Here is a 53,942-nt window from a genome sequence, read left to right on the forward strand (position 1 = left end):
ATGCGCTGGTGCAACCCGTGCATCAACGCGATCAGGGCGTCGCGATCCCTGCTCGCACCGCACTGCTCTTCGGCGAAGGCGCACAGGGCGTCATCCGGCATCGTCAGGCGCGTGTAGCGCAGGAACGGCAGCGGCGAATGGCTGTCGTGCTCCGCTTCGCGCTGCTCGTCGATCTCCACCTGGCCCCGGGCGCGGATCACCACCGCCTCGTGGGGCTCGTCGATGCTCAGCACGTGCAGTACGTTGCCGAAGGGGTCGAGCTGCGCCTTCGCCGGGCACGGCAGCGTCAGTTCCCAGCTGAGCACGTGCTGGCGTTCGCTTTCCTGGGGCGTCAGGCGCAGGTACTGGATGCTCGCCCGGACCTGATCCTCGTAGCGGTAGGTGGTGTCGTGGCTGATGGAGAGTTTCATACGACCTCCAGATAGGAACTGTGGATGGCCCGCGCGAGCTGGCGGATCAGCAGGATGAAGTCGGTGAGCCAGGCGTGCAGCCCGCCGTCGAGGATTTCGTCGATCGCCGTGTAGCGCAGGCGAGCGTCCAGCTCGGCGGCCAGGCGCTGCGCCGGGCGGCCGTTGTCGCCCGGCAGCTCGGCGAGAATGCTGTTCAGCTCCTCGGTGCAGGAGCGCAACGAACGCGGCGCCTCGGCGCGCAGCAAGAGCAGTTCGGACACCAGGCGCGCGCCGGGCGAACCGCGATAGAGCTCGTTGTAGGCTTCGAAGGAAGACAGCGCGCGGAGCAAGGCACTCCACTGGTAGTAACCGCGCGCCGAGCTGTCGCTGACCTCCTCGGCCTCTTCGCCGAGCATCTCGTAGCGCGCATCGAGCAGGCGCAAGGTGTTGTCCGCACGCTCGATGAAGGTCCCCAGGCGGATGAAGCTGTAGGCCTCGCCGCGCATGATGGTGCCGTAGGTGGCGCCGCGGAACAGGTGCGAACGCTCCTTCACCCACTCGCAGAAACGGCTGATGCCGTAACGACCGAGCCCTTCCTGGGCGATGCTGCGCATCTCCAGCCAGGTGGCGTTGATGTTCTCCCAGATGTCCGCGGTGATCCGCCCGCGCACCGCGTGGGCATTGCCCCGCGCGGCCTGCAGGCAACGGTAGATGCTCGCTGGGTTGTCCGCGTCGAGGGCGAAGAAGTTCAGCATGCGCTCGGGCTGCATCTGCCCGTGGCGGCTCAGGTAGTCGTCCATGGTCCCGGTGATCAGCAGCGGCATGGCCAGTTCGTCCTTGCCGCCGCCGCGGTCGTCCTGCGGCATGAGGGACAGCGAATAGCTCACGTCGAGCATGCGCGCGAGGTTCTCGGCGCGTTCCAGGTAGCGCGACATCCAGTACAGGTCGGCTGCGGTACGGCTCAGCATCTCAGTCCTCCACCACCCAGGTGTCCTTGGTACCGCCACCTTGTGACGAATTCACGACCAGCGAGCCTTCGCGCAGTGCCACGCGGGTCAGGCCACCGGGCACCAGGCGGGTCTCGCGGCCGGACAGCACGAACGGCCGCAGGTCGATGTGACGCGGCGCGATGCCGCTGTCGACGTAGGTCGGGCAAGTCGACAGGCTCAGCGTCGGCTGCGCGATGTAGGCGTGCGGACGGGCCTTGAGGCGCTCGCGGAAGGCCTCGATTTCCTTGCTCGACGCCGCCGGCCCGACCAGCATGCCGTAGCCGCCGGAACCCTGGGTTTCCTTGACCACCAGCTCGGGCAGGTGCGCCAGCACGTGGGACAGGTCCTGCGGCTTGCGGCACTGCCAGGTCGGCACGTTCTTCAGTATTGGTTCCTCGGAGAGGTAGAAACGCACCATGTCCCCGACGTACGGGTAGATCGACTTGTCGTCGGCCACCCCGGTGCCGATGGCGTTGGCCAGCACCAGGTTGCCGGCGCGATAGGCCGAGAGCAGGCCGGGCACGCCGAGCATCGATTCGGGGTTGAACGCCAGCGGATCGAGGAAGGCGTCATCCAGGCGCCGGTAGATCACGTCCACCGGCCGCGGGCCGGCGGTGGTGCGCATGAAGACGCGCTCGTCGCGGACGAACAAGTCGGCGCCTTCCACCAGCTCCACGCCCATCTCGCGGGCCAGGAAGGCGTGCTCGAAGTAAGCGCTGTTGAAGCGGCCAGGCGTCAGCACCACGACGGCGGGGTTATCCAGCGGGCTTGAGCTGCGCAGGGTGTCCAGCAACAGGTTCGGATAGTGGTCGATGGGCGCCACGCGCTGCTTGGCGAACAGCTCGGGGAACAGCCGCATCATCATCTTGCGGTCCTCGAGCATGTAGCTCACACCGCTGGGCGTGCGCAGGTTGTCCTCGAGCACGTAGTAGCTGCCGTCGGAATCGCGCACCAGGTCGACCCCGGCGATGTGCGCATAGATGTCGCGGTGCAGGTCCAGGCCCTGCATCGCCATCTGGTAGCCCTCGTTGGCCAGCACCTGTTCCGCCGGGATCACCCCGGCCTTGAGGATGCGCTGGTCGTGGTAGAGGTCGGCGAGGAACATGTTCAGCGCGCGCACCCGCTGGATGCAGCCGCGCTCGACCACACGCCATTCGTTCATCGGAATGCTGCGCGGGATGGTGTCGAAGGGGATCAGCCGCTCGGTGCCCTGCTCGTCGCCATAGAGGGTGAAGGTGATGCCGGCGCGGTGGAACAGCAGGTCGGCCTCGCGCCGACGTTGCTCCAGCATCTCGGGCGGCGCGTCGGCCAGCCAGCGGGCGAATTCCTGGTAATGCGTGCGGCACTGGCCGTTCGCATCGTACATCTCGTCGTAGAAAGTGCGGGACATGCCGAACTCCTTGTCGCCAGCGTAGTGCTTGCCGTCGCAAGCCCCGTGCCAGCAGTACAAAACCTTTTTATTCAATGACTTGGAAACGAAGCGCGCGCCCAAGGCCCCACTTTGGTGCAGCTCGCAGGGCACTCCGGCGCCCCCCGCCCTATTTGGCGCCAGTGCCCCTGCGGCTTAGGGAAAGTCTAGGCCACCGCCGCGCCACTCCCCGGCCGACATTGCGCGACACGACCATTGGCCGTAGCGGCCTCGCTTGTAGCCCCCCGGAGGCGCGACTACGCTGGACAAGCGTGTCCTTTTGCCATGACACCCATGCTGTCGCCCTGGTGCCCACCTTCGGCGCGGTCCGGCCGCAGAGGCTCCGAATCCAGATAACAGGAGTCCGATCATGCCCTCCCCGAAACTCGCTCCCCTGGCCTTCGCCATCACCTGCCTGCTCGCCAGCGGCGCCAGCCAGGCGGCCGAAGCCATCAAGCAGGTCGGCGCCGCCGAAGGCGCGCTCGACATCATTGCCTGGCCCGGTTACATCGAACGCGGCGAGAGCGACAAGAACTACGACTGGGTAACCCCCTTCGAGAAGGAGACCGGCTGCAAGGTCAACGTGAAGACCGCCGCCACCTCCGACGAGATGGTCAGCCTGATGGCCAAGGGCGGTTACGACCTGGTCACCGCGTCCGGCGACGCTTCGCTGCGGCTGGTCTACGGCAAGCGCGTGCAGCCGATCAACACGGCGCTGATTCCCAACTGGAAGAACGTCGACCCGCGCCTGCAGAACGCGCCCTGGCACACGGTGAACAACGAGCACTACGGCACGCCCTACCAGTGGGGCCCGAACGTGCTGATGTACAGCAGCAAGGTCTTCCCCAAGGCGCCGGACAGCTGGGCCGTGGTGTTCAAGGAGCAGAACCTGCCCGACGGCAAGAGCAACAAGGGCCGCGTGCAGGCCTATGACGGGCCGATCTACATCGCCGACGCCGCCGTCTACCTGAAGGCCACCGAGCCGTCGCTGGGGATAAAGGACCCCTATGAGCTTAACGAGGAGCAGTACGCCGCCGTGCTCAAGCTGCTGCGCGCGCAGCACGCCCTGGTCCACCGCTACTGGCACGACGCGACCGTGCAGATGAGCGATTTCAAGAATGAAGGTGTGGCGGCCTCCGGCTCCTGGCCGTACCAGGTAAACGCGCTGCAGGGCGAGAAACAGCCGATCGCCTCGACCATTCCCAAGGAAGGGGTCACCGGCTGGGCCGACACCACCATGATGCACGTCGACGCCAAGCACCCGAACTGCGCCTACAAGTGGCTGAACTGGTCGCTGGAACCGAAGGTCCAGGGCGACGTCGCCGCCTGGTTCGGCTCGGTTCCGGCCGCGCCGGACGGCTGCAAGGCCAGCACCCTGCTCGGCGCCACGGGCTGCGCCACCAACGGCTTCGACCAGTTCGAGAAGATCGCCTTCTGGAAGACCCCGCAGTCGGCCGGCGGCAAGTTCGTGCCCTATAGCCGCTGGACCCAGGACTACATCGCGATCATGGGCGGCCGCTAAGACCTAGAGCCTTCGCGAGCAAGCTCGCTCCTACGAAAAGCGCTTCGACTGTAGGAGCGAGCGTGCTCGCGAACCCCGCGCCCCGCTCGTACGCCCCCCATGCGCTACCTTTTCTGAAAGACAGCAGCCACGCGGGTATCCCCATGACCACAGCCGTCCAGTTCACCGACGTGAGCCGCCACTACGGGGACGTGAAGGCCGTCGACCGGGTGTCCATCGAGATCCGTGATGGCGAGTTCTTCTCCATGCTCGGCCCCTCCGGTTCCGGCAAGACCACCTGCCTGCGCCTGATCGCCGGCTTCGAGCAGCCCAGCGCCGGCTCCATCCGCATCCACGGCGAGGAAGCCGCCGGGCTGCCGCCCTACGAGCGCGACGTAAATACCGTGTTTCAGGACTACGCGCTCTTCCCGCACATGAACGTGCTGGAAAACGTCGCCTACGGCCTGAAGGTGAAAGGTGTGGCCAAGGCCGAACGCCTGGCCCGCGCCGAAGAGGCTCTTGCGATGGTCGCCCTCGGCGGTTACGGCGGCCGCAAGCCGGCCCAGCTCTCCGGTGGCCAGCGCCAGCGCGTGGCCCTGGCCCGCGCACTGGTGAATCGCCCGCGCGTGCTGCTGCTCGACGAACCGCTCGGTGCGCTCGACCTCAAGCTGCGCGAACAGATGCAGGTGGAACTGAAGAAACTGCAGCGCCAGCTCGGCATCACCTTCATCTTCGTGACCCATGACCAGGGTGAAGCGCTATCGATGTCCGACCGCGTGGCCGTGTTCAACAAGGGCCGCATCGAGCAGGTCGACACCCCGCGCAATCTCTACATGAAGCCGGCCACGCCCTTCGTCGCCGAGTTCGTCGGCACCGCCAACGTGCTGCGCGGCGAGGTTGCCCAGCGCCTGCTCGGCCAGCCCGGCGCCTGGTCGCTGCGCCCGGAGCACGTGCGCTTCGGCGCGGCGGCGGATGGCGAACTGCAGGTCAGCGGCACCCTGCTCGACGTGCAGTACCTGGGCGCCGCCAGCCGCTACGAAATCGCCCTGGACGACGGCGGCCGGCTGGTCGCCGCGCTGCCCAACAGCGAGCGTGACGAGCATCGTCCGCAACCTGGCGAATCGGTGCGTGCATGCTGGGCCCGCAGCGCACTGGTGCCGTTGCGCGAGGAACCGCTGCCATGATGCGCGCGCTCTCCAGCTTCCTTTACCGGCGCAGCACGCTCTACCTGCTGATGCTGCTGATCCCGCCGCTGCTGTGGTTCGGCGTGATCTACATCGGTTCGCTGTTTGCCCTGCTCTGGCAGAGCTTCTACACCTTCGACGACTTCACCATGGCGGTGACGCCGGACCTGACCCTGGCCAACTACAAGGCGCTGTTCAACCCGGCCAACTACGACATCGTCCTGCGCACCCTGGGCATGGCCGTGGCGGTTTCGCTGGCCAGCGCCATCCTCGCCTTCCCCATCGCCTACTACATGGCGCGCTTCGCCGGGCCGAAGGAGAAAGCCTTCTTCTACATCGCCGTGATGCTGCCGATGTGGGCCAGCTACATCGTCAAGGCCTACGCCTGGACGGTGATCCTGGCCAAGGGCGGCATCCTCTACTGGGTGATCGAGAAGCTGCACCTGGTCGGCCTGCTCAACCTGCTGCTGCAGGTGCCGGCGGTAGGCGGCAACACCCTTTCGACCTCCCACCTCGGGCGCTTCTGGGTGTTCACCTACATCTGGCTGCCGTTCATGATCCTGCCGATCCAGGCCGCCCTGGAGCGCCTACCGCCCTCGCTGCTTCAGGCCAGCGCCGACCTCGGCGCGCATCCGCGGCAGACCTTCGTCCAGGTCATCCTGCCGCTGTCCTTCCCGGGCGTGGTGGCCGGCTCGATCTTCACCTTCAGCCTGACCCTGGGCGACTTCATCATTCCCCAATTGATCGGCCCAAGCGGGCTGTTCATCGGCAGCATGGTCTACGTGCAGCAGGGCGCGATCGGCAACATGCCGCTGGCCGCCGCCTTCACCCTGGTGCCCATCGTGCTGATCGCCGTCTACCTGTCCATCGCCAAGCGGCTGGGGGCCTTCGATGCACTCTGAACGCCCCTCCTGGTTCCTGCGCCTAGCCGCCTGGGGCGGGTTGGTGTTCCTGCACTTCCCGATCCTGGTGATCCTGCTCTACGCCTTCAACACCGAGGACGCCGCCTACAGCTTCCCGCTACAGGGCTTCACCCTGCGCTGGTTCGCCGAGGCCGCGCAGCGCGGCGATGTGCTCGACTCCATCTGGCTGTCGCTGAAGATCGCCGCCATCGCCACCCTGATCGCCATGGTCCTGGGCACCCTGGCTGCCGGCGCGCTGTATCGCCGCGACTTCTTCGGCAAGGAAGGCATCTCGCTGATGCTGATCCTGCCCATCGCCCTGCCCGGCATCATCACCGGTATCGCCCTGCTCTCGGCGTTCAAGACCCTCGGCATCGAGCCTGGCATGCTGACCATCGTCATCGGCCACGCGACCTTCTGCGTGGTGATCGTCTACAACAACGTGATCGCGCGCTTCCGCCGCACCTCGTTCAGCCTGATCGAGGCCTCGATGGACCTGGGTGCCGACGGCTGGCAGACCTTCCGCTACGTGATCCTGCCGAACATCGCCACCGCCCTGCTCGCCGGCGGCATGCTGGCCTTCGCGCTGTCCTTCGACGAGATCATCGTCACCACCTTCACCGCCGGCCACGAACGCACCCTGCCGCTGTGGCTGCTCAACCAGCTGACCCGCCCGCGCGACGTGCCCATCACCAACGTCGTCGCCATGCTGGTGATGCTCGCCACCATGCTGCCGATCCTCGGGGCCTACTACCTGACCCGCGGCACCAGCGACGTCGCCGGCGGCGGCAAGTGAAACCGTCCCTGCCCCATTAGCCAGAGGAGCCCCGTGATGCAAACCAAACTGCTGATCAACGGCCACTTCGTCGCCGGCGAAGGCGAGAAGCTGGACATCCTCAACCCCTCCACCGGCGAGGTCATCGGCCAGATCGCCGAAGCCACCGAAGCCCAGGTGGACATCGCCGTGCGCGCCGCGGACGCCGCCTTCGACAGTTGGTCGCAAACCACGCCGAAAGACCGCGCGATGCTCCTGCTGCGCCTGGCCGACCGCATCGAGGAACACGGCGAGGAGCTTGCCCGCCTGGAATCGCAGAACTGCGGCAAGCCCTATGCCGCCGCGCTGAACGACGAGATCCCGGCCATCGCCGACGTGTTCCGCTTCTTCGCCGGCGCCAGCCGCTGCCTGCACGGCTCGGCGGCGGGCGAATACCTGCCCGGCTTCACCTCGATGATCCGCCGCGACCCGGTGGGCGTGATCGCCTCCATCGCGCCCTGGAACTACCCGCTGATGATGGCCGCCTGGAAACTAGGCCCGGCACTGGCGGCGGGCAACTGCGTGGTGCTCAAGCCCTCCGAGCAGACGCCGCTGACCGCCCTGCGCCTGGCCGAGTTCATCGCCGAACTCTTCCCCGCCGGGGTGGTGAACATGGTCTTCGGCCGCGGCCCGACGGTGGGCAGCCCGCTGGTCAACCACCGGCTGGTGCGCATGGTCTCGCTGACCGGCTCGGTGGGCACCGGCAAGGCGATCATCCGCAGCGCCGCCGACAGCGTGAAACGCCTGCACATGGAACTGGGCGGCAAGGCCCCGGTGATCGTCTTCGACGATGCGGACCTCGCCGACGTGGTCGCCGGCATCCGCACCTTCGGCTTCTACAACGCAGGCCAAGACTGCACCGCCGCCTGCCGCATCTACGCCGGGCGCAAGATCTACGACAACTTCGTCGCTGACCTCGCCAGCGCTGTGTCGAGCCTGAAGACCGGCCTGCAGGACGACCCGAATACCGAGCTCGGCCCGCTGATCACCGCGTCCCAGCGCGACCGGGTTTCCGGCTTCGTCGAGCGGGCCAAGGCGAGCCCGCACATCAAGATCGCCACTGGCGGAGGCCCGGTGGCCGGCAAGGGCTTCTTCTACCAGCCGACGGTGGTCGCCAACGCCCTGCAGGACGATGAGATCGTTCGCAACGAAGTGTTCGGCCCGGTGGTGTCGGTGACGCCGTTCAGCGACGCCGACGAAGCCATTCGCTGGGCCAACGATTCCGAGTACGGCCTTGCCTCCTCGGTGTGGACCCGCGACGTGGGCCGCGCCTCAAGAGTGGCGGCGCGCCTGCAGTACGGCTGCACCTGGGTGAACACCCACTTCATGCTCTGCAGCGAAATGCCCCACGGCGGCTTCAAGCAGTCCGGCTACGGCAAGGACCTGTCGATGTACGGCCTGGAGGACTACACGGTGGCCCGGCACATCATGTTCAAGCATTGAGGCGCCGAGGCTTTTTGCAGGAGCGGATCTTATCCGCGAAATTCCTGTGCAAATGTTGCCTGTAGGAGCGGCCCATGGCCGCGAAATCGCGGACAAGCTCCGCTCCTACAGGGAGGGGATCAAACCAACTCTGCCAGCTTCAGCCAATGGGCGTAGAACCCTTCGGCCACGTGGTTCAGCTCGGCCACCTTGCGTGGCAGTTCGTCGAGCATTACTTCCGCGCTTTCCTGGCTCGGCTGGCTCGGGTCGAGGTATTCCGGCCAACCGTGGATCCAGCCGCTGACCAGTTCCTCGGTCATCTCCGGATGGCCCTGCAGGCCGAGGATGAAGCCGCCCCAGGAGAAGCCCTGGTTGGCGCACCAGGGGCTGGACAGCAGGTACTCGGCGCCTTCGGGCAGGTCGAAGCTGTCGCCGTGCCATTGGTAGATTGGAAATTCCTCGGGCAGGTGCGCGAGCCAGGGGCTCTGCGATTCCAGGCGGCGCATCGGCTGCCAGCCCATTTCCGTGTAGCCCTGGTGGCGGATACCGGCGCCCAATGCCTTGGCCAGCAGCTGGCCGCCAAGGCAGTGGCCGATCATCGGCACGCGGCGCTCGATGAAGCGCTGCAGCGCGGCGATCTCGGTGCGCAGCCAGGGCAGGTCGTCGTTCACGCTCATCGGCCCGCCCATGATGGCGACCGCGCGAGGGCGTTCCAGGTCGTAGCCATCCAGTTCGCCGTGGTCGGCGCGGCGAACCTCGAAGGCCAGGTTGGCGCGATCGAGCACGCAGGCCAGGTGGCCCGGCGGGCAGAAATCGGCGTGGGTGAGAATCAGGATATCGGTCATGCGTACCTCCGCGCGGCAGTCTGCCGCAAAAGGCACGTGACCATAACCCCCCGCGTGCCCGCATGCTGGCCGTGCCGCCCTCCGGCGGCACGGCGCATTCAGGTTTACGGGAGTGGGAAGCCACCGGTCGTTCGGACCAGGCGGCGCAACGAAAGATGGTCGATCAGGGGTGCAGCAGGCTGGAGACTTCCTGGGTCACGCCCCAGCCATCGAGAACACCGCCCAGCGGCGCAACGACTTCCTCCAGGTCGTGCTCGAACGCGCCTATGGCGGCATGGGTGGCGAACATCACCTTGCTGATCTGCAGGTTCCAGCCGCCGTCATCGCGGGCTTCGACCTGGGCTCTCATGGACTCGCCGCGAAACTGTCGTGCGGCCTGGCGGGCATTCTGTTCATCGGAAAAGATGGCGAAGAAGTCGATGGGATGAATGCGGGCGAAATCGAAGCCGCCCTCCTTCATCCGACGGAGCACATTGACGCTGATATCCTCCGAGAGGGGCTTTTCCATGGTACGCACCTCCTTTCGAGACGGTCAGGGTTTCACCTAGTTTCCCCGCCTGACCCTGCGTGGCTGACGGCCGGGCGCATGGGGCGGGCACCTTGCAGTGCCTCAGGAAACGCCAAAATGAATCAAAGCCCTCCAATTGACTGCAAATTTCAGTGAACGTGCTGGGAAACGCGAACTTTCAGCCCAGTGCGACGCAGCCAACAGTTTCAGCGTAGCGCCATTGCCGGCCACTTGCCGCCCCGCGCGTCAATCCGCCCGTCCGGCGGCGACGGGCGGCAAGCCCGTACCGCCGGGCGCAACCCGATGCGGCGGCCATCCGAGGCTGGAAACTAGTCGCGGCTGAGCCAGGCCATCACCCAGCGGTTGAGCGCCGGCGGCGAAACCTGCCCGGACCAGTACAGCGCCTTGAACAGCGCGCCTATCGGCCGATGCACCCCGCCGCTATTGGCCTGGCGCCAGGCCGCCTCGGCGATGTCCTCGGCGCCCAGGCGCATGCACAGGCGGCGCAGCACCGGCGGCTCGTAGCTCTGCCCGGTGACCATGGGCGTGCGCACGAAGGGTGGCATCAGGTCGGCGACGCGGATGCCGTGCTTGCGCCACTCCAGCTCCAGCGCCTCGGTCAGGCCGCGCACGGCGAACTTCGAGGCCGAATAGGTGGCCATTTCCGGCACGCCATAGAGCCCCGAGGCGGAGCCCATGTTGAGCACCTGCGCACCCGGCGTCGCCTTGAGGAAGGGATAAGCAGCATGGCAGCAGTTCAGCAGCCCCTGGACGTTGATCGCCAGCAGCCGGCCATGGTCTTCCAGCGGGATGTCCTCGAAGCGGCCGAAGCGCAGCACGCCGGCGCAATTGAAGAGGAGACGCAGCCGGCCATCGCAGCTGTCGGCGAAGTCCCCGACGGCATCGCGCACCGCCTGCGCATCGGTGACATCGAGCACGCGCCACCAGGCTTCGCCCAGTTCGCTGGCAAGCCGCTGCAGCGCCTCGCCATTCATATCCAGCAACCCCACGCGCCAGCCGCGCGCCTGGAAGATGCGTGCGCTGGCGGCACCGATTCCCGATGCCGCTCCGGTGATCAGAATGCTCTGCATCAGGCCTCTCCCTGCCATTGTCGGGAAAGGAACCCGGCGACTTCGCCCAGCGCGCGGTCGGCGATATCCAGCACGCCGGCGTGGGCCTGGAAGACATGCCAGCAATCGCGATAGCGCTGCAGCTCGACCGCCACGCCCTGGCGATACGCAGCTTCAGCCAGGCGCAGGCTGTCATTGCGCAGCACTTCGTCCTCACCGACTTGGATCAGCAACGGCGGCAGACCGGCAAGGTCGGCAAACACCGGCGACAGCAGCGCCGAATCGAGCGGTACCTGCGGCGGGCAGAACAGCCCAACGGCCTGCTCGACCCAGGCGCGGCTGATCAGCGGATCGCCGGCTGGCGGCTGGTGCCACTGCTTGCAGGTGACGTCGGTGACCGGCGAGAACACCACCAGCGCCGCCGGCAATGGCAGGCCGCGTTCCTTCAGCGCCAAGGCCAGTTGCAGGGTCAGGTGGCCGCCGGCCGAGTCGCCGGCGATCGCCAGCTTCTTCGGGTCCTGCCCGCGCTCGAGCAACGCCTGGTAGACCGCCAGGGCATCTTCCAGGGGCGCCGGAAAGCGATATTCGGGGGCCAGGCGATAGTCCGCAGCGCAAACTGCCGCACCGCTCAGGCGGGCCAGGTTGCAGGTGATCGCCCGGTGGGTAGCCGGCGAGCCGACCAGATACGCCCCGCCATGCAGGTAGAGCAGCGTGCGCCCGCCATCGAAACCGACCCGCTGCCACTCGCAGGCCACGCCGGCGATGATCTCGTCGCTGCGCGTCACCCCCCGCGGCGTGAGCGTTGCCGCGGTGAGCGCATTGAGTACGCGACGCTGCCAGGCGACCGGCACGGACGGACGCATCAACCCACGGAACAGCAGGCGCAACGCACCGCGCAGGAAACCGCTCAGCAGGCGCTGGGAACGGCTCGGTGGCGGCGAGAACTCAACGGGTGCAGTCATAGTCGGCGAACTCCGGCTGTTGGGTCTGACGGCGGTAGAGGAAGGTGTAGCCCGGCCAGTTGTTGGTGTTGCGCCCGCTGGCGGTCTTGTACCAGCTGTCGCAACCGCTCTCCCAGACCGTGTGCTGCAGCGAGTGCTGCAGGCGCCGGTTGTAGGCGCTCTGCACCTCGGCCTTCACGTCCAGGTAGCGCAAGCCCTGCTCGCGCAGGCGCTTCAGGCAGGCGAGCACGTAGGGGAACTGGCTTTCCAGCATGTAGACGATGGAGTTGTGGCCGAGGTTGGTGTTCGGCCCATAGAGGATGAACAGATTGGGGAAGCCGCTGACGCTGATGCCCTTGTAGGCCTCCGCGCCAGCCGCCCAGGCCTGCTCCAGCCAGCGCCCGCCAAGGCCCTGGATGCGCATCGGCGCGAGGAAATCGGTGGCGGCGAACCCGGTGCCGAAGATGATCACGTCTACCGGATGACGCTGTCCGTCCTGGGTGACTACGGCGTCATCGGTCACCTCGCGGATGCCTTGGTCGACCACCCGCACGTTGTCCCGCGCCAGTGCCGGGTAATAGTCATTGCTGATCAGGATGCGCTTGCAGCCCAGCGGGTAGTCGGGGATCAACCGCTGGCGCAGCTGCGCGTCGGCAATGCCTCGACGCAGGTGCCAGTAGAAGTTCAGACGCATCAGCTTCATCAGCGGCGGGAAGGTGGCGAAGGCCAGCACCCGCGACTCGTGCTGGATGTACTTCAGGCCACGGTCCAGGCGCTGCAGCCAGGAGAAGCGTGCCTTGATCCGACGCTCCCAGTCGGCATAGGGGCGGTCCGGCTTGGCGATCACGTAGGGCGCGCTGCGCTGGAACAGCAGCAACTCGCTGACCTTGGGTGCGATCTGCGGAACGAACTGGATGGCGCTGGCGCCGGTGCCGATCACCGCCACGCGCTTGCCGCGCAGCTCGACCTGATGGTCCCAGCGCGCCGAATGGAAGGCCTTGCCGCGAAAGTTGTCGAGTCCGGATATGCGCGGGTACGCCGGCCGGCTCAACTGGCCGGTGGCGCAGACCAACGCCTGAGCGCGCAGCTCCTGACCATCGGCGCAGCGCACCGACCACAGCCCGTCGGCCTCGCTGAACTGCGCCTCCACAGCCTCGCAACCAAAGCGTATGCGCTGGCGCAGGCCGTACTTGTCCGCGCAGTGGCGCAGGTAGCCGAGGATTTCCGCCTGCGGCGCGTACTTGCGCGTCCAGTCGGCCTTGGGCTCGAAGGAAAAGGAATACAGGTGCGAAGGCACGTCGCAGGCGGCGCCGGGATAGCTGTTCTCGCGCCAGACGCCGCCGACATCGGCGGCCTTCTCGAGGATCAGGTAGTCGTGGATGCCGGCCTGCTGCAGGCGGATTGCCAGGCCGATGCCGCCGAAGCCGGCGCCGATGATCAGCACGCGCAAGGGTGCCGGATCACGGGAATTGTTGTGCATTGTTGTGCTCCCGATTTAGCTGCTCGAAGGCGCCGCTGTGTGCGCCTTCGTCACCCGCCCCGCTGGCGGATGAGCATAGGCTAGTGGCCTGCGCCCCGCGGGTTTATGGCATAGTCGGACATTAAGTTGTGATTTCCGGACAATCACTCGGAGCCCTCGCGCCATGCCCGACGCCCTCCCCTGGTCGCCCCGCCGCAGCGCCATCAGCGTGCAGCTGCTTACGCAGTTCGGCCTCGACCATGGCCTGGACCTCGACGCCTGCCTGCTGGGCAGCGGCCTCAGCCTGGCGCAGCTAGCCGAGCCCGGCGGCGAGATCGAGGCGAGCCAGGAGCTGCAGGTCCTGGGCAACCTGGCCAAGCACCTGCACCCAGCCCCCGGCAGCGGCCTGCTGGCCGGCCTGCGCTACCACCTGAACGTCTATGGCATCTGGGGCTTCGCCCTGCTCAGCAGCCCGACCCTGCGCAGCGCTGCCCTGCTCGGCCTGCGCTACCTGGGCCTGACATTCGTGTTCACCCAGCTGCGCCTGGAGGAGTTCGACGGCGAGGCGCACGCACTGATCGACGACAGCGCGCTGCCGGAGGGCCTGCAAACCTTCGTCCGCGACCGCGACCTGGGCGGCACCCTGCGCATCCTGCAAGACCTGATCAACGGCCCACTGCCGATTCTCCGCGCCGAGCTGCGAGGCCCCGCGCCTGTCGACTGCAGCCTCTACCGGGAGCAACTGGGCGTGCTGCCGACCTTCGGCGCGCCGGAAAACCGTATCGTCATCGATGCCCGCGTGCTCGACCGCCCGCTCCCCGGCGCCAATCCGGGCGTGGCCCGGCACTGCGAGGAGCAATGCCGCGCCCTGCTCGCACAGCGCCTGGAGCGCGGCGGCTTCGCCGGACGCATCCGCGACCGCCTGCTACGTACGCCGGGGCGCCTGCCGGACATGGAACAGGTCGCCGAGGAGCTGCATATGACTTCGCGCACCCTGCGCCGCCGCCTGCAGGACGAAGGCAGCAGCTACCGCGCCCTGCTCGACGAAGTGCGTCAGGCGCTGGCCGAGGAACTGCTGGCGACCGGCGCCATCCGCCTGGAAGAAATCGCCGAGCGCCTGGGCTATGGCGAGGCGTCGAACTTCATCCACGCCTTCAAGCGCTGGAAGGGCGTGCCGCCCGGGCGCTTCCGCGACCGCTAGCTCCCGATTTGCCCCAGCACTGCCTCCAGATGCTCGATGAAAGCGAGAATCTTGCGTGTGGCGCGGCGATGGCTGGGGTAAACGGCAAGGATCTGCTGGCCGAAGGCGTCCGGGTCGAAGCGGTAGTCATCCAGCACGCTGACCAGGCGGCCGTCGCGCAGGTAGGGCCAGGCGCTCCATAGCGGGCAAGGCATCACCCCGCGCCCCTTCAGGCAGGCGGCCAGCAGCAGTTCGTGGTTATCGCTGACCAGGCGCCCCTCGCGCGGGATGGAAAGGCGCTCGCCGCCACGCTCGAACCACCAGTGCGTGTCCAGCGCCGGGTGCCAGTACATGAGGCGGTCATGCGCGAGCAACTCCTCCGGATGCTGGGGTGCGCCGCGCTGCGCCAGGTACGCAGGGCTGGCACAGAGCACCAGGCGATTCTCCGCCAACGGCCGCACGATCAGCCCCGGCAGGTTGCTGTGGCCCATGCGCAGGGCGAGGTCGTAGCGACCGTCGAGCATGTCCACGTAGCTGTCGCTCAGGTCCACCTGCAGGCGCAGCTCGGGATGCCGGTCGAGGAAGTCGGTGCAGGCATCATTGAGAAACGCCGAACCGAAGGCCAGCGGCGCCGTGACACGCAGGCCGCCGCGCAAGCTGTGCTGCAGCTGGGTGATTTCCTCGGCGGTCTCGTGCATGCGCGCCAGCACCTCGCGGGCGCTGTCCAGGTAGAGCTGGCCAGCCTCGGTCAACGCCATGCTGCGGGTTGTCCGCTCGAACAATCGCGTGCCCAGGCTGCCCTCCAGTTGGCCGATGGCCTTGGTCACCGCCGAGGGCGTGCGCCCGAACTGCTCGGCCGCGCGGCTGAAGCTGCCGGTCTCGGCGCAGGCGACGAACAGCGAAAGGTGGCTGAGCCTGTCCATTTTTTCCATTTCCTCACAAGTCTTGTGCCGCCCCTTGGCTTTCGGGCGCTTGGCCATCGCCAGTAGCCTCTGGCGCAGACCAATAAAAATCAACCACCAAGAAAAGAGGACGTCATGCGAAGGCTGATCAAAGGCGCGCTCGCCGTTGCAATCGCACTGGGGACTTTGGAAGCAAATGCACAAAACGCGGACCTGATCCTGTACAACGCCAAGGTCTTCACCGGCGAACCCGGCCAACCGCTGCAGCAAGCCGTGGCCATCGCCGGCGACAAGGTGCTCAAGGTCGGCGGCAACGACGAAGTCCGCGCCCTCGCCGACGGGCGCAGCAAGCAGGTCGATCTGGGCGGCAAGCTCTTGATGCCCGGCTTCGTCGACAGCCATTCGCACTCGATCTTCGGCGGCCTGGAGCTGATTTCCGCCAGCATGGGTGACGAGCAGGTCAGCCTCGCCGAACTGGAGAAGCGCCTGCGCGACGCGCGTGACAAGGGCACAGCCAAGGTCGGCGACATCCTCGTGATGAACGGCATGCACTCGAGCTACTGGTCGCAGACCGAAGGCCTGGCCAAGCGCTTCAACGCCGGCGAATGGGCGCAGGTGCCCATCGTCATGATCGGCAGCGACCACCACACCGCCTGGGCCAACGCCGCCATGCTGCGCCGCGCCAAGCTGGACGCGAAGCTGGTGCGCTCGCTGCCGGCCGCAGAGCAGCACAACATCGGCCACGACAAGAACTTCGAGCCCAACGGCTTCGTCGTCGATTCCGGCTTCGACCGGGTCTCCGCGGCCATGCCGGCGGCCGACCAGAAGATTCTCGACCGCGCCGGTGTCGCCGCCGTGCAGTACAACAACAGCCTGGGCATCACCGCCTGGATGGACCCGGCGGCCAATGGCAGCCCGGGCGACGCCCTGTTCGACATCAAGCCCACCGAACACACCCTCGGCGTGCTGCCGACCTACCGCGACCTGGCGCAGAACGGCCAGCTCAGCGCCCACGTCGCCGCGCTGCTGGTGGTCAATCCGAAGAGCCGCCCGGCCGACCTGGAAGTGATCGACAAGGTGCGCCAGCAGTTCCAGGGCATTCCCAACCTGACCCTGCCGGGGATCAAGGTGTTCGCCGACGGCGTGCTGGAGTACCCGGCGCAGTCCGCCGCATTGCTGGAGAACTACAAGAACCTGCACAAGCCGGGCGAGCTGCTGCTCGATCCGAAGCACTTCGGCGAACTGGTCAGCGCCGCCGACCAGCGCGGCTGGCTGGTGCACGTGCACGCCATCGGCGACCGCGCGGTGCGCGAATCGCTCACCGGCTTCGCCCAGGCGCGGCATGACCGCGACAGCGGCATCGCCCACTCCATCACCCACCTGCAGTTGGTCAACCCGTCGGACTTCCCGCGTTTCAAGCAGCTCGGGGTGATCGCCTCCATGCAGCTGGACTGGGCCACCGCCGAGGACTACACCCTCGACCTGGTCAAGCCTTACATCGGCGACGACGAATACCGCTACATGTACCCGGCGAAATCGCTGCTCGACGCCGGCGCGACCATCGCCGGCGCCAGCGATTGGCCGGTATCCACGCCCGACCCGCTGCGGGCGATCTACCAGGCCGTGACCCGCAAGGGTCCGAAAGGGGTGCTCAACCCGGCCGAGCGCATCGACCGCCAGACCATGTTCTACGCCTACACCCTGAACGCGGCGAAGACCATCGGCCTGGACAAGCAGATCGGCAGCCTCGCCGAAGGAAAGCAGGCCGACCTGGTGGTGATCGACCGCGACCTGTTCAGCGTGCCCGACGAAGAACTCGCCGAGGCCCGCGTACTGCGCACCCTGTTCGGCGGCCGCGAGGTCTACCGCGCCGACGGCCAGAACGCACTCTGATTCCCGACGCTCCAGTTCCGGGCTCCTGAAGGCCCGGGCTTTTCCCGCCGCCCTCTCCTCCTCGCTTCCCGGTTCGCCGGCCGGAGGGGGCTGCGCGGGCTTTTTCCTGCCCACTACAACCACAACAACGGGTAAGTCCATGAAACACAACGCTCTGATCTTCGGCGCGCTGCTCCTCGGCACGCCTTTGGCCAGCTCCCGCGCCGTCGAACTCACCCCGGACCTTTCAGTCCAGATCGAAACCACCCTGGCCAGCGACTACCGCAGCCGCGGCATCTCGCAGACCCAGGGCGACCCCGCGATCCAGGCCGGCGCCACGCTGCAGCACAGCAGCGGCCTGTACCTGGGCGTGTGGAGCTCCAACGTCGACTTCGGCTACGGCCTGAAGACCCACCAGGAACTGGATTACTACGCCGGCTGGTACTGGCAGGCCACCGAGGAAGTCGGCCTGGACCTGGGCTACATCCAGTACCGCTATCCGAAGGAATCCCAGTTCGACCAGAGCGAGGTCTACGCCGTCCTGAATGCCTATGGCTTCGAAGTGGCGGCGTACTACTCCGACGACATGCCGACCTACTTCGGGCGCAACCAGAGCAACCTCTACAGCTACGTCGGCTACGGCTTCGACCTTCCCGCCGAATTCCGCGCCAAGCTGCGCCTGGGCCGCAACGACGCCAAGGACCCGCTGTACGTCTCCGGCAACGGCGACACCCGCCACACCTACCAGGAATGGGAAGCGCGCCTGGACCGCGACTTCGCCGACATCGACTGGTCGCTGAGCTACATCGACACCGACCTCTCGCAGAACGAGTGCTACAACTGGCAGGGCTTCAAGGACACCTGCACGGCCACCGTGGTGGCGCGGGCGACGAAGCAGTTCTGACGCCACGCCCCGTAGGAGCGGGCCATGCCCGCGATTCGCGGACAAGGTCCGCTCCTACAGGTCAAGCCCAGGCATAGCCCTGCACGAAAGCGGCGGATAACCCCTTCGGGGTTATTCGCCCTACCAAAGCCGCCCCAGGCGGCTTTTGGACTTCCACAGAAACTTCCGCGCACGCCGAAGCGGCGCGCTACGCCCAAACCAAAATCTCTAGATCCCCGCGTTCGCGGGGAAGACGGGAGTGGCGGGAAATGGAGGAAGGACAGAGGACGGAGGAATGGATACGTGTAGGAGCGACGGGGGCGCCTAGCCCTTGTCCGCGAAAGAATCGCGGATGAATCCGCTCCTAAAGGGAGGCACCGCGCAGGGACTTCGCGGATGAGATCCGCTCCTACGGGGTGCAGGAACGGATCACTCGGCAGGAATCAGAACACCAGCTTGTAGCCGATGCTGAACAGCATCACCGCAAGGCACGGACGCAACACACCATCTGGGATGCGGCCGGAGAGATGGCTGCCCAGGTAGATACCCGGCAGCGAACCGCAAAGCAGGTAGCCGAGCAGGTGCCAGTCCATGTTGCCCATGCTCGCGTGGCCGAGGCCGGCGACCAGGGTCAGCGGGACCGCGTGGGCGATCTCGGTGCCCACCAGGCGACGGGTGGCGAGGAACGGATAGAGCACGAACAGCGCCACGGTGCCCAGGGCGCCGGCGCCGATGGAGGTCAGCGCAACCATGCTGCCGAGCGCTACGCCGGTCAGCACGGTCAGGCTGTTCAGGCTACCGCCCTTGAGATGGTAGTGATCGCCCGCGTGACGGTGGGCGAAGGCCAGCAGTTTCTGCTTGAACAGCACGGCCAGCGCGGTGAGCAGCAGGACGAAGCCCAGCGCGTGCTTGATCAGCGCATTGAGCGCATCGAGGTTCGAGCCGAGGCTGTGCAGGAATAGCAGGGTCAACGCTGCCGCCGGGACGCTGCCCAGGGTCAGCCAGCCGGTGATGCGCCAGTCGATGTTCTTCTGCCGGCCATGCACCAGCACGCCGCCGGATTTGGTGATGGCGGCATACAGCAGGTCGGTACCCACCGCCGCGGCGGGGTTGATGCCGAACCAGAGCAGGATGGGGGTCATCAGCGAGCCGCCGCCCACGCCGGTCATGCCGACGATGAAGCCAACCACCAGGCCTGCGACCACGAAACCCAATACACCCACTTCCATCATCACTTCCTGAGGGCCGAACACGGCCTAGATGAACCGGCGCGCAGCATAGCGGCTTTTCTTATAACCGCTTATACCTTTATGGTCTTAATTTATAACCACGAACCGGCAATTGCCGCGTGGCATGACGCCGCAAGGCGCGTGCTCGAAACGCCGCACCGGGCAGAATGAAAAAGGGGCCGCAAGGGCCCCTTTTCAGCGACGCAGACCGGTCATTTCTTGGCCGGTTTGCTGTCCACTACACCACCGGTGTTGTCCAGCAGGCTCTTGGTCGCCGTCTGGATGAACGAATCCAGACGGTGCAGCAGCTCCGGACGGTCCGGCGCGTCGTCCACCCGCTTGATCTGCGGGTTGGCGCCGACCTGGTAGTCGTAGACGCGGATGTCGCCTTCCTTGGGTTTGATCAGGATGCGGCCGCCGTTGAGGATGGCCACCACCGGCTCGTTGCCGGACGGCTTGATCACGCCGAAGCCCTGGTCGCCGGCCGGCAGGTTGAGCAGGTCGCGGCCCCAGCACTGCTGGCGGGTCTCGCCGCCCAGGCGGCCCATGATGGTCGGCACGATGTCGATCTGGGTGCCGACGGTGTCGCGGGTGGCGCCGAACTTCTCCTGGATGCCCGGGGCGATGATCAGGAAGGGCACGTTGAAGCGGAACAGGTCCATCTCGGTCAGCTGCTCGGGCGAACCGAAGCCGTGGTCACCGACCACTACGAAGAGGGTGTCCTTGTAGTAAGGCGACTTCTTGGCCTTCTCGAAGAACTGGCCCAGCGCCCAGTCGGAATAGCGCATCGCGGTCAGGTGGTCGTCCAGCGAGCCGTAGCCCTTCACCGGTTGCACCGGCAGGTCCTTCGGCAGCGCGTAGGGCACGTGGTTGGACAGGGTCTGCAGCAGCGCATAGAACGGCTTGCCCTCGCCGGCCAGCTTGTCCAGCTCCTCGTTGCCGCGGGAGAACATGTCCTGGTCGGACACGCCCCAGGTCGGGTCGGAGAACACCGGGTTCACGAAGTCGTTGCGGCCGATGAAGGTGGTCATGCCCTGGTTGGCGAAGAAGCCGGACTGGTTGTCCCAGGCGAAATCACCGTTGTAGACGTAGACGTCGTTGAACTGGCGGGCGCTGAGCAGCTGCGGCAGGCCGGAGAACTTGTGGCCGCCCTCGGGCGTCTGCATCAGGTACTCGAAGCCCGGCAGGTTGGGGAAGCAGGCCATGGTGGCGAACATCCCCTGGTGGGTGTGGGTGCCGTTGGAGAAGAAGCGGGTGAACAGCAGGCCTTCCTTGGACAGTTTGTCGAAGTTCGGCGTGATGTCGCCCTTGGCGCCCAGCGCGCCGACGTAGTGGCCGGCGAAGCTCTCCATGAGGATCACCACCACGTTCTTCACCGGCAGCGTGCCGCTGGCAGGCGGGGTGTAGTCGCGGCGTACGGCGGCCTTGTCGGTATCCACCAGTTGCTCGTCGGGCAGCACCAGCATCTTGCGCACGGTGTCGCGCGCCTGGTCGTCCGGCATGGTCGGCTTCCAGATGCGATCGCGTTCGTCTCCCACGCGGCTTTCGAAGGCCTTGAGCAGGGTGAGCGAACCGTTCAGGCCGAGCTGGTTGGCGAACATGGAGTCAGTGGTGAAGGCATCACCCCAGCGCAGCGGCGGGCCCTGGCGCAGGGTGCCGCGCGAGGCCAGCACGCAGATCGCGACGACCAGCAGCAGGACCGGGACGCGCAGGTACCAGACGGCCATGGGCGCACCGATGGCGCTGGGCCGGGTGGCGCGGTCGATGCCCTTGAACACCAGGTACAGCAGCCAGGTGGCGAAGGCCCAGGCCAGCAGGTAGCGGACCACCGGGTAGCCGTACCAGACCATGCTGATCACGGTCTTCGGGTCTTCCGACATGTACTGGAACACCAGGCTGTTCAGGCGCTGGTGGAACTCGCGGTAGAAGTCCAGCTCGAGCACGCCCAGGAACAGCGTCAGGCTGGCGAAGCAGGTCAGCCAGATGCGCCACAGGGTGCGCCAGCGCATGGCGCTGGCGCTGAGCAGGGCGAACACCAGCGGGACCAGTGCGAAGACCACGGCGCGGATGTCGAAGCGCATGCCGTTGAAGAACGCCTCGAAGAAGGTGCTCGCCGGGGTGCTGCCGATCAGCTCGCGGTTATAGATGAGCAGCGCCAGGCGCAGCAGGGAGAACATCAGCATCAGCGCGAGGGTGCTGAGCAGGATGAATCCCAGGTGGCTGGATACGGTCGCGCGTGCCAGGTTGCCGGCGCGCTGGCGGGTATTCAGGACTTCCGATTGGCCCATGGTCAGGTTCCGTGTACTTGAACGTTCGATGTCGAGCGTGTGCCGCCCGTCAGCGGGCGAGGTGCGAGGCTGCATGCGCAGCGCAGAAATGCCGGCCTCCGGTCGGGACGCGCAAAGCCGGCGGCGAATTCTACGCGGCCCAGGCTTAGGCAAACCTTAAATGCGCGGCGCCATTCGTATCCGGATGATACGCACCGCAGCAGACGGCGGATTATGCCCCATGCCGGTGAAAAAAGAGTCATGCCCCCGCCCGGCGGGGGCTGACGGTCAGTCGTTGCCCGGCTTGCCGATGGCCTGCAGCACGTACTGCGGCAGGGCGAAGGCGCCCAGGTGAATCTCCGGGTTGTAGTAGCGGGTGGCGATGCCGCTGGCGGCGAAGCGCTGGCGTAGGGTTTCCAGCGGCACGCGACGCAGCGCCGGGTTAGTCGAGCCCCAGGCAAAGGTCATGCTGCCGCCGATGTAGGTCGGCACGGCCGCCTGGTAGAAGTGCCAGTCGGCGAACAGGCCGTTCATCCGCCCGGCGGTGTTGCGCACGGTGTCCAGCTGCATGAACGGAGTGCCGTTCTGGGTCACCAGCACGCCGCCCGGATTCAGGCAGCGGTGGCAGGCCTGGTAGAAATTCTCCGAGAACAGCACCTCGCCCGGGCCGATCGGGTCGGTGGAGTCGGAGATGATCACGTCGAACTTGTCCTGCGTGGTGGCGACGAAACGCATGCCGTCGTCGATCACCAGGTTCAGGCGCGCATCGTCGAAGGCGCCGTTGGAGTGGCGCGGCAGGAATTCCTTGCACATGTCGACCACGGTGCCGTCGATCTCGACCATGGTGATGTGCTCGACGCTGGCGTGCTTGCTCACTTCGCGCAGCATGCCGCCGTCGCCGCCGCCGATGATCAGCACGCGCTTGGCCGCGCCGTGGGCGAGGATCGGCACGTGGGTGAGCATCTCGTGGTAGATGAACTCGTCAGCCTCGGTGGTCTGGATCACACCGTCCAGCGCCATCACCCGGCCCATGCGGGCGTTCTCGAAGATCACCAGGTGCTGGTGCTCGGTGCGCACCTCGTGCAGCAGCTGGTCGACGCTGAAACGCTGGCCGTAGCTTTCGTAGAGGGTTTCCAAGTATTCGCGCATGGGGCGGGCTCCCGATGAGGGGTGGATGAAGCGGGCCGCAGGCCGGCCATGAAAGGCGCGCATTCTACTGTGCGGGGCATGACAGGTCGAACCTGCGGAATTTGAAAGTCGACTGCGGGACGACAGCGCATCGGTGGCGGGTTATGGTCAGCGCCATGAACCGCCAATCCCCTCCCCTCGTCTTCCACCTGCCCTACCAGCCGCCGTTCGACTGGCAGCAGTTCCATGGCCATTTCGCCCTGCGCCGCCTGGTCGGCGTCGAGTGCCTGGGCGACGCCCACTACCGACGAAGTCTGCGCCTGGATGGCCGCAGCGGCTGGATGGACATCCGCCCGCTGGCCGACCAGCCAGCCCTGCGCCTGGAACTGCACCTGGACGGTGAAGCTGACGCCGAGCCGCTGGAAGCCAAGGTGCGCAAGATGTTCGACCTGGACAGCGACCCGCACGGCGTCGCCGCCCACCTGAGAGCCGATCCGCTGCTGCAACCGCTGCTCGAGGCCTGGCCGGGGCTGCGCCTGCCCTGCGCCTTCGATCCGTTCGAGCAGGCCGTGCGCGCCATCGTCGGCCAGCAGGTCACGGTAAAAGCCGCCGTGACCATCGTCGGTCGCCTGGTGCAACGTCTCGGCGAGCCCTTGGAAAACGCTGTAACCGACGGCCCGCAACGGCTGTTCCCGACGCCACGGGCCATCGCCGAGGCGAACCTGGACGGCATCGGCATGCCCGGCAAGCGCGTCGCCACTCTGCAGCACTTCGCCGCTGCGGTGGCAGAAGGCGCCCTGGAGCTGCATGTCGAGGATGGCGCCGAAACCCTGGTGGTGCGCCTCTGCGAACTCCCCGGGATAGGCCCCTGGACCGCCGAATACGTCGCCCTGCGCGCCTTCGGCGAAGCCGACGCCTTCCCCGCCGCCGATCTCGGCCTGCTCAAGTCGCCGGTATGGGGCGAAGGCGGCATAACCGCACGCGCACTGCAGAAGCGCGCGGAAAACTGGCGGCCGTGGCGCGCCTACGCGGCGGTCTACCTGTGGCAGGCCTACTCGCAAGGCAGCCGCATCGGAGGATGACCATGTACTACCGCTATCACGACAGCCCCACCGGGCGACTGCTGCTCGCCGGCGACGAAGCGGGCCTGCGCATGCTCTACATGGACCTGGAAACCCGGCACTACCCGCTGCCGGAATGGCAGGAAGGCAGCCCGCTGCTGGACGACGTGGCGCGCCAGCTCGACGAGTACTTCGCCGGTAAGCGCCAGCGCTTCGACGTGCGCTTGAATACCGGGGGCACCGAATTCCAGCGCCAGGTCTGGCAGGCACTGCTGGAGATTCCCTACGGCTACACCACCGTCTACGCCGAGCTGGCCCGGCGCATCGGACGGCCCAAGGCGATCCGCGCGGTAGGCGCGGCCAATGGCGCCAACCCCATCAGCATCATCGTGCCCTGCCACCGGGTGATCGGCAGCGACGGCAGCCTCACCGGCTACGCCGGCGGCCTGCCGCGCAAGGCATTGCTGCTGCGCCTGGAGGGCGCCATCGAGGGCTAGAAATCGAATGAAGCCTGCGCAGCGCGCGGGTCTTCGACGCCTTCCAGCGCCAGCATGCGCAGCTTGGAATCGCTCCCGCCCGGCGCCGAGAAGCCGCCGGTCTTGCCGCCGCTGGCAAGCACGCGATGGCAAGGAATGATCAGCGGGATCGGGTTGGAGCCCATCGCCTGCCCCACCGCCCGGGACAGGCCGACATCGCCCAGGCGCCGGGCGATCTCGCCGTAGGTGGTGGTCTCACCGCGCTGCAGCAGGAGAATGTCGGCGTAGACGCGGCGGTGGAAGTCGCTCACCGCCGACAGGTCCAGCGGCAAGTGCTCGAAGGACACCGCCTCGCCCCGCGCATAACCGAGGATCAGTTGGCGCGCCTCGTCGATGAACGCCGGCCAGTCGGCCGTCTCGCTACCGAGCTTGTCGAAGCGCTGGCGCAGGCTGTGTTCGGAGTCGCCCGGCAGATAGGCACGCGCGATGCCCTGCGGGCTCCAGGCGAGCCCGAACCAGCCGAGTTGTGTGTCGATCAGGCAGTAATGCATGGAGCGAGTCTCCATCGCCGGGTCCTGCCCCGCAAGCCATTGCGCTGCGCGGAACTCAGATCCGCACGTTGCCGCGCGGCCCGGTGATCGCCCAGATCAGCAGGCCGAGCAGCGGCAGCAACAGGATCACCAGCACCCAGATAATCTTGATGCCGGTCTCGACCGAGCTTTTCAGCACGTTGATGATCGCCCAGATGTCGAGGGCGAGGATGGCCAGGCTTATCAGGCCATGCAAGGTTGCACCCATCATGACGTCGCTCCTGCCGGAAGGGATTGCCTTCCAGCATAGCCAGCGCCCGGGTCAGACGCGGGCGGGGTCGATCACCGCGAAGCTGGCCACAGTTTCATGGCCTTCCAGCTCGCCGCCCTCGCGGGCCAGGCCGATGGTCTGCAAGCCGGCCTGTTGCGCGGCGTCCAGCTCCTGGACCACGTCGGAGAGGAACAGCACTTGCTCGGCCGGCACGCCGATGGCCTGGACGATGCGCGCGTAGGACGCGGCCTCGCGCTTGGGCCCGCTGGTGGTGTCGAAGTAGCCGGAGAACAGCGGCGTCAGGTCGCCCGCCTCGGAGCAGCCGAAGATCAGCTTCTGCGCCTGGATCGAGCCGGAGGAATAGACGTACAGCTCGTAGCCCTCGGCCTTCCAGCGCTGCAGCGCTTCCACCGCATCGGGATAGACGTGGCCCTTGAGCTGGCCGGCGCGGTAGCCCTGCTCCCAGACCTGCCCTTGCAGCGCCTTGAGCGGCGTGGCCTTACGGTCCTCGGCGATCCACTGCAGGAGAATGGCGATGCAGCGCTCGACGTCGGCGCCCGCCTCGCCGCTTTCAGCGCGCACGGCGTCCAGCTGCGCGGCGACTGCGGCCTCGCCTGCATGTTCACGAACGAAGTCCGGCAGGTGCGCGGCGGCATAAGGAAAGAGCACGTCGAAGACGAAGCTCACTGCGCTGGTGGTGCCTTCGATGTCGGTGAGGATGGTTTTGATCGGCATGGCGGGGGTATTCCGTGGTTAGGCGGGATCCCGCATTCATTGGGTTCCCGCGTTCGCGGGAATGACGGGGCGGGTCATCGCCGGCGAATCTGTTGCGTCACCCCCGCGAACGCGGGGGCCCAGTCAACGGCTCAGTCTTCCAGCTGCGGGAAGCGCCTGGCGATTTCGTCGCCGGTGAACTTGGCGACCCAGCCCTCGGGGTTGTTGAACAGGCGGATGGCCACGAAGTGCGGGCGCTCGCCCATGTCGAACCAGTGGCGGGTGCCGGCTGGCACCGAGATCAGGTCATTCTTCTCGCAGAGCACCGCGTAGACGTGATCCTCGATGTGCAGGGTGAACAGGCCGCGACCGGCGACGAAGAAGCGCACTTCGTCTTCGCCATGGCGGTGTTCGTCGAGGAACTTGGCGCGCAGCTCGTCCTTCTGCGGGTGGTCGGCGGTCAGGCTGACCACATCGACCGTGACGTAACCTTGCTCGTCCTTCAGGCGCTGGATCTGCGGCGCGTAGGCGGCGAGCACCTCGTCCTGGCTCGCGCCGGGCGCGATGGGCGCACTGGCCTGCCAGCGCTCGAAACGCACGCCGACCTCGGCCAGGGTGGCGGCGATGTCCTCGGCGTGGCAGAGCAGCTTCAGCGGCTGTTCGGGAGCGGATTCGTGGTAGACGGTCAGGCTGCTCATGGTCTCTTTCCTCGGGGTACTGCCGGATTTCAGCCGCGCAGGCTCAGCACTTTCAGCTCGCACTCGAAAAGGAACTCGAAAGCTTCCACCTGGCGCAGGGCGTCTTCCATGCGCGGCCCCCAAGTGTACAGGCCGTGCCCGCGGATCAGGTAGCCGGGGCAGTCCGGGTGGGCGTCCAGCCAGGGTTGCACCTTGCTGGCCAGGCGGGTGATGTCCTGGTCATTGTCGAAGATCGGCACCGTCACCCGGCCCTCGTGGGTGGTGACGCCGGCGAAGGCCTTCTGCAGCTCGTAGTCCTCAAGCTCAAGGCGATCACCGGGGGTCAGGCGCGAGAGCACGGTGGCATTCACCGAATGGGTGTGCAGCACCGCGCCGATCTCCGGGCGCCAGGCATAGAGCTGGGTGTGCAGCAGGGTCTCAGCGGAGGGTTTCTTGCCCGGCTCCAGGCTGTTGCCGGCCAGATCGGTTTCCAGCACGTCGTCGACGCCCAGTTGGCCCTTGTGCTTGCCCGAAACGGTGAGCAGCGCGCGGTCGGCGGCCAGGCGCGCGGAATAGTTGCTGCTGGTGGCCGGCGACCAGCCACGGCCATACAGGAAACGCCCGGCGTCGATGATCTGCCGGGTCAGGTGTTCACGAGTGGCGCTCATGTCCGCTCCTCCTTCAAACGGGTAGCGATGATAGCGGCTGCGGCGAGGGCCGCGAGGCTGGCGATGGCGAAGGTCCAGGCCGGACCCAGGCTAGCCCAGCTGTAGCCGGAGTAAAGCGCGCCCAGGGCCCCGCCAGTGCCGGCCAAAGCGGCGTAAAGCGCCTGCCCCTGCCCCTGCTGGCGCGCCTGGAAAGTGCGCTGGACGAAATGAATGGCCGCGGCATGGAAGCTGCCGAAAGTGGCCGCGTGCAGCAACTGGGCGAACAACAGCACACCCAGGTGCTGGGCGAGATTGCCGAGCAGCAGCCAGCGCAGCGCGGCGAGCAGGAAGCTGGCGGCCAGCACCTGGCGCAGGCTGAAGCGCGCCAGCAGGCGAGGCATGACCAGGAACAGCACCACCTCGGCGACCACGCCCAGGGCCCACAACCCGCCGATCAGCCCGCGGCTGTAGCCGAGCTTCTCCAGGTGGATGGTGATGAAGGTGTAGTAGGGCCCGTGGGACAGCTGCATCAGGCAGACGCAGAGGTAGAAGGCAACCACACCGGGCTGGCGCAGCTGGGCGAGGAAGCCGCCGGCCGTCGCATGCTCGTGGTGCCACGTCGGCTGCGCGTTGGGTACCCACCAGCTGGCACCGATGATGCCGAGCATGATGACCAGCAACGCCCAGGGATAGGCGTCCAGGCTGACCTTATCGAACAGCCAGCCCAGGCCGACTACGGTGCAGATGAAGCCGATCGAGCCCCATAGGCGGATACGGCTGTAGCTGGCGGTACGCTCACCCAGGTGCGCCAGGGTGATGACCTCGAACTGCGGCAGCACCGCATGCCAGAAGAAAGCGTGCCCAGCCATCACCAGCGCCAGCCAGGTGTAACTGTGGCCGAGGAAGATGCCGGCGAAGCAGACCGCGGTGCACAGCGCACCGAAACGCACGATTTGCAGGCGCTTGCCGGAACGGTCGCCCAGCCAGCCCCAGAGGTTTGGCGCCACGCAGCGCATCAGCATGGGAATGGCCACCAGCTCGCCGATGCGCGCGCTGGAGAACCCCAGGTGCGAGAAATACAGGGCGAGGAAGGGCGCGGTTCCGCCGAGCAGGCAGAAATAGAAGAAGTAGAAGCTGGACAGGCGCCAGTAAGGCAAGGCTGCGGGCATCGGCTGCAATCGATACTGGCGCAGGGTGGGTTACGGCGCGCCTGACCCACCCTGCGGGCGAAGGCTTAAAGCTGCGGCAGCACCGGCGTATCGACGCGCACATCGGCGTTTTGCGCGCGCTGACGCAGCAGGTGATCCATCAGCACCAGCGCCATCATCGCCTCGGCGATGGGGGTGGCGCGGATGCCCACGCACGGGTCGTGGCGGCCCTTGGTGACCACGTCCACCGGGTTGCCGTTGACGTCGATGGAGCGGCCCGGGGTGGTGATGCTCGAAGTCGGCTTCAGCGCCAGGTTGGCGATGATCGGCTGGCCGCTGGAGATACCGCCGAGGATGCCGCCGGCGTTGTTCGACAGGAAGCCTTCCGGGGTCAGCTCGTCGCGGTGCTCGGTGCCACGCTGGGCGACGCTGGCGAAGCCGGCGCCGATCTCCACACCCTTGACCGCGTTGATGCTCATCAGCGCGTGGGCCAGCTCGGCATCCAGGCGGTCGAAGATCGGCTCGCCCAGGCCCGGCGGCACGCCGTCGGCGACCACTGTGATCTTCGCGCCGACCGAATCCTGGTCACGGCGCAGCTGGTCCATGTACGCCTCCAGCTCCGGCACCTTGTCCGGATCGGGGCTGAAGAAGGCGTTTTCTTCGACGCTGTCCCAGGTCTTGAAGGGAATCTCGATCGGGCCGAGCTGGCTCATGTAGCCACGCACGGTGATGCCCAGGGTCGCCAGGAACTTCTTGGCAATGGCGCCGGCGGCCACGCGCATGGCGGTTTCGCGAGCCGAGCTGCGGCCGCCGCCACGGTAGTCACGCACACCGTATTTATGGTGGTAGGTGTAATCGGCGTGGGCCGGGCGGAACAGGTCCTTGATCGCCGAGTAGTCCTTGGACTTCTGGTCGGTGTTGCGGATCAGCAGGCCGATCGGGGTGCCGGTGGTCTTGCCCTCGAACACGCCGGAGAGGATTTCCACCTCGTCGGCTTCCTGGCGCTGGGTGGTGTGCCGGCTGGTGCCGGGCTTGCGCCGGTCGAGGTCGCGCTGCAGGTCCTCGGTGGAGAGCTCCAGCCCCGGCGGGCAGCCGTCGACGATGGCGACCAGCGCCGGGCCGTGGCTTTCGCCAGCGGTGGTGACGGTGAACAGCTTGCCGTAGGTGTTGCCGGACATGCGAGGCTCCGCGGAAGACTTGGGTGATCGAAAAGGCCGAGCAGTATACCCGCCCCGCCGCGGCCTGCGAACCTTCCGAGGTTTCCGCCGTCAAAGCGCTATCATGCCGTCCATGAAGCTTTCCATGCTGCGTCTCACCGCCCTGCTCTGCTGCCTGTTCGCCTGCGTCGCCCAGGCCTCGCCCAATCCCATCCTGCAACGCCCCTACGATCTCGACACCGGCCACGGCGTGCTGCGCGGCACCCTGCTGCTGCCGCAAGAAGCCACTCCGCCGCCCGTGGCGCTGCTGATTGCAGGCTCCGGCCCCACCGACCGCGATGGCAACAACCCCGAGGGCGGGCGCAACGCCTATTTGCAGCGCCTGGCGGAAGCCCTGGCGGCCCAGGGCATCGCCAGCGTGCGCTACGACAAGCGCGGCATCGCGCAGAGCCGGCCGGCTGCCCCCCACGAGGAGCAGTTGAGCGTGGAACGCTACGCCAACGACGTGGCGGCCTGGAGCAAGCAACTGGCCAGCGATCCGCGCTTCGGCCCGCAGGTGCTGGTCGGCCACAGCGAAGGCGCGCTGATCGCGAGCCTGGCCGCGCCGCACACCAAGGCTTCGGCACTGGTGCTGATCGCCGGCAGCGGCCGGCCCATCGACCAGGTCCTGCGCGACCAGCTCTCCGTACGCCTGCCACCGCCCTTGCTGGCCCAGGCCGACAGCCTGCTCGACCAGTTGCGTGCCGGCCATCAGCAACCGCTGGTGCCCAAGTTCTTGCAGGCACTGTTCCGCCCAAGCGTGCAGCCCTACCTGATCTCGCTGTTCCGCTACGACCCGGCCCAGGCCCTGGCCCAGGTGCGCCAGCCGACCCTGATCCTGCAGGGCACCCACGACATCCAGGTCGAGGTCGCCGATGCACAGCGGCTACAGTGGGCCAAACCCGACGCCGAGTTACGGTTGATCGGCGGGATGAACCACGTGTTGCGCATAGTCGCCGCCGATCCCGCGCAGCAACTAGCGTCCTACAACAACCCGCAACTGCCGCTGGCTAGGGAACTGGTCGAAAGCCTGGCCGGGTTCATTCGTCGGACAACGTCGCAAAACGGGCAGAATCCGGGCACCAGCTGACACGGGTGTCTCAAGAAATCCCCCCGGGCGTCGATAATCGCTAGGCCACTGTATGAAAGCCGTTACCAACGGCATTTCCCGCAGTTGCCGAACACTCCCTGGCCAGCAGCCAGGCCCGAGGACGACCGATGACCGACGCCGCACCGCAAACCGAAACCGCTCCCGCCGAGGAACCCCGGAAGGCGCATCCGTGGGCAGAGCTCGCGCCTGAGCAGTACCGCCTGCTGCGACTGGCGCCGCTGCCCACCGACCGCGCGACCGGTGCGCGGCCGCTGCGCTTCGTCCAGCTCGGCCGCGTCGAACGCCACAGTCCCGAGCAGAGCCTGCTGCGCCTGAGCATCCAGCTGCCCGGTCAGGCCCTGCGCAAGGAACAGAACCTGTTCGAGGTCTGGGCCGACCATCGCAACAAGGAAGTGCGCTTCGGCGCCGACAGCGGCTTCGCCATCGAACCGATCAACCGCGGCCTGGGGCGCTTCCTGCTGGCCCAGGGCATCGCCTGGGCGCGGCAGAAATGGGCGCACTACAAGGTCGAGGGCGGCAGCCTGACGGCCAAGGACGCACCAAACGAGGACACCCGCCTGCGCCGCGACCATTTCCTGCGGGCGCAGGGCTTCGATGTCGAATACGAAGATTCACGTCTGCTGAAGGCGCGCTATTCGGCCGGTCGGGTCAGCGAGCTGTACGACGACTGGCACAAGGAAAAGCTGCAGATCCTGCCGCTGCTCGATGCGGCGACCATGCTCGAGCAGGCCGACCAGAACCTCGCCACCCAGGAAAACGAGATCCGCCGCCTGGAGCAGCGCATCGACACCTTCCGCCGCGACGACACCAGCCTGCGCTTCGTCATCGCCTGCCTGACCGTGTTCGCGGTGTTCCAGGCCGGGCTGCTGATCTGGATGGCGACGCACTGACCGACTTTTCGTAGGAGCGAGCTTGCTCGCGAACAGTCCCGAGCGGAGAAATTTGCGAGCAAGCTCGCTCCTGCATAGTTCCCGCTTTCTGGATCCCCGCGTTCGCGGGGAAGACGAAGGAAAGCACAAATCCTGACCCCGTCACTCCCGCGAACGCGGGAGCCCAGCAGTCGGCAGCCCGTACAGCGTCATTTCACCCGCGACTGGAACAGCGCCTGGTGCTCGCGGCATTGCGCGGCGGAGAGCAGGAAGACGCCGTGGCCGCCGTACTCGAAGTCGAGCCAGGTGAAGTCGACTTCCGGATACAGCGCCTCGACGTGCACCTGGCTGTTGCCCACCTCGACGATCAGGCTGCCCTTCTCGGTCAGGTGGTCGGCCGCCTCGGCGAGCATGCGCCGCACCAGGTCCAGGCCGTCGTCGCCGCAGGCCAGGCCGAGCTCCGGCTCGTGCTGGTACTCCTCGGGCATGTCGGAGAAGTCTTCGGCGTCGACATAGGGCGGGTTGGAGACGATCAGGTCGAAACGCTGACCGGGCAGGCCATCGAAGCCGTCGCCCTGGACGCCATAGACGCGCTCGCCGAGTTCATGGCGCTCGATGTTGATATTGGCCACTTCCAGGGCATCGAACGACAGGTCGGCCAGCACCACCTCGGCCTCTGGGAAGGCGTAGGCGCAGGCGATGCCGATGCAGCCCGAACCGGTGCAGAGGTCGAGGATCCGCGCCGGGTCGGCCGCCAGCCAGGGTTCGAACTTGCGCTGGATGAGCTCGGCGATGGGCGAGCGCGGGATCAGCACGCGCTCGTCGACCACGAACGGCAGGTCGCAGAACCAGGCTTCGCCGAGCAGGTATGCGGTGGGCACGCGCTCCTCGATGCGCCGGCGCAGCAGCTCGCGCAGATGGAAGCGCTCGTCGTCCTCCAGGCGGCAGTCGAGGTAGGAGTCGGCGATTTCCCAGGGCAGGTGCAGGGCGCCGAGCACCAGTTGGCGCGCGTCGTCCCAGGCGTTGTCAGTGCCGTGGCCGAAGTACAGGCCCTCGGCATGGAAACGGCTGACCGCCCAGCGGATGTGGTCACGCAGGGTCAGCAATCGGGATTCGGTCACGGCGCACTCCTCGCGGCTGGAAAGGCAAAAAGGGCCGGCATTCTAGCCGAAGGCGACGGACAACGGGACGGGGTTCGGCGACCGCGCCAAATACCACTTTGCGCGGGATTAGCAAAGATTCACAGAGCCCGCGGAACAGACCACAATGATGGCATACGCATTATCAGGAGTTCGTCATGTCCCAACCGCTCAGCATGCTGAAGATCAGCGGACGCGGCTATCCGCCCGCCAACCTCCGCCAGAGCACGCTGCTGATCATCGACGCCCAGGAAGAGTACCGCAGTGGCGTCCTGGCCCTCCCCGACCTCGATGCCGCGGTGGCCGAGATCCGCATGTTGCTGGAAGCCGCTCGCGCCCAAGGCACGCCGATCGTCCATGTGCGCCACCTCGGCGTGCGCGGTGGCGTACTCGACCCGCAAGGCCCGCGCGGCCAGTGGCTGCCTGAACTGGCGCCGCTGCCCGGCGAGGTGGTGGTCGAGAAGCGCATGCCCAACGCATTCTTCGGCACCGAGCTGCACGACCGCCTGCAGGCCAACGGCCGGCTGGACATCCTCGTCTGCGGTTTCATGACCCACTCCAGCATCAGCACCACGGTGCGTGCGGCCAAGGACTATGGCTACCGCTGCACGCTGGTCGACGCCGCCTGCGCCACGCGCGACATCCCCACCCCGGATGGCGGCGTGCTCTCCGCGCGAGCGCTGCACCATGCAGAAATGGCTGCCCTGGGCGACAACTTCGCCGCTGTGGTGGCCCAGGCTCAGGCCCTGATCTGAGCACCGTCCGTCCCGCCGCGGAGGCACGCCGCGGCGCCTATGCTTAGGTTGTATGCACGCATGCATATGTGCATACGCCGGACGGACGGCCCCAGCATCCCAGGCAGGGGTGGAACCCCTTCCCGCCGATACCGGTCATAGCCTCGTTCAGCCGATGAGGAGCCGGGATGAAGAAGTCCGACAGTTTTGATCCACGCCGCCTGCGCCCGAAGCGACCGGGGCGCTGGCGCTGGCGCTTCGTCGCGGCCATCGCCGCTCTGATCGCCACCTGCGGGATCCTCGGCACCCTGGCCGGCGGCGCCGCGCTGCTGCGCCGGCAACCGGCCACCGAACTGCTGCACATCGAGCCCATGGCCGGCGGCATCCTCCTGGCGATCGGCCTCTTCGCCCTCTGGCTGGGCGTCCGGCTATGGCGTGTGGCACGTGCGCGAGCCAGGCGCAGCGACGGCCTGAGCCTTTCGCCGCGCCTGATGAAGAAGCGCGACTGAAGGCGATTTCCGCAAGCCGGGCGTGATCCGTTACACTTGCCGGCTCTTCGCGGAGGCTCCATGCAAGACGACGATTTTTCCCTGTTCACCCAAGAGATGCGCGGCGTGAAACGCATCTCGGTGGACCAGGCCGACACCGGCAAACCCAAGGCCGATCGCCAGCAGATGAACCTGCGCCGGCAGAGCGCCAGCGTGAAGGTGGAAAGCATCCGCGTCGACGGCCTGTCCGACCAGTTCGTCATCGACGTCGGCGCCGAGGACGAGCTGTCCTGGGCCCGCGACGGCGTGCAGGAAGGCCAGCTGCGCAAGCTCAAGGCCGGCCAGATCAGCTTCGAGGGCAGCCTCGACCTGCATGGCATGAACATCGAGAAGGCCCGCGAGCTGCTCTGGGACTTCCTGGCAGAAGCCACCCGCCTGGAGGTTCGCTGCGTACGCGTGACCCACGGCAAGGCAGCCCGGACCGACGGTCGCAAGCCGCTGCTCAAGAGCCACGTCAACACCTGGCTGCGCCAGCATCCGCAAGTGCTCGGCTTCACGTCCTGCCTGCCGCGCCATGGCGGCACCGGCTCGCTCTACGTGATGCTGCGCCGCACCATGCTCGAAGGCCGCGACGACGACTAATCCGACGCTCCCGCTGGCGCACCGCGCCCTTGCCAGCACGACGAGCACCCCCTACCCTGCGCCTCTGCGCTTTATCGAGTCCCCACAGGTAGATCATGTCCCTGGAACAACACTACTCGCAGATCCTCACCCAGCTCGGCGAGGACGTCACCCGCGAAGGTCTGGTCGACACGCCCAAGCGTGCCGCGAAGGCCATGCAGTACCTCTGCCGTGGCTATCAGCAGACGCTGGAAGAGATCGTCAACGGCGCGCTGTTCAGCTCCGATAACAGCGAAATGGTGCTGGTCAAGGACATCGAGCTGTACTCGCTGTGCGAACACCACCTGCTGCCGTTCATCGGCAAGGCCCACGTGGCCTACATCCCCAACGGCAAGGTGCTGGGCCTGTCCAAGGTCGCCCGCATCGTCGACATGTATGCCCGCCGCCTGCAGATCCAGGAAAACATGTCCCGGCAGATCGCCGAGGCCGTACAGCAGGTCACCGGCGCCCTGGGCGTGGCAGTGGTCATCGAGGCCAAGCACATGTGCATGATGATGCGCGGCGTCGAGAAGCAGAATTCCTCGATGGTCACCTCGGTGATGCTCGGCGAGTTCCGCGAGAACGCTGCTACCCGCAGCGAATTCCTCAGCCTGATTCGCTGAGCCCGCTCGCGGCAATGAAAAAACCGGCCTCGAAGGCCGGTTTTTTTGTGCCTGCAGGAGTTAGCTGCCCGCCGTGTAGTACCCCACCGCCACCAGGTACTTGCCGGACTTCTTGATCAGCGCGTGCTTGTTTTCCACCTTGTTGGTCACCGGGTTGCGCCACTGGTAGTCGAATTGCCCTTCGCCCTTGCTGCGCGCCAGCGCCAGCATGGCCTGGCCGACGGCATTGCCCGCCGAGTCCTTGAGGCCGGAGAAATCGGTGCCGATCATCCGCGAGTTGTAGCCATGGGCGACGAAACGCTTGGTGTCCATGTCGACCACGAAGGCATAGAGATCGTCTTCGATAAAGGCCGGATCAAGGGCATTGATGCGCTTGAAAGTGGCGTCAGGGGCGCTGGAAACCGATTGCACCGTCTTGTCCAGCATGGCCTGTGCGCGGCTGGCGTCGGCCCGTGGAATGTAATAACCGACGGCCAGGAAGCGGTCGCCGACGCGCTGGTAATAGGCATGCTTGCGCTCGACACGGCCGTCGGAAACGTTCTTCCAGCGGTATTCGACCTCCGCGACCTTGCCGGTCTCCGGTGCCTGTAGCGCCTTGACGAACCTGTCGCGCACCGCGCCGTCGAGCAGGGTCGAGACGTCACGGCCGATCAGCACCACCGAGGGGCCGCCGCTGGCCAGCATCACGCCATGTTCGTCGAGCACGTAGACGTACAGTTCGTTATCGACGAACTCGCCCTGGCGACTGAAGGCGGCGAACGCCTTGTCGCCCTGCTCGCGGAAATAGGCCACGGCCTTTTCCAGCAGTTGCCGAGCCCGCTGTGCCTGGGCGGCATCGCCGGGGGCGTCGGTCGCGGCCGAGGTGGCGAAGGGAAGCAGAATAGTGGCGAGCAACAACAGCGCACTGACCAGGCGTTTCATGCACGACCTCCTTGGTGGCCTTTTATTGTTCTGGACAGAGCATAGATCGCCGCCGTGGATTCGCCCGTCGCGGTCAGCCGAAGAAGCGTTGCATCGAGCGCGACAGCCAGCCGCCGCGCGCCTGGTCGCGGGTCAGCGTCTGCAGGTTCGCGCGGACCGAATCGGCGTAGTTGGCGTCGTCGTTGCGGATGTGATTGAACAGCCAGCGTCCCAGCAGTTGCTTGAGCTCGTCAGCAACGTCTTCGCCGGCGGCGAAGCGCAGACGGTATTCGGAAACGCGCTTGATGAAGAGCTCGTGGACCTTCTTGTGGGCCCGGGTGAATTCGTAGCCGGCGTCCTCCAGCAGGGTTTCTTCGAAGGCGAAGTGCGACAGCGTGTAGTCCACCAGTTCCTCGATGACCTGCCCCACCTTGCCCTCGTGGCGTTGCGCCTGGGCGTCGTGCAGTTGGTTGATCATCTCGACGATGCGCTTGTGCTGGTTGTCGATCACCTGGATGCCGGTGTTCAGGTCATCCTGCCAGGCCAGATAGGCCATCCTTACCTCCCGCTGCTACAGCTCGATAGACGGGCGGCAGGGTAAGAAATGGCCAGGATCGCAGCCATGATACCGGTCAATGCATTGTAGGAAACGTCTGACATAGAGCGTCCGAACAGCAAAAGGCCCGCACATTGGCGGGCCCTTTTTGTGGTGCTGCGGCGACTCAGTCGAGCATGCCGACGTGCCGCGGATGGGCCGCGACCCGCTGCATCCAGGCGTTGATCGCCGGGTAGCCGGAGAGGTCGAAACCGCCCTGCTCCGCCACGTGGGTATAGGCGTAGAGGGTGATGTCGGCGATGGAGTAGTTATCGCCAACCAGGTATGGCGTGCGCGCCAGTTGCTGCTCCATCACGTCCAGCGCCTTGTAGCCGCGCTTCAGGCAGCTCGCGTGCTCGGCACGGCGCTCTTCGGGCATGTCCAGGTAGAACTGGATGAACCGCGCCACCGCCACGTAGGGCTCATGGCTGTACTGCTCGAAGAACTGCCACTGCAGCACCTGGGTGCGCAGGCGCGGCTCGCTCGGCAGCAGGTCGCTGCCGTCGGCGAGGAAGTTGAGGATGGCGTTGGACTCCCACAGGCAGGTGCCGTCTTCCAGTTGCAGCACCGGCACCTTGCCGTTGGGGTTCATGGCCAGGAACTCGGCGGTCTGGGTCTCGCCATTCAGGATGTCGATGTCTTGCCACTGGTACGGCAGGCCGAGCAGGTGCAGGACCAGCTTGACCTTGTAGCAGTTGCCCGAAAGCTTGTCGCCGTAGACCTTGTACATCCTGCCTCCTTGGGCCTACGCGGCCGCTTGAGCTTCGCGGATCACCGCCGCCAGACGACGCAGGCCTTCGCCCAGGCGCTCGGGCGCCACGTGGCTGAAGTTCAGGCGCAGGTGGCCGGGGTTGGCATCCGGGTCGGTGAAGAAGGGTTCGCCGGGCATGAAGGCGACGTTTTCCTTGAGCGCCTTGTCCAGCAGGCTGCGGGTGTCGATCTTGTTCTTCAGGGTCAGCCAGAAGAACAGGCCGCCCTGCGGAATGTTCCACTCGGCCAGGTCGCCGAAATGCTCCTCCAGCTGGGCCTGCATGGCGTCGCGGCGGATGCGGTAGAAGTCGCGCAGCTCGGCCAGGTGGCCACTGTAGGCCTCGGTGCCGAACCATTGCAGCGCTTGCCACTGGCCGATGCGGTTGGTGTGCAGGTCAGCCGACTGTTTCAGGCGCAGCAGGTGCGGGAACAGGTCCGGAGTGGCGATCAGGAAGCCCACGCGCAGGCCCGGCAGCAGGGTCTTGGAGACGGTGCCGGTGTAGATCCAGCTGGATTTCTTCAGACGGCTGACCAGCGGGGTCGCGGCGCCGGCATCGAACACCAGCTCGCGGTAGGGTTCGTCTTCGATCAGGGTCACGCCGAACTCGTCGAGAACCGCGGCAACTTCGTCACGGCGCGCTTCGGTGTAGCGCACGCCGGACGGATTCTGGAAGGTCGGGATCAGGTAAGCGAAGGCCGGCTTACTGGTTTCCAGGCACTGGCGCAGGGCCGCGACGTCCGGACCTTCGGCGCCCAGCGGCACGGTCAGGCAGTTGGCGCCGAACAGCTGGAATGCCTGCAGGGCGGCCAGGTAGGTCGGCGCCTCGAGCAGCACTTCGGTGCCCGGATCGATGAACAGCTTGCTGGCGAGATCGAGGGTCTGTTGCGAACCGCTGACGATCAGCACCTGGCTGGCATCGCAGGGCACGCCAAGCTTGCGCGCTTCGGCGGCGATGGCCTCGCGCAGGGCCGGCTCGCCCTCGCTCATGCCGTACTGGCCCATGCTCGCCGGCATCTCGGCCCAGTCGACCTTGGGCAGCATCGGCTCCGCGGGCAGGCCGCCGGCGAAGGACATCACTTCCGGACGCTGCGCCGCGGCAAGGATTTCACGAATCAGGGAGCTTTTCAGGCGGGCAATGCGTTCGGAGAAGGCCATGGGGTCACCGGTAGCGAAGGCAGGAACAAATGAGTCAAACTGGTTGACCGAAGCTACGACGCCCGCACGGATACGTCAATATGCATGACCTTCTGCCGTCCGACACCTGGTCGGAAGCCATGGAAGCCTTCTACTTCAGCTACCGGGCCTTCACCGCGAAGCCGGACGAGATTCTCGCCCGCCGCGGCCTCGGTCGCGTGCATCACCGCATCCTGTTTTTCATCGCGCGCCAGCCGGGGCTGAGCGTGAAAGAGCTGCTGGCCACCCTCGGCGTGAGCAAGCAGGCGCTGAACCTGCCCCTGCGCCAGCTGCAGGAAATGCAGCTGATCCGCAGCGACGCCTCGGAGAGCGACAAGCGCAAGCGCCTGCTCAGCCTCACCGAAGAGGGTGCAGCTCTTGAGAAGGCCCTGCGCAGTGAACAGGCGCACCTGCTGCAACGCGCCTTCGCCGAGGCCGGCGAGCAGGCGGTGCATGGCTGGCTGGCGGTCAACCAGGCCCTGGCGCAGCCGCTTCAGGAAGCCTGAGCCGCGCCCGTCGCCAGTTCGCGCGCGCCGCGCAGGAACATCAGTGCCAACGGCAGCAGCGCAACGGCCGAAAGCAGCGTGCCGGGGATGAACAGCAGGATGCTGGCCATACACACACCAGACAGCACATCCAGCCAGCCCAGTACCTTCACCGAAGGGTACGGCAGACCGATCTTCAAGACCCGCACGCCATACCAGAGTCCGACCAGGCCGCTGGGCAGAAACATCGCCATGAACCCCGCCAGCTCCGCATTCGGCGTACCGTCGAGCTGCGTGTCGAAGAGCACCGCGTAAGCCTGGATGACCAGCGCCAGGCCTATCGACAGCCACAGCGGCCAGGCCATGCCGTGGGCGCCGAAGCGGTCGACGAGGAACTGTGTGGCACGCCAGCTGAGAAAGCAGCCAAGCAAGGTGCAGAGCACGCCCAGCCAGAGGCTGTAGCGGTCCAGCGGATCGCCCTGCTGCAGGCCGCCGAGGAAAGACAGGGCGAAGAGCACGCCCTGAGCGAGCAGCAACGCCAGGCTCAGCCAGGCCAGCAGGCGCAGGTTGCCGGGGCTCCAGCGGCCGCCGGGAAAGGCGTTCGGCGTGCGCGTCTCGATCAGCTCGACCTTGGGCGCGGCGTAGGGGTTGTGGTCCATGCGCGGACTCCGCAACAGCGATCCCCCACCTTATGCCAGTCGACCACCCACTGCCACTGTACGGCCCGATCCGCCGCTGGCTGTTACGCGACAGTGTCCGGGGCTGGCAGTAGGCTGCGGAAAAACCACAAGACACTCGCCGCCATGCCTGCCGATCTGCTCGTCGCTTTCCTCGGCTTCGCCTTCGTCACCTCGATCACGCCCGGACCGAACAACATGATGCTGCTCGCCTCCGGGGTGAACTTCGGCGTACGCCGCACCCTGCCGCACATGCTTGGCATCAGCCTCGGCTTCCTGGTGCTGGTGGTCGCCGTCGGCCTGGGCCTGGACCAACTGTTCCGCGCCCTGCCCGTCACCTACCAGATTCTGCGCTACCTGGGCGGGGCCTACCTGCTCTACCTGGCCTGGTGCATCGCCCGCGCCGGCGCGCCAAAGACCGAGGGCCAGCGCGGCAAGCCGTTCAGCTTCCTGCAGGCGGCGGCCTTCCAGTGGGTCAACCCCAAGGCCTGGATCATGGCCATCGGCGCCATCACCACCTACACCCCGGAGCAGAATTTCATCGGCAACGTGCTGCTGATCGCCGTACTCTTCGCCGTGGTCAACCTGCCCAGCGTCGGCGCCTGGGCGGTGCTCGGCAGCCTGCTGCGGCAGTGGCTCGAGCAACCGGCCCGGCGCCGCCTGTTCAATCTCGGCATGGCCCTGCTGCTGGTGGCCTCCCTTTATCCCCTGCTCCTGGAAAGCGCTCACGCATGACCGACTCGACCAGCGCACGCCCGCGCCCCCTCGCCGACTCCTCCCCGGCCGCGATAGTCGCCGGCTTCGTCGCCATGCTCACCGGCTACACGAGTTCGCTGGTGCTGATGTTCCAGGCCGGCCAGGCCGCCGGGCTGACCAGCGCGCAGATTTCCTCGTGGATCTGGGCGCTGTCCATCGGCATGGCCCTGACCACCATCGGCCTGACCCTGCGCTACCGCACGCCCATCGTCATCGCCTGGTCGACGCCGGGCGCCGCACTGCTGATCAGCAGCCTGCCAGGCGTGCCATATTCGGAGGCGATAGGCGCGTACATCGTCTGTGCCGGCCTCATCACCTTCTGCGGCGTCACCGGCAGCTTCGACCGCCTGATGCGCCAGGTGCCCGGCTCGCTGGCGGCCGCGCTGCTGGCCGGCGTACTGTTCCGCATCTGCATTGAGATCTGCCGCGCCGCCGAGCAGCAGACGTTGCTGGTGGTGGCGATGTTCCTCAGCTACCTGCTAGCCAAGCGCCTGTCACCACGCTATGCGGTGTTCGTCGCACTGCTGGTCGGCGTAGCTCTGGCGGGCTTCCTTGGCCTGCTGAACTTCAGCCATTTCCAGCTGGAAGTGGCCAGGCCGGTGTGGACCAGCCCGAGCTTCTCCCTGGCCGCCACCATCAGCATCGGCATTCCGCTGTTCATCGTCGCCATGGCCTCGCAGAACATGCCGGGTCTGGCCGTGTTGCGCACCGACGGCTACCAGGTGCCGGCCTCGCCGCTGATCTCGACCACCGGCATCGCCTCGCTGCTGCTGGCGCCCTTCGGCTCCCACGGGATCAACCTGGCGGCGATCAGCGCGGCCATCTGCACCGGCCCCGAGGCCCACGAGAATCCGCACAAGCGCTACACCGCAGCGCTCTGGTGCGGGCTGTTCTACGGCATCGCAGGGATTTTCGGCGCCACCCTGGCAGCACTCTTCGCAGCCCTGCCCAAGGCCCTGGTGCTGTCCATCGCCGCCCTGGCCCTGCTCGGTTCGATCACCAACGGCCTGAGCAATGCCATGGCCGAGGCCCGCCAGCGCGAGGCGGCCATGGTCACCTTCCTGGTCACCGCTTCGGGCCTGACCCTGTTCTCCGTCGGCTCGGCCTTCTGGGGCCTGGTGGCGGGGCTGGCGACCCAGTTGATCCTCAACTGGCGCCGCGCCGCCTGAGCCCTCAGGCGGCGACTTCGGTCGCCGCCGCGCTCTTCACGCCGCGACTGACCCACCAGCCGAAGATGCCGGCGGTGAAGAACATCAGCACGCCATAGATGGCCGCCGGGATCGCCATGGTCTGGTTGTTCAGCAGCGACGGGCTCAACGCCAGGGCGATGGCCAGGGTGCCGTTGTGGATGCCGATCTCCATGCCGATGGCGATCGACTGCGGGCGCGAAAGCTTCAGCAGGCGCGGCGCCCAGTAGCCCACCGCCAGGCTGACCAGGTTGAAGCACAGCGCCGCCGCGCCCACCACCGGGGCGTAGGTGACGAAAGTCTGCCAGTCCTTGGTCACGGCGATGCCGATGATCACCGCCAGCAGCAGCGCCGAGAGTATCTTCACCGGCTTGGACAGCGCCGCCGCCACGCCCGGCAGCAGGCGGCGGATCAGCATGCCGATGGCCACCGGGCCGAGGACGATGACGAACACCTGCACCACTTTGCCGAACTGCAGCGGGATGGCCTGCTCGGCATCCATGAAGTAGGCCAGCGACAGGTTGACGATCAGCGGCATGGTGAGGATGGCGATCACCGAATTCACCGCGGTCAGGGTGATGTTCAGCGCTACGTCGCCGTGGGCCAGGTGGCTATAGAGGTTCGCCGTGGTGCCGCCGGGCGACGCGGCCAGCAGCATCATGCCCACCGCCAGCGCCGCTTCCAGGCCGAAGCCGAGGGTGATCAGGAAGCAGGCCAGCGGCAGCAGGAGGATCTGGCAGACCAGCCCGATCAGTACCGGTTTCGGGTAGCGCACCACGCGGGCGAAGTCGGCCAGGGTCAGCGACAGGCCGAGGCCGAGCATGATGATGCCCAGGGCGATGGGTAGGAACAGGGTGAGCAAGGGGCTGGTGGTCATTGTTGTTCTCCGTGGGGACACGCCGGCCGGCGGTCTGCTGCCGCCGTAGGCCGATTCTTTCCTTTGTGTAGGACCTTGTAACTGTCCCTGGCGGCCAAAAGCGGGTCCAGGCGTAACAGAATGCGAATGAACCCGAGCGCCGAAAAAGCAGAAGGCGGATGACCGTTACCGATCATCCGCCTTGGCGATGCATTGCGAAGGCGCTCGCGCCGACTCAGATCGCCGTGGAGCCACCATCCACCGGCAGGGCGATACCAGTGGTGAAGCCGGCGTTGTCGCTGCACAGGTAAAGGACTGCCGAGGCGATTTCCTCGACCTTACCGACGCGGCCCACCGGATGCATGGCGGCGGCGAACTCGGCCTTCTTCGGGTCGGCCTCGTAGGCGCGGCGGAACATGTCGGTATCGATCACCGCCGGGCACACCGCGTTGATGCGGACTTTCTTCTTCGCGTATTCGATGGCGGCCGACTTGGTCAGGCCGATCACCGCGTGCTTGGAGGCTGCATAGATGCTCATCTTCGGCGCGGCGCCCAGACCTGCCACCGAAGCGGTGTTGACGATGGCGCCGCCGCCCTGGGCGAGCATCACCGGAATCTGGTGCTTCATGCACAGCCAGACGCCCTTCACGTTGACGCCGATGATGGCGTCGAACTCGCTCTCCTGGCCGTCGGCCAGCTTGCCCTGCTCGATCTCGATGCCGGCGTTGTTGAAGGCGTAGTCGAGGCGGCCGTAGGCAGCCACGGTGCCGGCAACCAGCGCCTGGACCTCGGCGTCGCGGGTCACGTCGCAGCGGATGAAGGTGGCTTCGCCACCGGCGGCGCGGATCAGCTCGACCGTGGCCTCGCCGCCCTTGCTGTCGACGTCCGAGACCACCACCTTGATCCCTTCGCGGGCGAAGGCCTGGGCGGTGGCGCGACCGATGCCGGCGGCGGCGCCGGTGACCAGGGCGACCTGGCCGGAAAGCAGCTGACTCATGGGGGATCCTCGAACGGAAATAGGGAAACCCCGCGAGTCTAGCCAGCGACCGCGCGCCGCGAAGCACTATCAGGAACCCTTAGCGGCATGCATGCGTCTAGCTGATGATCCCCGGCCCGCTGAATCACCCGGGTCGATGAACCAGCATTCCCAAAGGTGGACGTCACTTGCCGAGCGACCGCCCAAGTACTATCTCCTAGGACTTCCCCTCTCCATTCGTGATTCGAGGCCCCTGCCATGTCCGCACCGCTGAACCGCCAGTTCGTCCTAGCCCAACGCCCCCTCGGCGCCATCGACAACGACACCTTCCGCTATGTGGAGAGCCCACTCGGCCAGCCCGGTCCGGGGCAGATCCTGGTGCGCAACCTGTACCTGTCGCTGGACCCGGCGATGCGCGGCTGGCTCAACGACGCCAAGTCCTACATTCCGCCGGTGGGTATTGGCGAAGTGATGCGCGCGCTCGGCGTCGGCCAGGTCATCGCCTCGAACAACCCGTCGTTCGCCGTCGGCGACCACGTCAACGGCGCCCTCGGCGTGCAGGACTACTTCCTCGGCGAGCCCAAGGGCTTCTACAAGGTCGACCCGAACCGCGCGCCCCTGCCGCTGTACCTCTCGGCCCTGGGCATGACCGGCATGACCGCCTACTTCGGCCTGCTCGACGTCGGCCAGCCCAAGGCCGGCGAGACCGTGCTGGTCTCGGCGGCGGCCGGGGCGGTCGGCAGCGTGGTCGGCCAGGTCGCCAAGATCAAGGGCTGCAAGGTCATCGGCATCGCCGGCGGCGAGGACAAGTGCCGCTACCTGGTGGAAGAGCTCGGCTTCGACGGCGCCATCGACTACAAGAACGAGGACGTCGCCGCCGGACTCAAGCGCACCTGCCCGAACGGCATCGACGTGTTCTTCGACAACGTCGGCGGCGAGATCCTCGACGCCGCCCTCTCCCGCCTGGCGCCCAAGGCGCGGGTGGTGATCTGCGGCGCGATCAGCCAGTACAACAACAAGCAGGCGGTTAAAGGCCCGGCCAACTACCTGTCGCTGCTGGTCAACCGCGCGCGCATGGAAGGCATGGTGGTGATGGACTACGCCAGCCGCTTCCCCGAAGGCCTGCGCGACATGTCGACCTGGCTGGCCGAGGGCAAGCTGAAATCCAAGGAAGACATCGTCGACGGCCTGCAGACCTTCCCGCAGACCGTGCTCAAGCTGTTCAGCGGCGAGAACTTCGGCAAGCTGGTGCTGAAGGTCTGATGCCAGCCTGAAGCGCTTTTCGTAGGAGCGAGCTTGCTCGCGAATGACCGGGCACCGCCGCCGTTCGCGAGCAAGCTCGCTCCTACAAAGCCCCCTCTCGAAAACCTTCGTCTTCCTTGTGCACGACACTGGCGCCTGCGGCTAAGCTCCAGCCCTGACGCTCCCAGGAAGACTTTTCATGCCCCTCGCCCGCTGGCTCCCCGGCCTGCACTCTCTGCTGCATTACCGGCGCGCCTGGCTGCGCCCCGACATCCTTGCCGGTGTCTCGGTCGCGGCAGTGCAGATACCCACCGCCATCGCCTATGCCCAGGTCATCGGTTTCCCCGCCCAGGTCGGACTCTACGCCTGCATCCTGCCGATGCTCATCTATGCCCTGCTGGGCAGCTCGCGGCAGCTGATGGTCGGCCCGGATGCCGCCACGGCAGCCATGGTCGCCGCCGCGATCACGCCGCTGGCCGCGGGCGATCCGCAACGCCTGCTGCAGTTGTCGATGATCGTCGCGGTCATGGTCGGGTTGCTCTCCATCGCCGGCGGCATCGCGCGCGCCGGCTTCGTCGCCAGCTTCCTGTCGCGCCCGACGCTGGTCGGCTATCTCAATGGCATCGGCCTGAGCCTGATCGCCGGCCAGCTCGGCAAGCTGCTCGGCTACCACACCGAGACCAGCGGCTTCCTCGCCGGCCTGCTGGCGCTGCTGCGCAACCTCGGCGCCACCCACCTGCCGACCCTCGGCCTGGGCGTCGCCACCCTGCTGCTGATGATCTTCCTGCCGCGCCGCTTCCCCAAGGTACCCGGTACCCTGGTCGGCGTGCTCTTTGCCACCCTTGCCAGCCTGCTGCTGGGGCTTGAGCACTATGGTGTCGCGTTGCTCGGCGAGGTGCCCCAGGGCCTGCCGGAGCTGGCCTGGCCGCGCACCAGCGTGCAGGAGATCGGCAACCTGTTCCGCGATGCCCTGGGCATCACCATCGTCAGTTTCTGCAGCGCCATGCTCACCGCGCGCAGCTTCGCGGCGCGGCACGGTTACGCCGTCGATGCCAACCACGAAATGATGGCCCTGGGCGTGGCCAACATAGGCGCGGGTATCTCCCAGGGCTTCGTCATCAGCGGCGCCGACTCGCGCACCGCGGTGAACGACATGGTCGGCGGCCAGAGCCAGATGGTCGGGGTGGTGGCCGCCCTGGTGATCGGCATCGCGCTGCTGCTGTTCAGCGGCCCGCTGGGCTGGATTCCCGTGCCCGCCCTAGGCGCGGTGCTGCTGATGGCCGGCTGGGGCTTGATCGACTTCGCAGCGCTCAAGGGTTTCTGGCGCCTCTCCCGCTTCGAGTTCGGCCTGTGCCTGCTGACGACCGTGGGCGTACTGAGCGTCGGCGTGCTGCCGGGGATCTTCGTCGCCATCATCCTCGCCCTGCTGCGCCTGCTCTATCTCACCTATCGCCCGAACGACGCGGTGCTCGGCTGGGTACACGGCATCGACGGCCAGGTGGAACTGAGCCGCTACCCGCAGGCGCATACCCTGCCGGGCCTGGTGATCTATCGCTTCGATGCGCCGCTGCTGTTCTTCAACGCCGACTACTTCAAGCAGCGCCTGCTGCAGGTGACGTCTGAAGCCAAGGCTCCGCGCGCGGTACTGCTCAACGCCGAAGGCATGCTCAACCTGGACGTGACCGGCATGTCGACCCTGCGCGAAGTGCAGGAAACGCTGGCGGCGCAGAACATCCACCTGGCCCTGGCGCGGGTGCCCGAGCTGACCCTGGGCATGCTGCGCCGCTCCGGCCAGCTCGGAGAGCTCAAGCCGCCGCTGCTGTTCAGCTCGGTGCGTGCCGGGGTGAATGCCTACCGGCATTGGTATAAGCGGCAGCAGGAGAACAACGCGCGGCCGTAGGAGCGGATCTCATCCGCGATTTTGTTCGCGAACCGCACAGCACGAAAGCCGAACCTGTAGGGCGAATAACCCAGAAGGGGTTATCCGCCGTTTGCGTGTCGGGTGGTGGTGCATAACCGCGAACGCGGTTATGCACCCTACGGATGGATTTGTGCGGGACATTCGCGGATGAGATCCGCTCCTACAGGAGCCCCCTGAGCCCCCCGTTACAGCCGGAACTGCCCCACCATCCCCTGCAGGTCGCGGCTGAGCTGGGCCAGTTCGACGCTGGAACTGGCCGTCGATTCCATCGCTTGCGCCGACTCGTCGGCGATACCGCGGATGCTGGTGACACTGCGGTTGATCTCCTCGGCCACCGCGCTCTGCTGCTCCGAGGCCGCGGCGATCTGCTGGTTCATCTGGTGGATCACGGCCACCGCCGCGGCGATCTCGTTCAGCGCGGACTCGGTCTGCTCGGCGTCCTCCACGCTCTTCTCCACCAGTTGATGGCTGCGCTGCATGCGCTGAACCGAGGTCTGCGCGCCGCTCTGCAGGGCACTGATGAGCTTCTCGATTTCTTCCGTGGATTGCTGGGTGCGGCGGGCCAAGGCGCGCACTTCGTCGGCAACGACCGCGAAGCCGCGGCCCTGGTCGCCAGCCCGCGCGGCCTCGATGGCAGCGTTGAGTGCCAGCAGGTTGGTCTGCTCGGCCACCGCCTTGATCACGTCGAGCACGCTACCGATGTTCTGGCTCTCGCGGCCCAACTGCTCGATGCTCTGGGTCGCCTGGCGCACCGCCTCGGCCAGCTCGCCGATGCGGCCGATGGTCTGGCGCACCACCTGCTGACCGCTGGCCACGGTGCTGTCGGCCTGCTCCGCGGAAGTCGCTGCCGCCTCGGCGTTGCGCGCCACCTCGTGTACGGTCGCCGCCATCTCGTTCATCGCCGTGGCGACCTGGTCGGTCTCGGCCTTCTGATTGTTGACGCCCAGCTGGGTGCGCTCGGTGATGCCGGACAGCCCCTGCGCCGAAGCGGTGATGCGCGTAACGCCATCCTGCAGGCGGCCAACGATGCCGCGCAGGCTGTCAGCCATACCCGCTACGGCGGTCTGCAGCTGACCGACCTCATCGCGACGGCGGGCCTCGATGTTCAGGCTCAGGTCGCCCTCGGCGATGCGGCTGGCCGCGCCTATGACCTGACGCAGCGGGCGCACGATCAGCAGGGTGATGAGCAGCGCGGCCAGGGCGCCAACCAGCAGCGCCAGCGCCGCCGAAACCAGGATCAGCAAGCCGCGGGTCTTGAGGTTGCCGGCCATCGCCGCCTGTTGCGCGGCGTAGGAGGCGTCCACCTGCTGCATCATCTCGGTGGCGCGTTGCGCCATCTGCTGGTGCGCCTGCTGTTCCTTGTCGAGGTCGGCCGAGTAGTCGTTCAGGTTGCTGCCGAAGGCATCGATGTTGGTGGCCACGTCCTTGAGCACGGAGACGTAGGCGTTGTCGGTGATGGCGGCCTGCAGCTTGCGCGACAGCTCCAGGGCGTCGTCGGCGGACTTGATCTTGCCGCCGTCGGCCGCAGCGCCGTCCTTCTGGTCCAGTCGCGCGCGGGCCTCGTTGAGCCCTTGCAGCACCAGGTGATAGAGCTGGCCGACCTGGGTCGCCTGCTGCAGCAGTTCCTCGCCCTTCTGCCCCTGGGTCTGCTTGAGTTCGTAGGCGCCGTCGTCGGCGAGGCTCGACTGCAGGATGTCCAGGCTGTTGGACGCACTCGACACCGACCAACCGGCCGCTTCCAGCGCCAGGCGGCGGCTCTTGCTGGCCTGCTCGAAGCGGCCGAAGGATTCCAGGTAGCCGGCGATGGCCTGTTCGACCCGCGCCATCGCCTCGGCCTGGTCAGGCTGAGCCTTGAGCTGCGCCGCGCGCTCGCCGATGCCCTTGGCCTGCAGTCGCAGTTGATCGGCGGCCTTGGGATCGGCGCTGAGCACGAAGTCCTTCTCGCTCTGGCGCATCTCCAGGACCTGGCGGTTGATCGCGCTCATGGCATCGAGCACGGCGAAACGCTGCTCGATGGAGCGCAGCGCACTGATGCCGATGGCCGCCACCAGCGCGGTCAGCAACAGGACCAGGCCGAAGCCGATGGCGAGTTTCTTCGCCGTCCCAAGATCGGCCAAGCGCCTTTGCACGAACACGACCATAGTTACTGCCCCCCTGCCCTAGCTGTGCGGGAAAGTCTTCGTCGGAAGCTCTCCCGTTCTTTGTCGGTACCCTGGGGCGGAACATTAGGAGCGCGCCGACCGCCGGAACAAGGGCCGGTGGCGGTGCTGGCAAACCGATGGTGCGCACAGGCATGCGCAGGTCGCGCTCAGGACAGTCACGCGCCAAACGCCCGGCGCGCGGCGGCGCGTGCGTCTATTTGGGGCGGATCATGCTGAAGGTGTCGCGGGTGCGGCAGTACTGGGTGCCGCCGAGGCGGCCGACCAGGTCCAGCTTCGCCGGGTCGACATGGCGCTCGTCGCGCAGCACCGCGTCATCGATATGCGCCAGCAGTACGCGGGCGAAGATCAGGTAGCAGCTCGGCGCGTCGGCCGGGTACGGCTGGATCTGCGCCAGCTCGCACTCGAAGGCCACCGGCGCGCCGGCCACGCGCGGCGGCGCAACGCGCTCGCTGGGCAACGTGGCGATGCCGGCATGCTCGAACTCGCTGGTGCCGTGCGGCAGGTTGGCGGCGGTGGCGTTCATCGCCTCGGCGTGTGCCGCATCGACCAGGTGAATGACCAGTTGGCCGGTCTCGCGCACGTTGATCAGGGTGTCCTTGACGCTGCCGTCATCGCGGATGCTGGTGTTGACCATCAGCGTCGGCGGCTCGTCGCTGATGACCTGGAAGAAGCTGAACGGCGCCAGGTTGCTGCGCCCGTCGGCGGACAGCGTGGAGACCCAGGCGATGGGCCGCGGGGTGACGGTCGAGGCCAGCCAACGGTAGGCATCGGCGGGCGCGAGGGAGGAGAAATCGAGTTGCATCGACGAGGATTCCGGGCTGCGGGCGAGCCGGAATTATGCCCGCCCGCAACCCGCCAACGGAATCAGCGGCCGGCGCGCGACTCCTTGATGTAGAAGCGCGCCTTGGTCGCCTTGTCCAGGCAGCCGCCGTAGGACTCGACCTGCTGCTCGGTCTTGGCCGCGGTGATCAGGGTCAGCGCCTTGGAATAGCTGACGGTGCCGGCGAACCCCTCTGCTTTAGCAAGGTCCAGCTCGCGCCAGGCGGCACTCAGTTCGTTGGCACAGTTGTCGCGATTGACCGTGGTGCCGGAGCAACCGGCCAGTAGCAGAGCGAGGGCCAGCAGGGAAAGTACGGGCTTCATGTCGATCTCCATGGGGAAGCGGGCGACTTCCAGCTTAGTCGCCCGCCACGCATGGCGCCGGGGTCTACACTGCAAATCCTCTGAAACCGGAGGACTGCCACCATGCTCTACCAGGGAAGCTGCCATTGCGGCGCGATCGCCTTTGAGGCCGAAGCCGACGCCCCGATCACCGAAGTCACCAGCTGCAACTGCTCGATCTGCCGGCGCAAGGGCTCGCTGCTGTGGTTCGTGCCGCGCGCCAAGCTGACGCTGAAAACGCCGGAAAGCGCCATGAGCACCTACACCTTCCGAACCCACAAGATCGAGCACAAGTTCTGCGCCACCTGCGGCGTGAGTCCCCTGGCATTCGCTACCGCGCCTGACGGCACGCCGATGGCGGCGGTGAACGTGCGCTGCCTGCCGGATGTGGAGCTCAATGGCCTGAAGGTCAATGAGTTCGACGGCAAGAGCCTTTGACGCGGAGCGTTATACGCCGATTGGCTGCGGCTCCACAGCGCTCCGGATTCGCCCCCGGCGCGGGCCATCAGCCGGGTGTACCGGCGTACAACCGCGAACGGTTGTACGCCCTACGCCAGACCTACCGTCAGCGCTTTGCGCGCTGACGTAGGTACTCCAGCACCTCGGCATGGTTGCCGCGAAACTCGATGCGCGACTCCTTGCTCTGCAGCTGGTAGGCGTACATCGGGTCGTAGTACTCACCGAGCAGTCCCTCGATCCAGCCGCGATGCAGGTCGACCGCGCCACTGCCGCGCTGCTCGTCGAGCGCCGCGTCGAGGATCTCCGCCATGCGCTGGTAGCGCTCGCCGCCCAGGCGCTTGACGATGCCCGCCAGGCTCTTCTGCAGATAGGCCGCAAAGGCCTCGAAGCCCTCGTCCGGGTCGCCCTTCACGCTCACGAACTCGGCACACAGGTTGACCACGTAGTCCTTGAGGATGCGCTCGACGCGCCCCTCGAAGCTGTCCTCCAGCCACACCAGCGGATAGCCCTGCATGCCCTGGTACAGCTCCAGCGGCAGCGAGCAGCTGCCGACGATGCGACCCTCGTCTTCCAGCACGAACTGCTCGATGCCGGCATGGCGCTTCTTCAGGATGTCGATGGCCAGGCGGTTCTCGAAATCGATCTGCGCCGGCTGCGGCGTGGCGCGGCGACCGAAACTGGAACCCCGGTGATTGGCGTGGCCCTCGAGATCGAGCGCGTTATCCAGCTCGGCGATCACTTCGGTCTTGCCGGTGCCGGTGAGGCCGCCGACCAGCACGAAGCCGCACTCTTCGGTCGCAGCGCGGGTGGTGTCGAAGAGGAAGCCGCGCATCGCCTTGTAGCCACCGACCACGCGCGGGTATTCGATGCCGGCTTCCTTCATCCATTGCTGGACGATCTGCGAGCGCAGCCCACCGCGGAAGCAGTACAGGTAGCCGTCCGGATGCTTTCGAGCGAAGTCCAGCCAGGCTTCGACGCGTTCCGCCTTGACCTTGCCGCAGACCAGCTCGTGGCCGAGGGCGATGGCCGCCTGCTGGCCGTGCTGTTTGTAGCTGGTGCCAACCTTCTGCCGCTCGATGTCGTTCATCAGCGGCAGGTTGACCGTGTGCGGGAAGGCACCCTTGGTGAATTCCACCGGGGCGCGGACGTCCATCAGCGGGACGTCTTCGAGGAAAAGCTCGCGGTAGTGCCGGGTGTTGTCGCGCATCAGGCCACCTCTACCGCGTGACGCTGTCGCTCGACCAGCTCGCCGATGGGTGCCAGTTGCAGCCCCAGTTCGGCGGCCACGGCGAGGAACTCCGCCTCCCCCTCCGGCGTCACTGCGACCAACAGGCCGCCGCTGGTCTGCGGGTCGCACAGCAGCAACTTGTGCAGCTCCGGAATCGGCGCGATGCGCTCGCCGTAGCTGTCGAAATTGCGCAGGGTGCCGCCGGGTATGCAGCCCTGTTCCAGGTAGTACTCGACATTCGCCAGGCGCGGCACGGCGTCGAAGCGGATGCGCGCGGTCAGCCTGGCGCCATCGGCCATTTCCACCAGATGGCCGAGCAGGCCGAAGCCGGTGACGTCGGTCATCGCCGTGACCCCGGCGAGCTTGCCGAAGCGGCTACCCGGCTTGTTCAGGGTGCACATCCAGTCGCGGGCGAGGCCAACGTCCTCGGCGCGCAGCTTGGATTTCTTCTCGGCGGTGGTGAGGATGCCGATGCCCAGCGGCTTGGAGAGATACAGGCGGCAGCCGGCAGTGGCGGTGTCGTTGCGCTTCATGAAGCGCTTCTCCACAAGGCCGGTGACGGCCAGGCCGAAGATCGGCTCGGGGGCATCGATGGAGTGGCCGCCGGCCAGCGGGATGCCGGCTTCGTCGCAGACCTTGCGGCCGCCGGCGATGACTTCGCGGGCAATCTCCGGCGCCAGCACATTGACCGGCCAACCGAGGATGGCGATGGCCATCAGCGGGTCGCCGCCCATGGCGTAGATGTCGCTGATGGCGTTGGTCGCGGCGATGCGGCCGAAGTCGAAGGGATCGTCGACGATCGGCATGAAGAAGTCGGTGGTGGAGACCACGCCGCGCTCGGCATCGATCTCGTAGACCGCCGCGTCATCGCGCGAGGCATTGCCGACCCACAGCTTCGGGTCGAGGTTCTGCGCGCCGCTGCCGGCCAGGATCACCTCCAGCACCTTGGGGGAAATCTTGCAGCCGCAGCCTGCGCCGTGGCTGTACTGGGTGAGGCGGATCGGGTCGCTCATGGTGGCTCCGGAAGGCAGGGAATCGATCGGCCGATTCTAGCAAACACCCTTGGCGTGCCGCCCGCCCCGGGCGTATCGTCGATGGCATGTGGCACAGCGCTCGAGGGGCTGCGCGCTGTCGTTCAAGCCTTGCCAGGGGGACCTTCGATGAACAAACAGGTGGCGCTGGTGCTCGGCTCCGGTGGCGCCCGGGGCTATGCGCACATTGGCGTGATCGAGGAACTGGAACGGCGCGGCTACGAAATCGCCTGCATCGCCGGCTGCTCCATGGGCTCGGTGATCGGCGGCATCTACGCCGCCGGCAAATTGCGCGAGTACCGCGAGTGGGTGGAAAGCCTCGACTACCTGGACGTGCTGCGCCTGCTCGACGTCAGCTTCCGCCTCGGGGCCATCCGTGGCGAACGGGTATTCGGCAAGATTCACGAGATTCTCGGCGAGATAAACATCGAAGACCTGCCGATCCCCTACACGGCGGTCGCCACGGACCTCATCAACCAACAGGAAATCTGGTTCCAGGAAGGCAACTTGCACCAGGCCATGCGCGCCTCGGCGGCCATCCCCAGCCTGTTCACCCCGGTCGTGCAGGGCAATCGCATGCTGGTCGACGGCGGCCTGCTCAACCCGCTGCCGATCGTGCCGGTGGTGTCCAGCCACGCGGACCTGATCATCGCGGTCAACCTCAACGGCACCAACGACAAGCACTACCAGTTGCCGACCATCGAGCGCCCCGCGGCGATCAAGGGGCGCTTCGACAGCCTGGTCGGCTCGCTCACCGACAAGCTGGCCTTCCTGCGCCGCCCCAACGCCGAAATGGAGACCCCACCGGAGCTGCGCGCCGAGGCGCTGCTGATACCGGTGCCGGACAGCGAGGAAACCCCGCTGGCCACTCCGCAGCCAATCGCCGCGCCCCAGGCCAAGGGCTCGCCGCGCTCGGCCAGCGGCATCCGGGTGATCGAGAGCAGCGGGCCGGCCTCGCTGCTGGAGCTGGTCAACCAGAGCTTCGAAGTGATGCAGACCTCGCTGGCGCAGTACAAGATCGCCGGCTACCCGCCGGACATCCTGATCAACGTGCCCAAGCGCGTGTGCCGCTTCTTCGAGTTCTACAAGGCGCCGGAACTGATCGCCCTCGGCCGGCAGGTCGCCAGCGATACGCTGGATCGCTA

Annotated in this window: 55 protein-coding genes and 1 pseudogene (2 of these 56 only partly in view); 23 read left to right on the plus strand and 33 right to left on the minus strand. The window is 66.7% G+C overall.

Going from position 1 to position 53,942, the window contains the following annotated elements; genetic code table 11:
• The 3 genes in view from ACA097_RS03375 to ACA097_RS03385 are tightly spaced (at most 1 nt apart) and all read right to left on the minus strand, a layout consistent with a single transcriptional unit that may run on beyond the window.
• Positions 1 to 410 carry the 5' portion of a transglutaminase N-terminal domain-containing protein gene (locus tag ACA097_RS03375; RefSeq protein WP_371368510.1) on the minus strand. 391 nt of this gene lie to the left of the window's left edge, so the window shows 410 of its 801 coding nt (coding positions 1–410); its start codon is at positions 408 to 410; its stop codon lies off the left edge, out of view.
• Entirely contained in the window at positions 407 to 1,357 is a 951-nt protein-coding gene (locus ACA097_RS03380) for an alpha-E domain-containing protein (RefSeq protein WP_160286471.1), read from the minus strand. The genes ACA097_RS03375 and ACA097_RS03380 overlap by 4 nt, the downstream gene beginning before the upstream one ends.
• Position 1,358: 1 nt before the next feature.
• Positions 1,359 to 2,768 (minus strand): circularly permuted type 2 ATP-grasp protein, encoded by a 1,410-nt coding sequence (locus ACA097_RS03385; protein WP_371368512.1) that lies wholly within the window; start codon positions 2,766 to 2,768, stop codon positions 1,359 to 1,361.
• A 388-nt stretch (positions 2,769 to 3,156) separates the two neighbouring features.
• Here ACA097_RS03385 and ydcS point away from each other — a divergent pair, with 388 nt between their 5' ends.
• The 5 genes from ydcS (at position 3,157) to ACA097_RS03410 (ending at position 8,630) form a co-directional block, all read left to right on the plus strand.
• Positions 3,157 to 4,308: a putative ABC transporter substrate-binding protein YdcS gene (ydcS, locus tag ACA097_RS03390; protein ID WP_043251079.1), complete on the plus strand. Its 1,152-nt coding sequence runs from the start codon at positions 3,157 to 3,159 to the stop codon at positions 4,306 to 4,308.
• A 143-nt stretch (positions 4,309 to 4,451) separates the two neighbouring features.
• The gene (locus ACA097_RS03395) at positions 4,452 to 5,471 is read left to right on the plus strand and encodes an ABC transporter ATP-binding protein (protein ID WP_160286469.1); all 1,020 of its coding nucleotides are present in this window, start codon (positions 4,452 to 4,454) and stop codon (positions 5,469 to 5,471) included.
• Complete coding sequence (locus ACA097_RS03400; RefSeq protein WP_160286468.1) at positions 5,468 to 6,373, plus strand: ABC transporter permease; 906 nt, start codon at positions 5,468 to 5,470, stop codon at positions 6,371 to 6,373. The genes ACA097_RS03395 and ACA097_RS03400 overlap by 4 nt, the downstream gene beginning before the upstream one ends.
• Positions 6,363 to 7,169 (plus strand): ABC transporter permease, encoded by an 807-nt coding sequence (locus ACA097_RS03405; protein ID WP_371368515.1) that lies wholly within the window; start codon positions 6,363 to 6,365, stop codon positions 7,167 to 7,169. Before ACA097_RS03400 ends, ACA097_RS03405 begins: the two co-directional genes overlap by 11 nt.
• 36 nt (positions 7,170 to 7,205) lie before the next feature.
• Positions 7,206 to 8,630: a gamma-aminobutyraldehyde dehydrogenase gene (locus ACA097_RS03410; RefSeq protein ID WP_160286467.1), complete on the plus strand. Its 1,425-nt coding sequence runs from the start codon at positions 7,206 to 7,208 to the stop codon at positions 8,628 to 8,630.
• 119 nt (positions 8,631 to 8,749) lie between these two features.
• On the opposite strand, the gene ACA097_RS03415 is transcribed toward ACA097_RS03410, so the two are convergent.
• From ACA097_RS03415 to ACA097_RS03435, 5 genes are all read right to left on the minus strand, one after another.
• Positions 8,750 to 9,454, minus strand: coding sequence for a type 1 glutamine amidotransferase (locus ACA097_RS03415; protein WP_371368517.1), 705 nt, complete (start codon positions 9,452 to 9,454; stop codon positions 8,750 to 8,752).
• A 163-nt stretch (positions 9,455 to 9,617) separates the two neighbouring features.
• Entirely contained in the window at positions 9,618 to 9,962 is a 345-nt protein-coding gene (locus ACA097_RS03420) for a ribonuclease E inhibitor RraB (RefSeq protein WP_043251069.1), read from the minus strand.
• Positions 9,963 to 10,291: 329 nt separating this feature from the next.
• Entirely contained in the window at positions 10,292 to 11,053 is a 762-nt protein-coding gene (locus ACA097_RS03425) for an SDR family oxidoreductase (protein ID WP_371368519.1), read from the minus strand.
• Entirely contained in the window at positions 11,053 to 11,994 is a 942-nt protein-coding gene (locus ACA097_RS03430) for an alpha/beta hydrolase (protein WP_043251067.1), read from the minus strand. The genes ACA097_RS03425 and ACA097_RS03430 overlap by 1 nt, the downstream gene beginning before the upstream one ends.
• Entirely contained in the window at positions 11,978 to 13,453 is a 1,476-nt protein-coding gene (locus ACA097_RS03435; protein WP_371368522.1) for a flavin-containing monooxygenase, read from the minus strand. The genes ACA097_RS03430 and ACA097_RS03435 overlap by 17 nt, the downstream gene beginning before the upstream one ends.
• Before the next feature lie 163 nt (positions 13,454 to 13,616).
• Here ACA097_RS03435 and ACA097_RS03440 point away from each other — a divergent pair, with 163 nt between their 5' ends.
• Positions 13,617 to 14,633, plus strand: coding sequence for an AraC family transcriptional regulator (locus ACA097_RS03440; protein ID WP_371368524.1), 1,017 nt, complete (start codon positions 13,617 to 13,619; stop codon positions 14,631 to 14,633).
• Here the strand turns inward: ACA097_RS03440 and ACA097_RS03445 are convergent.
• Positions 14,630 to 15,535, minus strand: a complete 906-nt coding sequence (locus ACA097_RS03445) for a LysR family transcriptional regulator (protein WP_043251064.1) — start codon at positions 15,533 to 15,535, stop codon at positions 14,630 to 14,632. The genes ACA097_RS03440 and ACA097_RS03445 overlap by 4 nt on opposite strands.
• Positions 15,536 to 15,649: 114 nt before the next feature.
• On the opposite strand from ACA097_RS03445, the gene ACA097_RS03450 reads away from it, so the two are divergent.
• Both ACA097_RS03450 and ACA097_RS03455 read left to right on the plus strand, forming a co-directional pair.
• Complete coding sequence (locus ACA097_RS03450; RefSeq protein WP_371368526.1) at positions 15,650 to 17,407, plus strand: amidohydrolase; 1,758 nt, start codon at positions 15,650 to 15,652, stop codon at positions 17,405 to 17,407.
• 139 nt (positions 17,408 to 17,546) lie between these two features.
• Entirely contained in the window at positions 17,547 to 18,290 is a 744-nt protein-coding gene (locus tag ACA097_RS03455; protein WP_371368528.1) for a TorF family putative porin, read from the plus strand.
• Between the two features lie 422 nt (positions 18,291 to 18,712).
• On the opposite strand, the gene ACA097_RS03460 is transcribed toward ACA097_RS03455, so the two are convergent.
• The 3 genes from ACA097_RS03460 to speE form a co-directional block, all read right to left on the minus strand.
• Entirely contained in the window at positions 18,713 to 19,498 is a 786-nt protein-coding gene (locus ACA097_RS03460; protein ID WP_160286459.1) for a sulfite exporter TauE/SafE family protein, read from the minus strand.
• Positions 19,499 to 19,710: 212 nt separating this feature from the next.
• Positions 19,711 to 21,786, minus strand: coding sequence for an LTA synthase family protein (locus ACA097_RS03465; protein ID WP_371368530.1), 2,076 nt, complete (start codon positions 21,784 to 21,786; stop codon positions 19,711 to 19,713).
• A gap of 267 nt (positions 21,787 to 22,053) precedes the next feature.
• Positions 22,054 to 22,914: a polyamine aminopropyltransferase gene (gene speE / locus ACA097_RS03470; RefSeq protein WP_371368532.1), complete on the minus strand. Its 861-nt coding sequence runs from the start codon at positions 22,912 to 22,914 to the stop codon at positions 22,054 to 22,056.
• Positions 22,915 to 23,069: 155 nt separating this feature from the next.
• On the opposite strand from speE, the gene ACA097_RS03475 reads away from it, so the two are divergent.
• Together ACA097_RS03475 and ACA097_RS03480 are read left to right on the plus strand one after the other, a co-directional pair.
• The gene (locus ACA097_RS03475) at positions 23,070 to 23,975 is read left to right on the plus strand and encodes a DNA-3-methyladenine glycosylase (RefSeq protein WP_371368534.1); all 906 of its coding nucleotides are present in this window, start codon (positions 23,070 to 23,072) and stop codon (positions 23,973 to 23,975) included.
• 2 nt (positions 23,976 to 23,977) lie between these two features.
• Complete coding sequence (locus ACA097_RS03480; protein WP_160286455.1) at positions 23,978 to 24,451, plus strand: methylated-DNA--[protein]-cysteine S-methyltransferase; 474 nt, start codon at positions 23,978 to 23,980, stop codon at positions 24,449 to 24,451.
• On the opposite strand, the gene ACA097_RS03485 is transcribed toward ACA097_RS03480, so the two are convergent.
• The 7 genes from ACA097_RS03485 to aroC form a co-directional block, all read right to left on the minus strand.
• Positions 24,448 to 24,981 carry a methylated-DNA--[protein]-cysteine S-methyltransferase gene (locus ACA097_RS03485; RefSeq protein WP_371368536.1) on the minus strand — a complete coding sequence of 178 codons (534 nt, stop codon included), beginning with the start codon at positions 24,979 to 24,981 and terminating at the stop codon, positions 24,448 to 24,450. The two genes, ACA097_RS03480 and ACA097_RS03485, sit on opposite strands and share 4 nt — an antisense overlap.
• 55 nt (positions 24,982 to 25,036) lie before the next feature.
• A complete protein-coding gene (locus ACA097_RS03490) occupies positions 25,037 to 25,228 on the minus strand; it encodes a PLDc N-terminal domain-containing protein (protein ID WP_160288900.1) in 192 nt (63 codons plus the stop codon).
• A 54-nt stretch (positions 25,229 to 25,282) separates the two neighbouring features.
• On the minus strand, positions 25,283 to 25,966 hold the full coding sequence (gene mtnC, locus ACA097_RS03495; protein WP_371368538.1) for an acireductone synthase: 684 nt from the start codon (positions 25,964 to 25,966) through the stop codon (positions 25,283 to 25,285).
• Between the two features lie 131 nt (positions 25,967 to 26,097).
• Entirely contained in the window at positions 26,098 to 26,643 is a 546-nt protein-coding gene (locus ACA097_RS03500) for an acireductone dioxygenase (RefSeq protein WP_371368540.1), read from the minus strand.
• Between the two features lie 29 nt (positions 26,644 to 26,672).
• Entirely contained in the window at positions 26,673 to 27,290 is a 618-nt protein-coding gene (locus tag ACA097_RS03505) for a methylthioribulose 1-phosphate dehydratase (protein ID WP_371368542.1), read from the minus strand.
• Positions 27,287 to 28,438, minus strand: coding sequence for an MFS transporter (locus ACA097_RS03510; protein WP_043251041.1), 1,152 nt, complete (start codon positions 28,436 to 28,438; stop codon positions 27,287 to 27,289). Before ACA097_RS03510 ends, ACA097_RS03505 begins: the two co-directional genes overlap by 4 nt.
• A 65-nt stretch (positions 28,439 to 28,503) precedes the next feature.
• Entirely contained in the window at positions 28,504 to 29,595 is a 1,092-nt protein-coding gene (aroC, locus tag ACA097_RS03515; protein ID WP_043251039.1) for a chorismate synthase, read from the minus strand.
• Positions 29,596 to 29,707: 112 nt separating this feature from the next.
• Here aroC and ACA097_RS03520 point away from each other — a divergent pair, with 112 nt between their 5' ends.
• The gene (locus ACA097_RS03520; protein WP_371370471.1) at positions 29,708 to 30,703 is read left to right on the plus strand and encodes an alpha/beta hydrolase; all 996 of its coding nucleotides are present in this window, start codon (positions 29,708 to 29,710) and stop codon (positions 30,701 to 30,703) included.
• A 128-nt stretch (positions 30,704 to 30,831) separates the two neighbouring features.
• Positions 30,832 to 31,614, plus strand: coding sequence for a hypothetical protein (locus ACA097_RS03525; RefSeq protein ID WP_371368544.1), 783 nt, complete (start codon positions 30,832 to 30,834; stop codon positions 31,612 to 31,614).
• Between the two features lie 188 nt (positions 31,615 to 31,802).
• On the opposite strand, the gene prmB is transcribed toward ACA097_RS03525, so the two are convergent.
• The gene (gene prmB, locus ACA097_RS03530; protein ID WP_043251037.1) at positions 31,803 to 32,714 is read right to left on the minus strand and encodes a 50S ribosomal protein L3 N(5)-glutamine methyltransferase; all 912 of its coding nucleotides are present in this window, start codon (positions 32,712 to 32,714) and stop codon (positions 31,803 to 31,805) included.
• Between the two features lie 176 nt (positions 32,715 to 32,890).
• Here prmB and ACA097_RS03535 point away from each other — a divergent pair, with 176 nt between their 5' ends.
• The 4 genes from ACA097_RS03535 (at position 32,891) to folE (ending at position 35,237) form a co-directional block, all read left to right on the plus strand.
• Positions 32,891 to 33,487, plus strand: coding sequence for a cysteine hydrolase family protein (locus tag ACA097_RS03535; RefSeq protein WP_043251035.1), 597 nt, complete (start codon positions 32,891 to 32,893; stop codon positions 33,485 to 33,487).
• 167 nt (positions 33,488 to 33,654) lie between these two features.
• Complete coding sequence (locus ACA097_RS03540; RefSeq protein WP_043251033.1) at positions 33,655 to 33,975, plus strand: hypothetical protein; 321 nt, start codon at positions 33,655 to 33,657, stop codon at positions 33,973 to 33,975.
• A 60-nt stretch (positions 33,976 to 34,035) separates the two neighbouring features.
• A complete protein-coding gene (locus ACA097_RS03545; protein ID WP_371368547.1) occupies positions 34,036 to 34,596 on the plus strand; it encodes a Smr/MutS family protein in 561 nt (186 codons plus the stop codon).
• A 95-nt stretch (positions 34,597 to 34,691) separates the two neighbouring features.
• Positions 34,692 to 35,237: a GTP cyclohydrolase I FolE gene (gene folE / locus ACA097_RS03550; protein WP_043251028.1), complete on the plus strand. Its 546-nt coding sequence runs from the start codon at positions 34,692 to 34,694 to the stop codon at positions 35,235 to 35,237.
• Between the two features lie 60 nt (positions 35,238 to 35,297).
• On the opposite strand, the gene ACA097_RS03555 is transcribed toward folE, so the two are convergent.
• The 4 genes from ACA097_RS03555 to ACA097_RS03570 all read right to left on the minus strand — a co-directional run bounded on the left by ACA097_RS03555 (position 35,298) and on the right by ACA097_RS03570 (position 38,638).
• On the minus strand, positions 35,298 to 36,158 hold the full coding sequence (locus ACA097_RS03555; RefSeq protein WP_371368550.1) for a cache domain-containing protein: 861 nt from the start codon (positions 36,156 to 36,158) through the stop codon (positions 35,298 to 35,300).
• A 73-nt stretch (positions 36,159 to 36,231) separates the two neighbouring features.
• Positions 36,232 to 36,693, minus strand: a complete 462-nt coding sequence (locus ACA097_RS03560; RefSeq protein WP_160286447.1) for a bacteriohemerythrin — start codon at positions 36,691 to 36,693, stop codon at positions 36,232 to 36,234.
• Between the two features lie 166 nt (positions 36,694 to 36,859).
• Positions 36,860 to 37,462, minus strand: coding sequence for a glutathione S-transferase family protein (locus tag ACA097_RS03565; protein ID WP_371368553.1), 603 nt, complete (start codon positions 37,460 to 37,462; stop codon positions 36,860 to 36,862).
• A gap of 15 nt (positions 37,463 to 37,477) precedes the next feature.
• Positions 37,478 to 38,638, minus strand: coding sequence for a PLP-dependent aminotransferase family protein (locus ACA097_RS03570; RefSeq protein WP_371368556.1), 1,161 nt, complete (start codon positions 38,636 to 38,638; stop codon positions 37,478 to 37,480).
• A gap of 80 nt (positions 38,639 to 38,718) precedes the next feature.
• On the opposite strand from ACA097_RS03570, the gene ACA097_RS03575 reads away from it, so the two are divergent.
• Complete coding sequence (locus ACA097_RS03575; RefSeq protein ID WP_043251018.1) at positions 38,719 to 39,162, plus strand: MarR family transcriptional regulator; 444 nt, start codon at positions 38,719 to 38,721, stop codon at positions 39,160 to 39,162.
• Here the strand turns inward: ACA097_RS03575 and ACA097_RS03580 are convergent.
• Complete coding sequence (locus tag ACA097_RS03580) at positions 39,150 to 39,800, minus strand: hypothetical protein (RefSeq protein WP_371368559.1); 651 nt, start codon at positions 39,798 to 39,800, stop codon at positions 39,150 to 39,152. The two genes, ACA097_RS03575 and ACA097_RS03580, sit on opposite strands and share 13 nt — an antisense overlap.
• A gap of 144 nt (positions 39,801 to 39,944) precedes the next feature.
• Here ACA097_RS03580 and ACA097_RS03585 point away from each other — a divergent pair, with 144 nt between their 5' ends.
• Positions 39,945 to 40,553 carry a LysE family translocator gene (locus ACA097_RS03585; RefSeq protein ID WP_043251014.1) on the plus strand — a complete coding sequence of 203 codons (609 nt, stop codon included), beginning with the start codon at positions 39,945 to 39,947 and terminating at the stop codon, positions 40,551 to 40,553.
• Positions 40,550 to 41,743 carry a benzoate/H(+) symporter BenE family transporter gene (locus tag ACA097_RS03590; protein WP_160286442.1) on the plus strand — a complete coding sequence of 398 codons (1,194 nt, stop codon included), beginning with the start codon at positions 40,550 to 40,552 and terminating at the stop codon, positions 41,741 to 41,743. Before ACA097_RS03585 ends, ACA097_RS03590 begins: the two co-directional genes overlap by 4 nt.
• 4 nt (positions 41,744 to 41,747) lie before the next feature.
• On the opposite strand, the gene ACA097_RS03595 is transcribed toward ACA097_RS03590, so the two are convergent.
• Complete coding sequence (locus ACA097_RS03595; RefSeq protein ID WP_371368561.1) at positions 41,748 to 42,638, minus strand: bile acid:sodium symporter family protein; 891 nt, start codon at positions 42,636 to 42,638, stop codon at positions 41,748 to 41,750.
• Between the two features lie 214 nt (positions 42,639 to 42,852).
• Positions 42,853 to 43,614, minus strand: a complete 762-nt coding sequence (locus ACA097_RS03600; RefSeq protein WP_160286440.1) for an SDR family oxidoreductase — start codon at positions 43,612 to 43,614, stop codon at positions 42,853 to 42,855.
• A gap of 237 nt (positions 43,615 to 43,851) precedes the next feature.
• Between ACA097_RS03600 and ACA097_RS03605 the strand changes: the two genes are divergently transcribed.
• Both ACA097_RS03605 and ACA097_RS03610 read left to right on the plus strand, forming a co-directional pair.
• Positions 43,852 to 44,856: an NADP-dependent oxidoreductase gene (locus ACA097_RS03605; RefSeq protein WP_371368563.1), complete on the plus strand. Its 1,005-nt coding sequence runs from the start codon at positions 43,852 to 43,854 to the stop codon at positions 44,854 to 44,856.
• Between the two features lie 178 nt (positions 44,857 to 45,034).
• A complete protein-coding gene (locus ACA097_RS03610; RefSeq protein WP_371368565.1) occupies positions 45,035 to 46,735 on the plus strand; it encodes a SulP family inorganic anion transporter in 1,701 nt (566 codons plus the stop codon).
• Between the two features lie 206 nt (positions 46,736 to 46,941).
• Here the strand turns inward: ACA097_RS03610 and ACA097_RS03615 are convergent, their stop codons facing one another.
• The 4 genes and pseudogenes from ACA097_RS03615 to ACA097_RS03630 form a co-directional block, all read right to left on the minus strand.
• Entirely contained in the window at positions 46,942 to 47,805 is an 864-nt protein-coding gene (locus tag ACA097_RS03615; RefSeq protein WP_371370472.1) for a methyl-accepting chemotaxis protein, read from the minus strand.
• Positions 47,800 to 48,897 (minus strand): annotated as a pseudogene (locus ACA097_RS03620) (HAMP domain-containing protein); the annotation flags it as partial. The gene ACA097_RS03615 and the pseudogene ACA097_RS03620, both read right to left, overlap by 6 nt.
• A gap of 214 nt (positions 48,898 to 49,111) precedes the next feature.
• Positions 49,112 to 49,720, minus strand: coding sequence for a flavin reductase family protein (locus tag ACA097_RS03625; RefSeq protein WP_371368567.1), 609 nt, complete (start codon positions 49,718 to 49,720; stop codon positions 49,112 to 49,114).
• Between the two features lie 62 nt (positions 49,721 to 49,782).
• Positions 49,783 to 50,061, minus strand: coding sequence for a hypothetical protein (locus ACA097_RS03630; RefSeq protein WP_043257102.1), 279 nt, complete (start codon positions 50,059 to 50,061; stop codon positions 49,783 to 49,785).
• Between the two features lie 102 nt (positions 50,062 to 50,163).
• Between ACA097_RS03630 and ACA097_RS03635 the strand changes: the two genes are divergently transcribed.
• Positions 50,164 to 50,517 (plus strand): GFA family protein, encoded by a 354-nt coding sequence (locus tag ACA097_RS03635; protein ID WP_043250995.1) that lies wholly within the window; start codon positions 50,164 to 50,166, stop codon positions 50,515 to 50,517.
• Between the two features lie 127 nt (positions 50,518 to 50,644).
• Here ACA097_RS03635 and mnmH read toward each other — a convergent pair whose 3' ends face one another.
• Both mnmH and selD read right to left on the minus strand, forming a co-directional pair.
• On the minus strand, positions 50,645 to 51,745 hold the full coding sequence (gene mnmH, locus ACA097_RS03640) for a tRNA 2-selenouridine(34) synthase MnmH (protein WP_371368570.1): 1,101 nt from the start codon (positions 51,743 to 51,745) through the stop codon (positions 50,645 to 50,647).
• On the minus strand, positions 51,745 to 52,779 hold the full coding sequence (selD, locus tag ACA097_RS03645; RefSeq protein ID WP_371368572.1) for a selenide, water dikinase SelD: 1,035 nt from the start codon (positions 52,777 to 52,779) through the stop codon (positions 51,745 to 51,747). The genes mnmH and selD overlap by 1 nt, the downstream gene beginning before the upstream one ends.
• 147 nt (positions 52,780 to 52,926) lie before the next feature.
• Here selD and ACA097_RS03650 point away from each other — a divergent pair, with 147 nt between their 5' ends.
• Positions 52,927 to 53,942 carry the 5' portion of a patatin-like phospholipase family protein gene (locus ACA097_RS03650; RefSeq protein WP_160286432.1) on the plus strand. It continues 19 nt past the right edge of the window, so the window shows 1,016 of its 1,035 coding nt (coding positions 1–1,016); it begins with the start codon at positions 52,927 to 52,929; its stop codon lies off the right edge, out of view.

The sequence above is a fragment of the Pseudomonas sp. QL9 genome (assembly GCF_041409665.1).
GTDB lineage: Bacteria > Pseudomonadota > Gammaproteobacteria > Pseudomonadales > Pseudomonadaceae > Pseudomonas > Pseudomonas knackmussii.

Excerpts from the sequence above, each read along its gene's own strand:
- ACA097_RS03380 (WP_160286471.1), bottom strand. The coding sequence starts at position 1,357 with ATGCTGAGCCGTACCGCAGCCGACCTGTACTGGATGTCGCGCTACCTG.
- ACA097_RS03440 (WP_371368524.1), top strand. The coding sequence starts at position 13,617 with ATGCCCGACGCCCTCCCCTGGTCGCCCCGCCGCAGCGCCATCAGCGTG.
- ACA097_RS03460 (WP_160286459.1), bottom strand. The coding sequence starts at position 19,498 with ATGGAAGTGGGTGTATTGGGTTTCGTGGTCGCAGGCCTGGTGGTTGGC.
- ACA097_RS03635 (WP_043250995.1), top strand. The coding sequence starts at position 50,164 with ATGCTCTACCAGGGAAGCTGCCATTGCGGCGCGATCGCCTTTGAGGCC.
- ACA097_RS03585 (WP_043251014.1), top strand. The coding sequence starts at position 39,945 with ATGCCTGCCGATCTGCTCGTCGCTTTCCTCGGCTTCGCCTTCGTCACC.
- ACA097_RS03480 (WP_160286455.1), top strand. The coding sequence starts at position 23,978 with ATGTACTACCGCTATCACGACAGCCCCACCGGGCGACTGCTGCTCGCC.
- folE (WP_043251028.1), top strand. The coding sequence starts at position 34,692 with ATGTCCCTGGAACAACACTACTCGCAGATCCTCACCCAGCTCGGCGAG.
- ACA097_RS03565 (WP_371368553.1), bottom strand. The coding sequence starts at position 37,462 with ATGTACAAGGTCTACGGCGACAAGCTTTCGGGCAACTGCTACAAGGTC.
- ACA097_RS03630 (WP_043257102.1), bottom strand. The coding sequence starts at position 50,061 with ATGAAGCCCGTACTTTCCCTGCTGGCCCTCGCTCTGCTACTGGCCGGT.
- speE (WP_371368532.1), bottom strand. The coding sequence starts at position 22,914 with ATGCGCGAATACTTGGAAACCCTCTACGAAAGCTACGGCCAGCGTTTC.
- ACA097_RS03535 (WP_043251035.1), top strand. The coding sequence starts at position 32,891 with ATGTCCCAACCGCTCAGCATGCTGAAGATCAGCGGACGCGGCTATCCG.
- ACA097_RS03490 (WP_160288900.1), bottom strand. The coding sequence starts at position 25,228 with ATGGGTGCAACCTTGCATGGCCTGATAAGCCTGGCCATCCTCGCCCTC.
- ACA097_RS03600 (WP_160286440.1), bottom strand. The coding sequence starts at position 43,614 with ATGAGTCAGCTGCTTTCCGGCCAGGTCGCCCTGGTCACCGGCGCCGCC.
- ACA097_RS03435 (WP_371368522.1), bottom strand. The coding sequence starts at position 13,453 with ATGCACAACAATTCCCGTGATCCGGCACCCTTGCGCGTGCTGATCATC.
- ACA097_RS03425 (WP_371368519.1), bottom strand. The coding sequence starts at position 11,053 with ATGCAGAGCATTCTGATCACCGGAGCGGCATCGGGAATCGGTGCCGCC.
- ACA097_RS03575 (WP_043251018.1), top strand. The coding sequence starts at position 38,719 with ATGCATGACCTTCTGCCGTCCGACACCTGGTCGGAAGCCATGGAAGCC.
- ACA097_RS03590 (WP_160286442.1), top strand. The coding sequence starts at position 40,550 with ATGACCGACTCGACCAGCGCACGCCCGCGCCCCCTCGCCGACTCCTCC.
- ACA097_RS03405 (WP_371368515.1), top strand. The coding sequence starts at position 6,363 with ATGCACTCTGAACGCCCCTCCTGGTTCCTGCGCCTAGCCGCCTGGGGC.
- ACA097_RS03465 (WP_371368530.1), bottom strand. The coding sequence starts at position 21,786 with ATGGGCCAATCGGAAGTCCTGAATACCCGCCAGCGCGCCGGCAACCTG.
- ACA097_RS03475 (WP_371368534.1), top strand. The coding sequence starts at position 23,070 with ATGAACCGCCAATCCCCTCCCCTCGTCTTCCACCTGCCCTACCAGCCG.
- ACA097_RS03555 (WP_371368550.1), bottom strand. The coding sequence starts at position 36,158 with ATGAAACGCCTGGTCAGTGCGCTGTTGTTGCTCGCCACTATTCTGCTT.
- mtnC (WP_371368538.1), bottom strand. The coding sequence starts at position 25,966 with ATGCCGATCAAAACCATCCTCACCGACATCGAAGGCACCACCAGCGCA.
- ACA097_RS03400 (WP_160286468.1), top strand. The coding sequence starts at position 5,468 with ATGATGCGCGCGCTCTCCAGCTTCCTTTACCGGCGCAGCACGCTCTAC.
- ACA097_RS03500 (WP_371368540.1), bottom strand. The coding sequence starts at position 26,643 with ATGAGCAGCCTGACCGTCTACCACGAATCCGCTCCCGAACAGCCGCTG.
- ACA097_RS03560 (WP_160286447.1), bottom strand. The coding sequence starts at position 36,693 with ATGGCCTATCTGGCCTGGCAGGATGACCTGAACACCGGCATCCAGGTG.
- ACA097_RS03410 (WP_160286467.1), top strand. The coding sequence starts at position 7,206 with ATGCAAACCAAACTGCTGATCAACGGCCACTTCGTCGCCGGCGAAGGC.
- ACA097_RS03485 (WP_371368536.1), bottom strand. The coding sequence starts at position 24,981 with ATGCATTACTGCCTGATCGACACACAACTCGGCTGGTTCGGGCTCGCC.
- ACA097_RS03520 (WP_371370471.1), top strand. The coding sequence starts at position 29,708 with ATGAAGCTTTCCATGCTGCGTCTCACCGCCCTGCTCTGCTGCCTGTTC.
- ACA097_RS03510 (WP_043251041.1), bottom strand. The coding sequence starts at position 28,438 with ATGCCCGCAGCCTTGCCTTACTGGCGCCTGTCCAGCTTCTACTTCTTC.
- ACA097_RS03580 (WP_371368559.1), bottom strand. The coding sequence starts at position 39,800 with ATGGACCACAACCCCTACGCCGCGCCCAAGGTCGAGCTGATCGAGACG.
- ACA097_RS03570 (WP_371368556.1), bottom strand. The coding sequence starts at position 38,638 with ATGGCCTTCTCCGAACGCATTGCCCGCCTGAAAAGCTCCCTGATTCGT.
- ydcS (WP_043251079.1), top strand. The coding sequence starts at position 3,157 with ATGCCCTCCCCGAAACTCGCTCCCCTGGCCTTCGCCATCACCTGCCTG.
- ACA097_RS03595 (WP_371368561.1), bottom strand. The coding sequence starts at position 42,638 with ATGACCACCAGCCCCTTGCTCACCCTGTTCCTACCCATCGCCCTGGGC.
- ACA097_RS03445 (WP_043251064.1), bottom strand. The coding sequence starts at position 15,535 with ATGGACAGGCTCAGCCACCTTTCGCTGTTCGTCGCCTGCGCCGAGACC.
- ACA097_RS03525 (WP_371368544.1), top strand. The coding sequence starts at position 30,832 with ATGACCGACGCCGCACCGCAAACCGAAACCGCTCCCGCCGAGGAACCC.
- selD (WP_371368572.1), bottom strand. The coding sequence starts at position 52,779 with ATGAGCGACCCGATCCGCCTCACCCAGTACAGCCACGGCGCAGGCTGC.
- ACA097_RS03545 (WP_371368547.1), top strand. The coding sequence starts at position 34,036 with ATGCAAGACGACGATTTTTCCCTGTTCACCCAAGAGATGCGCGGCGTG.
- ACA097_RS03415 (WP_371368517.1), bottom strand. The coding sequence starts at position 9,454 with ATGACCGATATCCTGATTCTCACCCACGCCGATTTCTGCCCGCCGGGC.
- ACA097_RS03455 (WP_371368528.1), top strand. The coding sequence starts at position 17,547 with ATGAAACACAACGCTCTGATCTTCGGCGCGCTGCTCCTCGGCACGCCT.
- ACA097_RS03505 (WP_371368542.1), bottom strand. The coding sequence starts at position 27,290 with ATGAGCGCCACTCGTGAACACCTGACCCGGCAGATCATCGACGCCGGG.
- ACA097_RS03615 (WP_371370472.1), bottom strand. The coding sequence starts at position 47,805 with ATGGCTGACAGCCTGCGCGGCATCGTTGGCCGCCTGCAGGATGGCGTT.
- aroC (WP_043251039.1), bottom strand. The coding sequence starts at position 29,595 with ATGTCCGGCAACACCTACGGCAAGCTGTTCACCGTCACCACCGCTGGC.
- ACA097_RS03450 (WP_371368526.1), top strand. The coding sequence starts at position 15,650 with ATGCGAAGGCTGATCAAAGGCGCGCTCGCCGTTGCAATCGCACTGGGG.
- ACA097_RS03625 (WP_371368567.1), bottom strand. The coding sequence starts at position 49,720 with ATGCAACTCGATTTCTCCTCCCTCGCGCCCGCCGATGCCTACCGTTGG.
- ACA097_RS03420 (WP_043251069.1), bottom strand. The coding sequence starts at position 9,962 with ATGGAAAAGCCCCTCTCGGAGGATATCAGCGTCAATGTGCTCCGTCGG.
- ACA097_RS03430 (WP_043251067.1), bottom strand. The coding sequence starts at position 11,994 with ATGACTGCACCCGTTGAGTTCTCGCCGCCACCGAGCCGTTCCCAGCGC.
- ACA097_RS03395 (WP_160286469.1), top strand. The coding sequence starts at position 4,452 with ATGACCACAGCCGTCCAGTTCACCGACGTGAGCCGCCACTACGGGGAC.
- ACA097_RS03605 (WP_371368563.1), top strand. The coding sequence starts at position 43,852 with ATGTCCGCACCGCTGAACCGCCAGTTCGTCCTAGCCCAACGCCCCCTC.
- ACA097_RS03385 (WP_371368512.1), bottom strand. The coding sequence starts at position 2,768 with ATGTCCCGCACTTTCTACGACGAGATGTACGATGCGAACGGCCAGTGC.
- mnmH (WP_371368570.1), bottom strand. The coding sequence starts at position 51,745 with ATGCGCGACAACACCCGGCACTACCGCGAGCTTTTCCTCGAAGACGTC.
- ACA097_RS03610 (WP_371368565.1), top strand. The coding sequence starts at position 45,035 with ATGCCCCTCGCCCGCTGGCTCCCCGGCCTGCACTCTCTGCTGCATTAC.
- ACA097_RS03540 (WP_043251033.1), top strand. The coding sequence starts at position 33,655 with ATGAAGAAGTCCGACAGTTTTGATCCACGCCGCCTGCGCCCGAAGCGA.